57 protein-coding genes (1 of these 57 running past the window's edge) are annotated in these 57,671 nt (G+C 32.3%); 49 read left to right on the forward strand and 8 right to left on the reverse strand.

The features are described 5' to 3' along the window. From EZM65_RS14360 to EZM65_RS14420, 14 genes are all read left to right on the forward strand, one after another. Positions 1-430 (forward strand): DUF2345 domain-containing protein (locus tag EZM65_RS14360; RefSeq protein WP_136669250.1); only part of this gene is annotated, 430 nt, incomplete at its 5' end. 1 nt (position 431) lies between these two features. Then, positions 432-605, forward strand: a complete 174-nt coding sequence (locus tag EZM65_RS15555; protein WP_169051717.1) for a hypothetical protein — start codon at positions 432-434, stop codon at positions 603-605. Then, positions 589-915: a hypothetical protein gene (locus EZM65_RS14365; RefSeq protein ID WP_136669251.1), complete on the forward strand. Its 327-nt coding sequence runs from the start codon at positions 589-591 to the stop codon at positions 913-915. Before EZM65_RS15555 ends, EZM65_RS14365 begins: the two co-directional genes overlap by 17 nt. A gap of 144 nt (positions 916-1,059) precedes the next feature. Further along, complete coding sequence (locus EZM65_RS14370; RefSeq protein WP_248574882.1) at positions 1,060-2,031, forward strand: DUF2931 family protein; 972 nt, start codon at positions 1,060-1,062, stop codon at positions 2,029-2,031. Position 2,032: 1 nt separating this feature from the next. Continuing rightward, the gene (locus EZM65_RS14375) at positions 2,033-3,424 is read left to right on the forward strand and encodes a DUF2235 domain-containing protein (protein WP_136669253.1); all 1,392 of its coding nucleotides are present in this window, start codon (positions 2,033-2,035) and stop codon (positions 3,422-3,424) included. A gap of 8 nt (positions 3,425-3,432) precedes the next feature. Then, a complete protein-coding gene (locus EZM65_RS14380) occupies positions 3,433-4,590 on the forward strand; it encodes a LysM peptidoglycan-binding domain-containing protein (RefSeq protein WP_136669254.1) in 1,158 nt (385 codons plus the stop codon). A gap of 11 nt (positions 4,591-4,601) precedes the next feature. Next, on the forward strand, positions 4,602-5,093 hold the full coding sequence (locus EZM65_RS14385; RefSeq protein WP_136669255.1) for a DUF4280 domain-containing protein: 492 nt from the start codon (positions 4,602-4,604) through the stop codon (positions 5,091-5,093). A gap of 11 nt (positions 5,094-5,104) precedes the next feature. Beyond that, a complete protein-coding gene (locus EZM65_RS14390; RefSeq protein ID WP_136669256.1) occupies positions 5,105-7,969 on the forward strand; it encodes an OmpA family protein in 2,865 nt (954 codons plus the stop codon). Between the two features lie 15 nt (positions 7,970-7,984). After that, positions 7,985-8,623 carry a hypothetical protein gene (locus EZM65_RS14395; RefSeq protein ID WP_136669257.1) on the forward strand — a complete coding sequence of 213 codons (639 nt, stop codon included), beginning with the start codon at positions 7,985-7,987 and terminating at the stop codon, positions 8,621-8,623. Positions 8,624-8,630: 7 nt separating this feature from the next. After that, positions 8,631-9,404: a hypothetical protein gene (locus EZM65_RS14400; RefSeq protein WP_136669258.1), complete on the forward strand. Its 774-nt coding sequence runs from the start codon at positions 8,631-8,633 to the stop codon at positions 9,402-9,404. A gap of 186 nt (positions 9,405-9,590) precedes the next feature. Next, entirely contained in the window at positions 9,591-10,529 is a 939-nt protein-coding gene (locus EZM65_RS14405; protein ID WP_136669259.1) for a hypothetical protein, read from the forward strand. A 12-nt stretch (positions 10,530-10,541) separates the two neighbouring features. After that, complete coding sequence (locus EZM65_RS14410) at positions 10,542-11,699, forward strand: hypothetical protein (protein ID WP_136669260.1); 1,158 nt, start codon at positions 10,542-10,544, stop codon at positions 11,697-11,699. Between the two features lie 10 nt (positions 11,700-11,709). Beyond that, a complete protein-coding gene (locus EZM65_RS14415; protein WP_136669261.1) occupies positions 11,710-12,270 on the forward strand; it encodes a LemA family protein in 561 nt (186 codons plus the stop codon). After that, positions 12,254-12,610, forward strand: a complete 357-nt coding sequence (locus EZM65_RS14420; RefSeq protein WP_136669262.1) for a hypothetical protein — start codon at positions 12,254-12,256, stop codon at positions 12,608-12,610. Before EZM65_RS14415 ends, EZM65_RS14420 begins: the two co-directional genes overlap by 17 nt. Before the next feature lie 303 nt (positions 12,611-12,913). Here the strand turns inward: EZM65_RS14420 and EZM65_RS14425 are convergent, their stop codons facing one another. The 6 genes from EZM65_RS14425 to EZM65_RS14450 are packed head-to-tail and all read right to left on the reverse strand — an operon-like array spanning position 12,914 to position 17,272. Then, positions 12,914-13,321: a hypothetical protein gene (locus tag EZM65_RS14425; protein ID WP_136669263.1), complete on the reverse strand. Its 408-nt coding sequence runs from the start codon at positions 13,319-13,321 to the stop codon at positions 12,914-12,916. Then, on the reverse strand, positions 13,318-14,310 hold the full coding sequence (locus EZM65_RS14430) for a hypothetical protein (protein WP_136669264.1): 993 nt from the start codon (positions 14,308-14,310) through the stop codon (positions 13,318-13,320). The genes EZM65_RS14425 and EZM65_RS14430 overlap by 4 nt, the downstream gene beginning before the upstream one ends. 21 nt (positions 14,311-14,331) lie before the next feature. Then, positions 14,332-14,757 (reverse strand): hypothetical protein, encoded by a 426-nt coding sequence (locus EZM65_RS14435; protein ID WP_136669265.1) that lies wholly within the window; start codon positions 14,755-14,757, stop codon positions 14,332-14,334. A gap of 51 nt (positions 14,758-14,808) precedes the next feature. Next, a complete protein-coding gene (locus EZM65_RS14440; RefSeq protein ID WP_136669266.1) occupies positions 14,809-15,369 on the reverse strand; it encodes a hypothetical protein in 561 nt (186 codons plus the stop codon). A gap of 9 nt (positions 15,370-15,378) precedes the next feature. Beyond that, entirely contained in the window at positions 15,379-16,422 is a 1,044-nt protein-coding gene (locus EZM65_RS14445) for a hypothetical protein (protein ID WP_136669267.1), read from the reverse strand. 19 nt (positions 16,423-16,441) lie between these two features. Further along, positions 16,442-17,272 carry a hypothetical protein gene (locus EZM65_RS14450; protein ID WP_136669268.1) on the reverse strand — a complete coding sequence of 277 codons (831 nt, stop codon included), beginning with the start codon at positions 17,270-17,272 and terminating at the stop codon, positions 16,442-16,444. Between the two features lie 286 nt (positions 17,273-17,558). Between EZM65_RS14450 and EZM65_RS14455 the strand changes: the two genes are divergently transcribed. Further along, positions 17,559-18,887, forward strand: a complete 1,329-nt coding sequence (locus EZM65_RS14455; RefSeq protein ID WP_136669269.1) for an alkaline phosphatase — start codon at positions 17,559-17,561, stop codon at positions 18,885-18,887. A 67-nt stretch (positions 18,888-18,954) separates the two neighbouring features. On the opposite strand, the gene EZM65_RS14460 is transcribed toward EZM65_RS14455, so the two are convergent. Next, positions 18,955-19,689 carry a tyrosine-protein phosphatase gene (locus EZM65_RS14460; RefSeq protein ID WP_136669270.1) on the reverse strand — a complete coding sequence of 245 codons (735 nt, stop codon included), beginning with the start codon at positions 19,687-19,689 and terminating at the stop codon, positions 18,955-18,957. A 290-nt stretch (positions 19,690-19,979) separates the two neighbouring features. Here EZM65_RS14460 and EZM65_RS14465 point away from each other — a divergent pair, with 290 nt between their 5' ends. The 34 genes from EZM65_RS14465 to EZM65_RS14630 all read left to right on the forward strand — a co-directional run bounded on the left by EZM65_RS14465 (position 19,980) and on the right by EZM65_RS14630 (position 56,599). Continuing rightward, a complete protein-coding gene (locus EZM65_RS14465) occupies positions 19,980-20,837 on the forward strand; it encodes an ABC transporter permease (protein WP_136669271.1) in 858 nt (285 codons plus the stop codon). Between the two features lie 83 nt (positions 20,838-20,920). Then, on the forward strand, positions 20,921-21,271 hold the full coding sequence (locus tag EZM65_RS14470; RefSeq protein ID WP_136669335.1) for a four helix bundle protein: 351 nt from the start codon (positions 20,921-20,923) through the stop codon (positions 21,269-21,271). 111 nt (positions 21,272-21,382) lie between these two features. Continuing rightward, complete coding sequence (locus EZM65_RS14475) at positions 21,383-22,648, forward strand: polysaccharide ABC transporter ATP-binding protein (RefSeq protein ID WP_136669272.1); 1,266 nt, start codon at positions 21,383-21,385, stop codon at positions 22,646-22,648. After that, positions 22,645-23,721 (forward strand): DegT/DnrJ/EryC1/StrS aminotransferase family protein, encoded by a 1,077-nt coding sequence (locus tag EZM65_RS14480; protein ID WP_136669336.1) that lies wholly within the window; start codon positions 22,645-22,647, stop codon positions 23,719-23,721. The genes EZM65_RS14475 and EZM65_RS14480 overlap by 4 nt, the downstream gene beginning before the upstream one ends. Then, positions 23,715-24,362, forward strand: coding sequence for an acetyltransferase (locus EZM65_RS14485; RefSeq protein ID WP_136669273.1), 648 nt, complete (start codon positions 23,715-23,717; stop codon positions 24,360-24,362). Before EZM65_RS14480 ends, EZM65_RS14485 begins: the two co-directional genes overlap by 7 nt. A gap of 10 nt (positions 24,363-24,372) precedes the next feature. Continuing rightward, positions 24,373-25,566: a TDP-N-acetylfucosamine:lipid II N-acetylfucosaminyltransferase gene (locus EZM65_RS14490; RefSeq protein ID WP_136669274.1), complete on the forward strand. Its 1,194-nt coding sequence runs from the start codon at positions 24,373-24,375 to the stop codon at positions 25,564-25,566. Positions 25,567-25,720: 154 nt separating this feature from the next. Beyond that, on the forward strand, positions 25,721-26,758 hold the full coding sequence (locus EZM65_RS14495) for a glycosyltransferase family A protein (RefSeq protein ID WP_136669275.1): 1,038 nt from the start codon (positions 25,721-25,723) through the stop codon (positions 26,756-26,758). Positions 26,759-26,814: 56 nt separating this feature from the next. Then, positions 26,815-27,840: a glycosyltransferase gene (locus EZM65_RS14500; protein ID WP_136669276.1), complete on the forward strand. Its 1,026-nt coding sequence runs from the start codon at positions 26,815-26,817 to the stop codon at positions 27,838-27,840. Then, positions 27,837-28,775 (forward strand): glycosyltransferase, encoded by a 939-nt coding sequence (locus tag EZM65_RS14505; protein ID WP_136669277.1) that lies wholly within the window; start codon positions 27,837-27,839, stop codon positions 28,773-28,775. The genes EZM65_RS14500 and EZM65_RS14505 overlap by 4 nt, the downstream gene beginning before the upstream one ends. Then, positions 28,762-29,772: a glycosyltransferase gene (locus EZM65_RS14510; protein WP_136669278.1), complete on the forward strand. Its 1,011-nt coding sequence runs from the start codon at positions 28,762-28,764 to the stop codon at positions 29,770-29,772. Before EZM65_RS14505 ends, EZM65_RS14510 begins: the two co-directional genes overlap by 14 nt. A 26-nt stretch (positions 29,773-29,798) precedes the next feature. After that, positions 29,799-30,692 carry a glycosyltransferase gene (locus EZM65_RS14515; RefSeq protein WP_248574883.1) on the forward strand — a complete coding sequence of 298 codons (894 nt, stop codon included), beginning with the start codon at positions 29,799-29,801 and terminating at the stop codon, positions 30,690-30,692. A gap of 7 nt (positions 30,693-30,699) precedes the next feature. After that, on the forward strand, positions 30,700-31,818 hold the full coding sequence (wecB, locus tag EZM65_RS14520; protein ID WP_136669280.1) for a non-hydrolyzing UDP-N-acetylglucosamine 2-epimerase: 1,119 nt from the start codon (positions 30,700-30,702) through the stop codon (positions 31,816-31,818). A 1-nt stretch (position 31,819) separates the two neighbouring features. Next, positions 31,820-33,073, forward strand: a complete 1,254-nt coding sequence (locus EZM65_RS14525) for a glycosyltransferase family 4 protein (protein WP_136669281.1) — start codon at positions 31,820-31,822, stop codon at positions 33,071-33,073. Further along, positions 33,070-34,062: a glycosyltransferase family 2 protein gene (locus tag EZM65_RS14530; RefSeq protein WP_136669282.1), complete on the forward strand. Its 993-nt coding sequence runs from the start codon at positions 33,070-33,072 to the stop codon at positions 34,060-34,062. The genes EZM65_RS14525 and EZM65_RS14530 overlap by 4 nt, the downstream gene beginning before the upstream one ends. Positions 34,063-34,079: 17 nt before the next feature. Beyond that, positions 34,080-35,015 (forward strand): glycosyltransferase family 2 protein, encoded by a 936-nt coding sequence (locus tag EZM65_RS14535; RefSeq protein ID WP_169051718.1) that lies wholly within the window; start codon positions 34,080-34,082, stop codon positions 35,013-35,015. Next, on the forward strand, positions 34,990-35,640 hold the full coding sequence (locus EZM65_RS14540; RefSeq protein WP_169051719.1) for a bifunctional 2-polyprenyl-6-hydroxyphenol methylase/3-demethylubiquinol 3-O-methyltransferase UbiG: 651 nt from the start codon (positions 34,990-34,992) through the stop codon (positions 35,638-35,640). The genes EZM65_RS14535 and EZM65_RS14540 overlap by 26 nt, the downstream gene beginning before the upstream one ends. Continuing rightward, on the forward strand, positions 35,637-36,656 hold the full coding sequence (locus EZM65_RS14545; protein WP_136669285.1) for an N-acetylneuraminate synthase family protein: 1,020 nt from the start codon (positions 35,637-35,639) through the stop codon (positions 36,654-36,656). The genes EZM65_RS14540 and EZM65_RS14545 overlap by 4 nt, the downstream gene beginning before the upstream one ends. Beyond that, positions 36,649-37,812, forward strand: coding sequence for a UDP-N-acetylglucosamine 2-epimerase (gene neuC / locus EZM65_RS14550; RefSeq protein ID WP_136669286.1), 1,164 nt, complete (start codon positions 36,649-36,651; stop codon positions 37,810-37,812). Before EZM65_RS14545 ends, neuC begins: the two co-directional genes overlap by 8 nt. Next, entirely contained in the window at positions 37,812-38,513 is a 702-nt protein-coding gene (locus EZM65_RS14555) for a cytidylyltransferase domain-containing protein (protein WP_136669287.1), read from the forward strand. Before neuC ends, EZM65_RS14555 begins: the two co-directional genes overlap by 1 nt. Beyond that, the gene (gene asnB, locus EZM65_RS14560; protein ID WP_136669288.1) at positions 38,513-40,228 is read left to right on the forward strand and encodes an asparagine synthase (glutamine-hydrolyzing); all 1,716 of its coding nucleotides are present in this window, start codon (positions 38,513-38,515) and stop codon (positions 40,226-40,228) included. The genes EZM65_RS14555 and asnB overlap by 1 nt, the downstream gene beginning before the upstream one ends. A gap of 2 nt (positions 40,229-40,230) precedes the next feature. Further along, positions 40,231-41,622 (forward strand): hypothetical protein, encoded by a 1,392-nt coding sequence (locus EZM65_RS14565; RefSeq protein WP_136669289.1) that lies wholly within the window; start codon positions 40,231-40,233, stop codon positions 41,620-41,622. A 53-nt stretch (positions 41,623-41,675) separates the two neighbouring features. Next, positions 41,676-42,608, forward strand: a complete 933-nt coding sequence (locus EZM65_RS14570; RefSeq protein WP_136669290.1) for a glycosyltransferase family 2 protein — start codon at positions 41,676-41,678, stop codon at positions 42,606-42,608. Between the two features lie 116 nt (positions 42,609-42,724). Next, positions 42,725-43,843, forward strand: coding sequence for a dTDP-4-amino-4,6-dideoxygalactose transaminase (rffA, locus tag EZM65_RS14575; protein ID WP_136669291.1), 1,119 nt, complete (start codon positions 42,725-42,727; stop codon positions 43,841-43,843). Next, a complete protein-coding gene (locus EZM65_RS14580; RefSeq protein ID WP_169051720.1) occupies positions 43,836-45,116 on the forward strand; it encodes a glycosyltransferase family 39 protein in 1,281 nt (426 codons plus the stop codon). Before rffA ends, EZM65_RS14580 begins: the two co-directional genes overlap by 8 nt. A 3-nt stretch (positions 45,117-45,119) precedes the next feature. After that, positions 45,120-46,175, forward strand: coding sequence for a glycosyltransferase family 4 protein (locus EZM65_RS14585; protein ID WP_136669293.1), 1,056 nt, complete (start codon positions 45,120-45,122; stop codon positions 46,173-46,175). Continuing rightward, a complete protein-coding gene (locus EZM65_RS14590) occupies positions 46,172-47,323 on the forward strand; it encodes a glycosyltransferase family 4 protein (RefSeq protein WP_136669294.1) in 1,152 nt (383 codons plus the stop codon). Before EZM65_RS14585 ends, EZM65_RS14590 begins: the two co-directional genes overlap by 4 nt. Before the next feature lie 101 nt (positions 47,324-47,424). Beyond that, complete coding sequence (locus tag EZM65_RS14595) at positions 47,425-48,951, forward strand: glycosyltransferase family 2 protein (protein WP_136669295.1); 1,527 nt, start codon at positions 47,425-47,427, stop codon at positions 48,949-48,951. 4 nt (positions 48,952-48,955) lie between these two features. Continuing rightward, on the forward strand, positions 48,956-49,948 hold the full coding sequence (locus EZM65_RS14600; RefSeq protein WP_136669296.1) for a glycosyltransferase family 2 protein: 993 nt from the start codon (positions 48,956-48,958) through the stop codon (positions 49,946-49,948). A gap of 1 nt (position 49,949) precedes the next feature. Beyond that, positions 49,950-50,504, forward strand: a complete 555-nt coding sequence (locus tag EZM65_RS14605; protein WP_136669297.1) for a serine O-acetyltransferase — start codon at positions 49,950-49,952, stop codon at positions 50,502-50,504. Beyond that, complete coding sequence (locus EZM65_RS14610) at positions 50,504-51,622, forward strand: glycosyltransferase (protein WP_136669298.1); 1,119 nt, start codon at positions 50,504-50,506, stop codon at positions 51,620-51,622. The genes EZM65_RS14605 and EZM65_RS14610 overlap by 1 nt, the downstream gene beginning before the upstream one ends. A 5-nt stretch (positions 51,623-51,627) precedes the next feature. Beyond that, on the forward strand, positions 51,628-52,710 hold the full coding sequence (locus tag EZM65_RS14615) for a glycosyltransferase (RefSeq protein WP_136669299.1): 1,083 nt from the start codon (positions 51,628-51,630) through the stop codon (positions 52,708-52,710). After that, the gene (locus EZM65_RS14620; protein ID WP_136669300.1) at positions 52,691-54,055 is read left to right on the forward strand and encodes an O-antigen ligase; all 1,365 of its coding nucleotides are present in this window, start codon (positions 52,691-52,693) and stop codon (positions 54,053-54,055) included. Before EZM65_RS14615 ends, EZM65_RS14620 begins: the two co-directional genes overlap by 20 nt. After that, entirely contained in the window at positions 54,012-55,034 is a 1,023-nt protein-coding gene (locus EZM65_RS14625) for a glycosyltransferase family 4 protein (RefSeq protein WP_371683018.1), read from the forward strand. The genes EZM65_RS14620 and EZM65_RS14625 overlap by 44 nt, the downstream gene beginning before the upstream one ends. Before the next feature lie 170 nt (positions 55,035-55,204). Further along, positions 55,205-56,599, forward strand: a complete 1,395-nt coding sequence (locus EZM65_RS14630) for an exopolysaccharide biosynthesis polyprenyl glycosylphosphotransferase (RefSeq protein ID WP_136669302.1) — start codon at positions 55,205-55,207, stop codon at positions 56,597-56,599. Between the two features lie 78 nt (positions 56,600-56,677). On the opposite strand, the gene EZM65_RS14635 is transcribed toward EZM65_RS14630, so the two are convergent. Beyond that, positions 56,678-57,671: the 3' portion of a DUF4105 domain-containing protein gene (locus tag EZM65_RS14635; RefSeq protein WP_136669303.1), read on the reverse strand. Its footprint extends 131 nt past the window's final position; 994 of the gene's 1,125 nt are visible here — the last part of the coding sequence; the start codon falls outside the window, past its right edge; its stop codon occupies positions 56,678-56,680.

Here is a 57,671-nt window from a genome sequence, read left to right on the forward strand (position 1 = left end):
CAAGATGATCTTCAATGATGCCCGGGGAAGTATCTTCATAGAAGACCCAAGTGGCAATACATGGTTGATGGACGGACAGGGAAATATCAGTGTGAATGCACCTAAAAATTTTACACTGACTGCAGGAGATGATGTTGTTATAAATGCCGGAAAAAACATTTCGGTAAGTGCCGGTGAAAATATTTCGAATTCGGCTAATGAAAATATTACATCGGTTGCGGGTACTGATATTGTTCAGACAGCAACAGGTGATATTAAAGAAACTTCAGATAACAGAACAGAGTTAATCGAAAATAATTTCAAAAGACAAGCAACTGTTTCTGATGAAATTGCAGGTGAAGTTTCTATCTTCAGTGAGAAGGAAAACATGACCATGCAAAGTGGAAAAACGGTTGAATTTAATAGTGCCGAAAAATCCAAAATGTTCTAACATGGCAATACTGAAACAAAGTAAAAATATGATTGTAAACGTTAAAAATGATTACAATCTGCAAGTTGGAAAAAAGCTGGAAAAAATAGCATCCAAGCTTAATGTTGAAGCAATGAAAGGCAATTTGGTCTTGGCATCAAATAAAAAAATTGTTTCTGATGGGAATAAAAGCTGATAATTCAAAAAAGTATTTGATTATTAAGCTATTTTTTCTGATAGTACCATTTATTGCCGCAGGATTATATTTTTGGATTCCCAGTGGCAGCTCTTCAGGTATTGGAGGCGGTTACTACGATTTGAGTCTGTTGTATTATTTCTTTTTGATTATTCCCTATATCATTTTATACGGGATTATGATTGGAATAAATTCAGCTTTTTTGAAGTATAAAAAAGGAATAATTAGTAATGAGAATAAGTACATTTTAATCATTGGTTTCATTTTATTGGTTGTCCATATTTTATACTTTTTTATCGTGTTTAAATAATCTGTTAAAATGGAAAAGGTATAAAATAGATGATTATCAGGTGTTGTTAGTTTAAAAGGAGACATTATGACAAAATTAAAGATTGTATTATCCTATTTCCAGTTTTTTATAATGGGTTTAACATTATTAAGTTGTAAACAAAATATGGAAGAAAAAAAATATGAATGGTTAGGAACTGTATCAGCTCCTGAAGAATATCCCGCAGAGGTTTATGAAGGAGCAATAATTGCTAACGATTTTCAATATACTTTTAGTACTATTTGGGGAACACAAAATACCGGTTGGGGAAATACCGGAGGTACCATGAGTGTTTCAACAGAAACAATGGAAATCCCCCATGCATTAGAGTTTACATGGTATTCTATAATGGAACGCAAATTTTACACAGGAAAATGGAAACTTGATAAAGAAAAAATTTCAGAGTATTTTGAAAAAGGATACCTGGACCAAAATAGCAATAAAAAGGAAACGTATAATACTTTTATTGTAGGATTGGCTCCCAAAGGTAGAGTCGTTTTGTGGATATCCGGTGCTGGAAATCAAAAAGAAGTTGGTTCTTTTCAGGCTCATGATACAATAATCACAAAAAATACAGCTTACGAGGATGCAAAGTATATTTTTAATACAGACATGAAAGAATTTGTATTGAATGATACAATGATTATAAAGCCTGAAATTAAAAAAAAGATATTAGCTGGTGAGCCTCCCATGAATATATATGATATCTATAGGGAGAAGTATAATTGGAAGCCGGTAGTTATAACTCCGGAAGGAGGTAAGTGGGAAGATTTTGGGTTTAATTGTTACAACGGAGAACAGGAAAACCTATTTGGGGAAACATTAAAATCTAATGATTATAAAGAGAGGGCTATACCTGAATTTTGTGGGTTTTATTGGTTTGATAAAGCTGGAAATGAGTATGGAGCCTGGCTTGACCCGTTTGATGAAAAGGAAATTTTATCAGCTTTTAATAAGCTGGGTAAAAAGGGAAAAATAGATCTTGTGATCCAAACATACGATAACAATTCCAAGCTGAATGTTTTTCTTCAAAACGCTAATGAAAAGTTAGAAATCAAAAACGTGCATATACGATTGTCAGATAAAATTGAGAAATAATATGGCTAATATTCAATTCAATCCATACAGTCCTAAAGAGGAACAAAAAAAAGAAGAACTTATAGATATTACATTAGGTGTATTCTTTGACGGAACATTGAACAATAAGAACAATACCGATGAAAGAAAGAAAAATTCGGCTGTTTTTCAAAATGAAGGCAAAGATAAAGACGAAGACACCAGTTATTATAATGATTGGAGTAATGTAGCAAGGCTTTGGGATAATTATGATAAAGCCAAAAGTATATACATTGAAGGTATTGGAACCGAAGATAATAAATCAGATACAACACAAGGCTATGCATTTGGTACCGGGACAACAGGAGTAAGAGGTAAAGTAAGAAAAGGATGTGAAAAAGTAGTAACAGCTGCTAAAGAAGTCGCAAAAAATAAGAAGTCAAAAACGATTAATACTCTTACTTTAGATGTTTTCGGATTTAGTCGTGGTGCTGCCGCAGCTAGAAATTTTGTTTACGAAATAAATAAAGCAAAATACAAACCTACTCCGGTTAATCATTCAAAAAATGATTTTGCTGAACCGGTTTGGGTTGATAGTGATGGATATTCTACAACTTTGCAGGAACTGCCTAAAAGAGGTCATTTAGGATTGAAACTAAAAGAAGCCGGTATAGAAGTTACTAATGTTGTTGTAAGATTTTTAGGGATATTTGATACTGTTTCTTCTTATGGAGGCAGTTTTAAAAATGATATTGAAGATCTAAGTTTAGATTCAATTCAAAGAGCAAAATCGATTATTCATTTTATTGCAGAAGATGAACATAGGGAAAATTTTGCATTGACTAATGTGAATACAGGTATAGAAAAAAAATTCCCTGGTGTCCATTCAGATATTGGAGGCGGATATGAGAGTGGAATTGAAACCATAGAAGAATTAGAGACTGACTGGACTAATAGAAACGATTTAGAACCTTTCCGTAAACAACTTATAGATCAAGGCTGGTACAAGGAAGATCAGTTGAAATATACAGGTGGAAATTTCTATTTTGCTTTAGAAGGAAAAAGAGATCTGAAAAAAACATACAGTTATGTTCCTCTGCATTTTATGGCCAAATACGGAGTTCTTAAAGAATTACCAATTAATACCAATAAGATTGAGAATATGAAATATTCGATTTCAAATGACCCTTTATTGGTGAGAGTGAAAAATAGATTAGAGCCTTATGTAATGGGGGACGGTGCTTATTATAGTTTTAAATGGTTTAAAGATATTCATAAGAAATATGAAAGCAATAAATCCTCACCAAATTATCAAAAAGAGCTGAATGAGCAGCAAGATTTAAGAGCGTTGAGAAACGGATATCTTCATTGGTCAGCTAAGAGAGAAGGAATAGGAATGGATCCAACATCAGATAGAAAAAGAGTTGTTTATTAATCTTTCACATGAATCTTCAATCCAAAAAATATAAAATCCAAAAAGGCGACACCCTAAAAAGTGTTGCTGTAAAATTCAATATAAATGAATATGATCTAAAATCATTTCATAACACCTATTGTAATATTGAAGATTTAATCGGAATAGATTTTCCAAAACATTTGACAGAATTGATTGTCCCTTCTTCAGAATTGATAAAAGAAGAAGATCAACTGAATTCACCTAAACCGGTAAGGTTAGGTGTTAAAGAAAAACTGGATTTTTTTCCTGCATCAGTTAATAAAAATTACGGAGTACTTATTGTTCTGGAAAATGGCAATGATTCACAGACAATTAAATACGAAATCAATCTTCGGTATATCCGTCATGAGGAAAAGAATAAAATTTTTGAATTGAACCGAATCTCAAAAGTTTTTATAAATGATGAAGAGGCCGATTCAATAGCTGATGTATTGGCAGTGAAAGTGGCTCAGGTACTTTATCCGCTTCAAATTTTGATTGATGAATACGGAAGTTTTTCAGGAATTGCCAATTATGAACAAATCAGTGAAAGATGGGGAAATGTCAAGGAAAAAATATACGATGAATACGAAGGGGAATGGGTGGAAAAATATATAGAACTCAATGAAGAGGTTTTGAATGAAAAAGAATCAATAGAATTTTCATTGTTAGGCGATTATTTTATAAGAACATACTTTAACAGAATCTACTGTGAATATCCTGAAAACAAATCAAAAACCAGTGATATTCAGTTTCCGGTCTTGAACGATGTCAGCGATATAAATTATACAGTAAAAACTGAAATTGAAGAGTTTTATGATGAATCAAATTTTATAGTACTGAATCAAAACGGAGTAATAAACGACGAACGCTCTAAAGAAGACTTGGAATCAAAGTTTGATTTTCCCTTTTACGCTAATCCGGATTCAACTTATGTACTGGCTGAAGGAACTTACAGAGGAAAATATTTCCTGAATCCTAATGATCGTTCCATAGAAGCTGCTTATGCAGAAGCTTCGGTTGAGCTTGAAATTGCGGAACGTGTCAAAATTTCAATCGCAAACCTCAATCCGAAATATAATTTGAATATTCAAGAAACCGATTCTAAAATATTCATAGGAGAAAAGAAAGAATTGCAAAAACAAAATCATTTTTTAATTGATTAAAAGGCCTGCTCATGAGTGAAAAACATTTAGTGGTACAAGATGCTTTATGCAAATGCCAGTTTGGAAGTGCTCCGGATAAGTTAAAAGTACTTTCACATAAAAAAGAATATGCTAACGACAAGGATGCCAGCAAAAAATTAATTGCTACCACGAAAGAAATCGGAGCTGCTACTTTTGAGAAAAATACCTTTGGGAACTGTCCTAAAATGGGAAATCCGCCACCGCCCTGCAAGCCTAATGTGACTGAATGGAAAGGTTTTTATAAAGATGTTGTCATGAGCAATGGCGGAAATCCGCTGTTGGAAGACAGTAAAGCCGTTTGTGCTGTAGCCGGTTCCCCCTGCATAGAAATTATCAAACACGGTCAAATGGCCTCTGCGGGTGCGCAAAATTTTAAAAATGCAAATCCAGCGGTGCAAAAACAGTTGAATCCTATGGTAAGTAATTCAAAAATGACAGAAAGAAAACCCAATCATCAAGGGAGTGAAGATACTTCTAAATAAAAGCTGTGATTATGTCAAAAGGAGTAAAAAAAATAAAATGGAATAGTTCTGAACCAGGAGGTGCGGGTGCTTATTCTAAGCTATCGATGCCAAACAAGCTTTTAACAATTGAGCCTGATAAATTTGCTTGGTTTTCAGTTAATGAATGGTATCCAGAAACGACAAAAGCGGAAAAAGAAAAGAATCTTACTTGGATTAGACAAGATCGTCAGGAAAAGACCATTTTGAACCAAATGACTATTCCCTCTAATAAACTGTATGGTTTTAGAGTAGAAAAAAAGCTTTGTGGTCCTTTTACTTATTATATAGAGGCAAGTTTGTCAGGTAAAAGAGATTTAAAAAATGAAACCGGGTTGTATGTACGTGGCTATTGTACACCTAAGATTGTAAATAGTAAATGGTGTACAAGTAATGACGGAAAAGATGAAAGAAGCCGATTGTTTAGTTATGGTGAAAAATTATATCTAGGAGTTAATACAGAAGGATTAAATGGTAATATACTAACAGTTGAAATATTTAGATTAATTGAAGGAAGTCGGTTAACTGGAAGAAAGGAAGACAAGCATATTAGAACAATTGCTAATGTATTGGTAATTGATGGTGAAATTAATCTTGAAATTAATAACACTTCTTTATGGAAAGCAGATATTGCTGATATTCAGGAGACTGAAAAATTTTATATCAAAATTAAAGATGCTTTTGGTAACTATATAAAAGATGATAAAAACGATATCATTCATGGACGTTTTTTAAGAATAAAAAATCAAAGTGTGCCTCAGGTTCCTAAAAAGCCAACAAACAATACACCAGTTAAAGTAGGAGAAAATCCGGCAAATAAAAAAAGGGATGAACTTTGTAAATTTTCAGCGATTAGCATAACTGAAACGCAAAAGAAGGATGGTAAAACAGAAAGCACTAAAGTAGAAGTCTTTAAAGAAGGTCAGGCTTTAAAAGGTAATAAATCTCCGCAAGAATTAGTAACAAGAACAATTTTCTTTGATTTTGATCAGCATGTATTAACTTCTAAAAGTGTTGAGGCATTAGATAATGTGTTGAATTTTTTATTGTCTAATCCTTATTCTATTATAACTATTGATGGTTATGCCTGTATTATAGGTAAATCACAGTATAATAAAGACCTTTCATTAAAAAGGAGTGAAGCCGTTAAAAATCATCTTATCAATGGTGGCCTTGATTCAAAACGTATACGATGCAATGGTCGAGGTGAAATTCAGTTGAGTGATGGTAAAAAAATTGGTCATGAGACAGATGAGAGAGGAAAAGGAGATAATATTGCTCATAAAGATGAAAAAAATTACGTCGAAGCTAGACGCGTAGATATCTCGTTTGTTTTCACAGGGCATGATGCGCAAACAATTGTTTATGAGGTTGTAGCTCCAAGTTCTGATAAGAAACTAGCATTTGAAGCAATAGAATATGAAACAAAGGCGTGTATTTCTCAAAAAAAACATACAAAACAAATAAAAGTATTATCTGCAGAGTATAAAGAAAAAGAAGGGAAAAAGAGTTCTTCAGGTAAAATTGATATACCTGTTCATTCATCATTAGCTTGGGGAAATATAGCCCCAGCACAATATATTTGGCCAAAATACAATTTACTTAATTGGACAGCAGGTAAGAGTTTAGATGCTGGTCTATTGTATAATGTTTATATAAACTCATGTAGATATTTTTCTAATGAAAAAAATGCTACCGTTTTAATTAAAGCGTATCCAGACATTAAATGGGACTTGAAATTCTTTTTGAATCTTACAAATGATTTGAGCGTAAAATGGCAAAATCAGCCTTCAAATAAAATAAAAGAATTACAACAAAAAGCAGGTAAAATAGGAGCAGAAAGAAGATGGAAACAAAAAGAAGCTTCTTTTGGATTTAGTCTTAAAGGTGACTGGGATATGAATGATTCTGGTCAGTATAATAGGAGCAAGGAATTTAAAGCCGAATATGAGACAAAGTTTAAAAAGATGTATGATCTTTTTTCTTCTTTAGGAGCTATGTCTGATGGAATTACTAATAAAACAAAAGGTCAAATTAGAAATATAGGTTTCAAAGGAATGCCTATGACATTTGCAGTTAAACCTCCTAATTTAAACCTTAATGGTGTATGGTCTTTAGAAAGAGCTAAAATTAAGGACTCTTCAATTGAAAAAGTAGGAACCAAAGTAGATATTTCTTTTAATGCTGATCCATTAATAGGCCTTGAAATAACCATAGATTTGCTTTGTACAGCTGTTGGATTAGTTGCAGGAGCAGTTAGCGGAGGAACAGCAGCACCTGGTGCTGTTAGACTTTATGGACTGATTAAAGGCAAAATGAATGATGGTGTTGGAGTAGGTGATGATGATTTTGGTGCTAAAGTTTCTTCAGATGTCTATATCGATTTAATAATTTCTAGTGTTATAAAAACTGCTTTAGGTTTTTCATTTAATACAGAGAGCGATTCAACGGATTCACAAGCTAAACTAGAATCAAAATGTACTTTAAAAGTAGAACTGAAAGCTGGGGTTTGGATAAAAGGCGAAGCAAATCTTATTGTTGTGAAAGCTGAAGCTTATTTTGAAATGAGTGGTAAAGGCTCTGCTTCAATCACTTTTGGACATGGAGTAAAATATGATTCAAAAGGTTTAATGTATAGACCTGAATTAGGTTTTGATGGTTTAAATGCCGAATATGTTATAAAAGGTAAAGTAGGACTATCTTCAAAGAAGAAAGTACTTGGAGCCAAGACTGAATCTAGTGATGAAGGAATAATAAAACAAGGTACTTTTAATGAAATTGTGCCTAAATTTGATGTAGTTAAAAGTCTTGAAGAATTATTTGGCATTAGCGCCGATATTCCTATAATAAAAAGTTAATAATTTCATATGATCATGAAGACAAATTGGATTTTTTTTTTAATTATTATGCTATTTTCTAATTCCTGTACTACACAAGAGAAAGATTTAAATAATTTGAGTTATGCTGAAAATTATAAAGATCTTTTTAAAGACAAAAAAATAATGACGGAGCAATATGACATTGCTGCTAAATTGCCTTTAGCTTATACATATGAAACAAAAGGTTTCAAATTTGGAACTGTAAATATTCCTGAAAACGCTGAAGATCAAATTGCAATGAATTCAGTGGGAACGTTTCTTAATAATGTAAAAGAACGAAAAATTGTTGGTGTAAAAATTTCAATTGAAGGTAAAGAAAATTGCAAAAAAGCCCTAGATTATTTACAAAGTCAATATGGAAATCCCAAAGTTTTGAAGCAATTGCCAAATAAAAACAAAGAAGGATGGCTTGTGGGTAATTCAGCATATTCCTGGGACTTAAAATCAGTCAACAGAAGTATAATAGTTTCTCAAACGTTTGATTTAAATTTTGTTGAATCTAATAAAGGGAAAAAGTATAGTCAAAATGAAAGTATCATCATTTTTGTGATTGATAACAACATTAAATCTGATGCACAAGGTTATACTGAACTAACAACGAAAGAGCTATTAATAAAAACATTTTCTTCATAAAGTTTAAATGACACAACAGCCTTATTATATGATCGATTTTAGTGCTTCAGCATGTATGTTTGAAATACTAATTAATGACTATCCGGTAATTTCAATGAATGTGGAAGGGCAAGTTTCTACAAATTTGCCTATTAATTATGCTATTCTGGAGAGTGGAGAACAAACAATTTCACATAAAATTCTTCCTTTATTAGGAGAAACTTCAATACACGAAAAAGCCGAACTAAAATACGATATAAAGTTATTTGATGTTTCTAATGATTTTGTTTTTAAAGAACAATTTGCTGAATATAAATCGGAACCAGTAGAGGATAAAAAGTTGCCAGTAATAGCGTCTGGCAAAAAATTCAATGCTAAAGTGCCATACAAATTGGAAGCTTGGCAAAATGGAACAGTTATTAAAAATGACGATAATCATAAAGAAAAACTGCATTTGGCATATACTGAAATCATTAATCTAATTAACAAAGGGGATTACACTGGTTTTCAAAAAAAGATAACAGCTAGAGAGTATAATATGACGTCCTCTATGTATTTAAGCAAATCAGAATCAGATTCAAGAATTGAAGAACTAATTGAAGATTTTAAAAACGGATTTAAAACACTTCCTGTCGATAAAAAATCAATATTTCATATTTATGGTTTTGGAAAAGTAGCAATGCTTAAAAAGTTAAATGGGGAATCAGGATTAACATTGGTTAATGAAAAAACTAAGGAAGAACTAATGCTAGATATTTCGTTTTATTTGCCTCAAGGGAGTGATAAGTTTGAAGTAATTTAAATAAAGAATTAGTTGAGATTAAAATATAAATGAACGAATTTCTAAACTCGATCTTAAACCAAGATATTGACACTCTATTAATTATTTTCCTAATGTTTTTTAGCTTAGGAATTGCCATTTTTCATACAGTCATTGTTTCAGGATTGTTTGAAATTAAAATTAAAGGTTGGTTTTTAAAATTTAATTATGAAAAAAGGAATTGTTTTATTTTCCGTGTTTTTACTTTCCTGTACTAATCTGGATGTTAAAAATGATTTGCAAAAACTAAAGTTAAATGGTAATGTTAAAACATTGTTAGTTAATTGCTACACTATAACATTTGAAGATGGCAAAATAATTAAAGAAAAAAATAATATAGATGATTCAGATAATCCTGATGCTGACAATAAATGCACTTTCAATGAATCAGGCTTCATTTTGTCAAAATCAACTCCATACAAAGACATAGATTATAGTTATGATAAGAATGATAAATTAGTTAAAATAATAACTGAAGGGGATACGGTTAACTATAAGTATAATTCAAATGGGTATGTCACTACAGAAAGAAAACATGATTTGTATGAAAAATATTTTTTGACAAAGGTTAAGTATTATGACTTAAAAGCCAATCTTGTAAAAGAAATTCATTTTAACGAATCAGATAAAAACAATCTGATTATGGATAGTAAATATGAATATGATGAGTTTAATAATGTAATTAAAATTGATGATAGAAAAATCTATAAAAATCAATATGATGACAAAGGAAATCTTACAGCTAAAAACCTTTATTATAGAAATGAAAACAATATTTTGGAAAAGGATTTAATTGAGACCTATCATTTTAAATATGACAACAATAGTAATTTAACAGACGTTAGTAATTTTGATGATAGTAATTATAAGATTCATAATAAAGAAAATATTAGGATTACTTATAGATATGACGAAAACTCAAATGTAATTGAAACAAAAAAAAATACATTTTATTTTTTAATCAATGAGAACAGAAAGGATATATATGAAGATTCAAAGTATACTTTTGAGTATGAATATGATTCACACCAAAATTGGATTGTAAAAAAAATATATTTAAATGACATATTAATTAATTCCATTGAAAGAAAGATAACTTACTATTAATTTAAATTTTCCATGAACCAATTTCTAAACTCAATCTTAAACCAAGATATTGAAACTCCGTTAATTATTTTTCTGATGCTTTTTAGTTTGGGAATAGCCATTTTTCATACGGTAATTTTTTCAGGATTGTTTGAAATTAAAATTAAAGGTTGGTTTTTTTTCGTTTTTAATCCGTCAGTTATAGGGATAACTGCACTTCTTTACAGAAATGCGGTTTTTTTAGTTTTTATAACAATGTTTCTTTCTGTTTTTGCTTTAGGTATTATAGGCATGATATACGGAATGATTAAAGACAGTTTTAAGGAAGCGGAAAAGAACGAAAGATTTTACAGGCAATATAACATCAAACCAGAAACCACTTCAAATAAAATACTCAAATACTTAGGATCTGCACTGCTGATTCTGTTATTTGTATTTAGCGGGTTTTATTTTTTTTTCATCATTTTAGGCTTCATAATTCTTCAACGTTTTCTGCCAAGCAACAGGAACAGGTTCCTTAAGCTGCAATCTGTACTGCCAACCTCAAAAATCCATACCGTTGCCATGGGACTTGCAGAGGTAAGAGGAAACATCAAATATAAAGAAGCACCATTGCTGGCACCAATCAGAGACAGGGAATGTATTGGTTTTACTTACAAAATAGAAAAAATTTCAAGAGACAAAGACGGTAAAGAAAGTTTTCAAACGATTTTTAATGAAACCAAAATCAACCGTTTTTATATTGAAGATGAAACCGGAAAAATAGAAGTCAATCCGGAACAGCTGGAATTTATAAAAACTACAACAGATGATGAATATTCTTCGGGAGGGAAACGTTTTTCACAATATCTGATTGAGCCTGACGACAAAATGCTTTTGGTGGGTAAAGTGGCTTTGGAGAATAATACGCCGGTTTTTGAATACGAAAGCATAAAGAAAGTTTTTGCCATAATGCCGGTCGCCGCTGTAGAAAAACATAACGAAAACAAGCCTCTTGTAGATTCGCTTTTTAGACATACCGCTGTTTTTGTTTTTATGATTGCACTCGTCTTAATAACACCGGTTAAAATAAAAAATAATACAATTTATATAGGAAAACCTGAATTCAAGAATCCGCTTCAAAGTGTTGATAGTTTTGATGATTTTATGAATTTTATGTATCCTGATAAACATAAAGAACCAACTGATTAAATAAAAAAATATGTCTACAATTATTTCTTATGCCATTATTGCAGTACTGGCCATCGTTATTGTCTCGGCTATCGTATCAATCTATAACAGGCTGGTGATGCTCAAATTCAATGTCGATAAGGCTTTTGCCAATATTGATGTTATTTTAAAACAGCGTGCCGATGAAATTCCGAATCTGATAAAAGTAGTTAAGGAATCAATGAGTTATGAACAAACGCTTTTGGAAAAATTAACAAAGCTTCGTACTGATTTTTTAAATGCAGCTAATGCCGATGCGAAAATCAACCTGACTAATGAAATAACTAATGTTTTTAAAAACGTATTTGCAGTCTCTGAAAACTACCCCGACTTAAAAGTGAACAGCAGTTTCTTATCATTACAGTCAAGAGTTTCACAAATTGAAGATGCTATTTCGGATAGAAGAGAATTTTTTAACGAAAGTATCAATATGTACAACATCGGGATCAATGAATTTCCGAATGTTATACTGGCTAAAATATTTCTATACAGAGAGAAACCGCTTTTACTTATAACCGAAGAAGAGAAAAAATACGATGGAATTCAGTTCTAGTTATATAAGTGTTTTGGAGAGGCTGGCTTCAGACAGGGAACAGCTGATTCTTATTTTTACATTTGGTGCCATGGGAGTAGCCTTTGTAATGTTTATCCTTATGGCTTTATTGAAAAGAATGGGTTTTCATCAATTTATTGTCAATGCCGTTTTAATTTTAAGCATAGCGCTCTTAATTAGTATATTAGTTGGGCTTGTATCTCAATTGCTTTTAATGATGAGTGGTGTCTCCGGGATAAAAATGATACTTATCTGGGTAATTATGTTTATTGTCATCATATTATATCTGACGTATAATTTCTCGGGGATAAATAAGAAAATTAATAAGAATATGAAATAATTTCCTAGAAAAAAGATAAGGAAGTAAATAGTCAGATAAGCTATTTTTTATCCGGGATGTGTGAATATTATGATGTTTTTGGTAAAAATGACACCGATGCTTTTTACGATTATTTTGAAACAGACATAGCAAGGAAAATAAGGCTTTTTAAAAAATATAAAGTGCTTTCTTCCAAACAACTTATTAGTTACGAAAAAATACTTAAAAAATATCTTTCACAAAATAATACCAGTAAAATAGATAAGGTAAAAGACTATGTGAAAAGTAAATTGTAAAAGTAAATTGTAAAAGTACTGTATAGCTTTACTTTGTTATTGTTTTACAGTTTATTTTTTCAGTCATTTTATACTTCGAAGCGGAAATCGTACTATAATATATTTTAGAAACCTCACATTCACAATCGCCTTTTTTTAGATTCAGGCTGACAATACGTGGTCCAAGCGGATCATAATTGCCACGTCCCCAATCAGTGACTTCAAAACCTTTCGCTTTCAGTTTCTCAGCAAGGAGCAGTTTCTCTTCGTTATCAGAAGCTATTTCGGTTACAGGCAGATTATAAAGTGATTGGAATTCTATTTCTTTTCCTTCTGAGGAAGCTATTATCATATCCAATAACTTGTCTTCAAAATCTTTATCGTTACTTTTTTTAACTGTACATGATGCAACAAACGCAACAATCAGAATTAAAAAGAATTTTATTCTATTTTTCATTTTCTATTTGTTTTTTGGTTTAAATATAAAATCACTGCAGCATAAAATAGTAACAATAAAGGAAAGGTAAATATTATTAAAAGTGATGATCTGTTTCTCATTCCGCTTTGACCTGAATAATATCCGATTAAATGGAAAGAATTATAATAAATTATAAAAAACAATATCGGAATCAATAAAATCATGCTGAAAAAAATAAAGGAATACCAAAATGTCTGTTTGATTTTTTTTACCCGCATTAATTTTAAATGGAAATAAAAAGCAAGAATTAAAAATAAAAAGGCAATTCCACTTGGGGATAAAAAAAATAAAAATTCAGAGAGAATACCATATTTTTTAGAAATCACTAATTGTATCGTGTCAATACTTAAGTTGGTTATTTTCCACTCGGCAATTCCGTTGGAAATTTTTGGTAAACCAATATTTGAATTTATAAAACGAAATTCATTTTTTAGAGGTATCTGTAAAGTAATTGGTCCAAATGAACGCCAGAATTTTGAAGGATATAAAGAATATTGCAATTCATATTCTCTTTTAAATTCTTTGTTGGAATACCCAAGGGAGGCATCATAAAAAACTTCAATTATGTTTATTCCTTTTTTTAGTTTTGCTATAAAATAAATGAGGTGCTCTTTGTCAATATTTAGAACTTCATTTTTTATATACCTTATTTGTGAATCGTTGTATGGCAAAATTTTTACCGGCTCATGATTTACAGAAACCGATTTGTTTTCACTTAAGCCGATGCCGATGAATAGTAAAGGAGTGGTTTGATTAACGCCGGACTCGATAATGTATTTTATTTTGAAAGTAGGATAAATTTCTTTGTCAAATTCCCCATAATGTAACGTAACAAAAATATTTTCCTTTATCACATCACAATTTTTTGTTCCGTACAATACCGAATGTGAAGAACTTTCAATCCATGGATTAGCCATGTTCGCATAAGTCATGATTGGGAAAAGAATACAGTACAGAATTAATTTCATATGCTTTTTTAAATATAAAATTTATAAGTTATGTGACTTGGCATATATAAAACGATACAGGATACAGTATAATAGTCCTAAACTTATACCTGGAAACATTGTTAATCCTAACCCTATCTGCCAGACATTGGTAAATGTACTCCATGCTGCCACTCTGTCGACAAAAATATCGGTGTTTATTAGCAACCACCAGAGAAACAGTATCCAAAAACTAACGGCAATACGAATACCGTTTCTTGGTTGCACCCAAATAAAAAATAAATACACAAGGGATAAGGTTATACTTGGAAAGAATGAAAACATGACCAGATCTGAAAATAAGTCACAATCCAGACATGATGATGACATTGCGGTTCTGTAGTCCCACATGGCCCAATGCCCCTGAAGTATTGTAAATAAATATGTCAGGATAATTGGAAATATAAAATAAAGGGTTTTTTTAAGCATCTTTTTATAATAAAATTAAAATATAGAAGGAGCCTTCAGCCACAAATTCTCTCATTTCCGTTTTTTAAAGCTCTGCTTCACAGAAATGCTGTCGACATGTATTTGCAAAAAAATCAAGCTGTCATTCTCGTCATTGTAACTAATGTCCTCTATTTCCCATAAATCATAACCGGTACTGTCATTAATCCGTATGCCGTCTCTTTCACTGTAAATTTCTTTTTCCTGTAATCCATGTCTCTCGTCAATTTCCAGTAAAAGGGTACTCATTACGCCATAGCTGGTAATTTGGACACGGTACTTGTCGTTGATTTTTTTGTTAAATCTCAAGCCGCTTCCGGTTGTAGAAAGAATAATGGCCAAAAAGGGAATAGCCATTGGGAGTATGCTTAAAACAATCCCTAAAAACAAAATGCCTGCGTATATTTTTGTTGCAAAATATTTCCAGAAAGTACTACAGAAAATAGCCGTTCCAATAATCCAAATCCAAAACAGGACACGTTCAGACCAGTAACCTGCAATTGTTGTTTTTGACTTGATAAACAAAAAGAAAATAAGAAACAGCAAAAAAGATATAATCAGATACGATAAAAAAATTATCCGGTTTTTGTTCATTGCAGTTGTTTAATTTTTAAAAATAATATCAGTCAGATTAATAACAGATTTTGCATTGTCATCGGCTGATGCTTCACTAAACTCAACTTCAATGGTATGTTCAGATAAAAAGCTGATTTTTTTGTTGCATCCGGTTATGCAGCTTTCGATGTAAATGGGAAAATAGAGTTTCTTGGTTTTATCATACCCTAACAGATTGCCTCTGAAGTAGGAAACAATTTTATAGGTGTCATTTTCAATAATTTCTTCATAATCACCTGTGAATTTAAAAATGTCTTCTTTGTAGTAAGTGCTATAAATTTCTTCCGGTAAAGGGCTGTAGCCATTGGCCAAATTGTTGTCGGCATTATTTATCTTTTCCCAATATTTAGAGTAGTTTTTATAGTTTTTGGGGTTTTTCTCTTCTTCTGTCGGGTGGTAAATCCATTTATGTTTCGAGGCTTTTTTATAAAGTTCTTTTTTAATGGCAGGATTTGAATTCAGTGATTTTGATTCTGAAAATTCACCGTCAATACATTCTTCGCACCGTATGCTGGAAGTGCCATTGTATGGTAGTTCGGTTAAACGTAAATCATTAGTGTTTAAAGCAAGAAAATGTATTGATTTTTCTATTACGGCCTGCCCTTGAAAAGACTCGGAAAATGTGAATAAAAAATAATTATCCTGACGAATTTTCTTTTCTTCAAAGCTTTCAGGGTCTACATCAATGTAGACATATTCACCATATTGTAATGTGTCCTGCTTAATCAGTTTAAAATTATTATTTTCCTTTTTGTATTTCGAAGCCAAAATAAAACTCTTCTCTCCGGAAAGGAGATACTTATTATGCTCGCTGGCCTCAAAAGCCGAAATCCTTACAAAATCTGAGCTGTCTTTGCTGACAAGTATATACAGATTAGTTTGTTTGTCTGAACTGGTGAATTCTTTAAAAGCATTCAATATTGATGCCTTTTCATTTGTTTTGTTTTTTGTGATGAACTTTGTTTTCTCTTTTCCGCAGGAAAAGAGTATTAAAAGTGACAAGAGTATAATTGATAAATGAGATAATTTCATATAAAGTTCCAGTTGTTTGTTATTTGCATAAGGATAGATAATCCTTGATGAGGTTTTTGTTGAAAATAATGGGAATCAAGCTGTCATTGGCAGTATCATAGCGGTATAATTTTCTCTTTGTGGTGTCAAATACATAATGTTCAAGTGTAGGCATTCGGTCCGGATAGGTTTCATGAAGACTTAATTCGAAGTTTTTAGAATATCCCAATGCTTTATCTCTTTCAGGATTAGGACTTCCATTCACCGTTATGCCATGCGACGTGCCTCCGTTTTTAACCACTGTTTCATAAAGCCCTTTGGTAGTTTTAATGTATTCAGGGGAAGTTCGCAGAATTTCAAGAACAACGTCCAGACAGGAAGTGAACTTTTTTGATTTCCTGTCAATGGCTTTTGTGATAACTCTGTCGGTTGAATTATCACTTTCTGAGGTAATCTTCCACAGTGAGCCAATTTGGTCAAAACAGAGATACGCTTCTACAATCGCAGATTTGTTATTGAATACGGACAGTTTTTGGAATATACTTTTATACTTCTTATCTGACAGCTTAATTGTTTTTATTGGACCAATTATTTTTTGGCTAAAGTCACTGTGCTTTTTAAAAAAATCTTTTTTACTCAAAATGATTTTCTCTTTAGTAAGCGGTACCCCATAATGAGTTACCTGGCTGGCGTACAAATTGGTCAGCAATTCTGTGTTTTGTTTTGAAATGCAGTCATTCCATTGCAAAGTAAGATTCTTTATAATGTTGACTTCATCAGATGTATTTTTTAAATTTTCATTTGAAAAATTGGTTAAAGAAATAAAACATAAAAAAAGGAATAAATAGGAGAAAGCGATATTTTTATTCATTTGTTTTTTTGTTGATTTTATCTAAAAATGAAAACAGCTTATAGATTATTTCATAATTGCTCAAGAGAGAACTGTCATTGAGAAAGTAATAATGGAAATATTTTCTTTACGACTTTTTCATTATAGTTATAATACGAATGTAAGTATTTATTTACATTCGGTAAGGTTCTTGGAAAAAATAAAACAGAAGCAATTGTTATTTGTGCAATAATCTGAAAAATCTAACAATCTATTAATCTTTAAAAAAACTATTATGCGTTACTTTGCTGTATAAATAATTTTATTGATGAAAAAGATAATTATAATTTTTTGTTTGAGTTTTGTACTAAACACAGTCGCTCAAAATTCTTTACTGCAGTCGGGACCTATGGTGGGTTACTGTGAAATGACCGAAGCTAAAATTTGGGTGCAGACTACAACAGCGGCCAATGTGAAAATCATGTATTCACCTGCTGACAATGTGAAAGAAATTCAGTATTCAAATGAAGTGTTGACCAATAAGGATTCCGGATATACCGCACATTTGGTTTTAGATGGGTTGTCACCGGGTAAAAAGTACAATTACGTTGTTTATATCAACAATAAAAAAGTCAATTTACCTTACGAAACCACATTCTCTTCTAAAAAACTTTGGCAATGGAGAGAAAACGCTCCTGATTTTACAGTGGCATTAGGCAGTTGTACTTATGTTAACCAGCCTGAAGTGGACAGGCCAGGAAAGCCTTATGGCAGCGAATACGAAATCTTTACAAGCATTGCCGGTAAAAATCCGGATATAATGCTGTGGGGAGGAGATAATATTTATCTGAGAGAAGCGGATTGGGATAGTAAAACGGGAGTATACCACAGATATACACATACAAGAAGTATAAAAGAAATACAGCCTTTATTAGCTAGAGCTCAAAATTTTGCTATTTGGGACGATCATGATTTTGGACCAAATGATGCTGATAGAAGTTATTATTTCAAAAATGTTACTCAAAAAGCATTCAAGGATTTTTGGGCTAATAAATCATACGGATTGGATGCGGCACAATCGCAAGGTACGTTTTCAACTTTTAATTGGGGTGATGCCCAATTTTTCTTATTGGATGATCGTTTTTTTAAATCTCCTAATGACAGAGTTACCGGACAAAGGACATTATTAGGAAAAGAACAATTGGAATGGCTGATAGATGCTCTGTCAGCTTCTAAAGCTTCTTTTAAAATAATTGTAATTGGAGGACAGGTGCTTAATTCTGCTGCCAAGTATGAAAACTATGAAACCTATCCTGAGGAGAAGGAATATTTGTTAAGTGAAATTGAGAAAAACAAAGTCAGAGGTGTTTTGTTCATAAGCGGAGACCGTCATTTCTCGGAATTATCCATGCTGCCAAGACCGTCCTCTTATTCGTTATATGACTGGACAGTTTCACCGCTAACTTCCGGAGCATCAAATTCAGCAGAAAAAGAAGAAAATAAATACCGTGTTGCGGGCAGTTTATTTATGCAGCATAATTTTGGTACTATTTCCTTTTCAGGAGATAAAGATAACAGACAATTAAAATTATCCCTGTTTGATAAGGATGGTAAGGAGTTATGGAATAAAGTAATTACAAAGAAAGAATTGCAATAATGCAAAGCTGAAGAATAGATGTCGCTGAAAAGGCGAAATAGAAAACGGGGCTTCATAACCCCGTTTTCTATTTAAAAAAAGAATTGTTTTTTATAAGTGCTTCAAGTCCTTTATTATCTTTTATCAGCACTTTGCTTTCAAAGGCCTTAATGTGTCTGCTGTGATGAACATCAGACCCTACAAAATCATAAAGACCGGATTCGAGTAATCTTTTTGCAGTATCTGTTACTTCATTGCCATAATAACCAACAGTGGAAAGTAAATTAAGTTGCAGGTAACAACCGGCATTTTTAAGTTTTTTGTATTCATCAAAGTTTTTGTGGTAAAATAAATAACGTTCCGGATGGGCTAAAACAGGTTTGTACCCGGCAACCTGTAAATCAAAAAGTAAATCATACAGATGAATAGGAGCATTCAGATAGGACATTTCCACTAAAACCAGATTGTCTTTTAGAGTGAGAATTTCTCCTTTTTTAAAGAGTGATGCAAAATGATCGTCCAGTAAATATTCTGACGCGGCTTTTAAATCAACAGTTGTATTTTGAGAAGACAATGTTTCCAAAGTATCATTTTCTTTTTTTAAAATTGCTTCTTTGGTATTGTCCCAAAAACCACTAAAAGTATGAGGTGTGGTAATGAATTTTTCAAAACCAAAATTTTTTAAACTATTGGTTAAAAAAATAGTGTCTTCAATGGTTTTGGCACCATCATCGATTCCGGGTAATAAATGGGAATGTATGTCAATGAAACCTTCCGGGATAAGGTCTTTAAGTATTGTTTTGTTTTTTTTGAAGAAAATCACGATTTGAGGTTTTTTTGTGAGTCACAAATTTAAGAAATAAGCACATATTAATTCCAAAATATGATTACCGAATACTAAATCTGGTTTTTTAGAGTTTTTTAATGATTAAATTCCGGCGTCAGTTGTAGGTTTGTTGCCTGATAGTTGAATCATTTTTGTAATAGTAAATTGTAAGCTAAATTCTCACGCAGTATTTTTTAGCATTTAGCATCGTTAATTTATATCCCCAAATTTGGTTAGTTTTCTAAAAAGTTTAATTTTGGTCTCTTCTAAAAATAAGTTCGAATTGTATGGAAAATAAATCGGTTGCTGATGAGGGATGGGATCATGTCATAGAGTCTAAATCGTCTTTGTTTGATTTACGATTAAAAGAAGTCTGGCATTACAGGGACTTGTTGGTACTGTTTGTACGCCGCGATTTTGTAACGGTTTATAAGCAAACCATCCTTGGGCCATTATGGTTTTTTATCCAACCGATACTAACTACGGTTACATTTACGATAATCTTTGGCAATGTAGCTCAATTATCTACAGACGGAGCACCTAAATTAGCTTTTTACATGGCCGGGATTACCTTGTGGAACTACTTTTCTAGCTGTTTAACTTCCGTAGCCGGTGTGTTTAATGCCAATGCAGGGATTTTCGGTAAAGTCTATTTCCCCAGATTAATCATGCCTTTAACGATAGTGATTTCCAATCTGATGAAATTTGGAGTCCAATTTTTAATGTTCATTATTTTTGTTTTTTATTTTTACTTTAATGGACAAATTCAACCTAATAGCTGGGTGTTACTAACACCTCTTGTTATTTTATTGATGGCTGTAATCTCAATGGGAATCGGACTTATTTTATCTTCGATGATGACCAAGTACAAAGATCTGAGCCAGTTGATTAGCTTTGGTGTTCAACTGGCTATGTATGGCACGCCGGTAATATATCCAAGTTCATCAGTACCGGAGAAATTTAAAATGATATTACAGCTTAACCCTTTAAACGGTTTGTTTGATTATATGCGTTATGCTTATTTGGGAGTGGGTAGTTTTAATTTGAATTCTTTAATTTATCCTTCTGCATTTGCTATTTGTGTATTAGCTATTGGTGTCGTGATATTTAATAAGGTTCAGAAATCTTTTATGGATACTGTGTAATCGTGAAACGATTTTTTATGAAACGTGAAACGAAATTAGAAACCCGAGTAATCGAAACCGAAATAAAAGATATTAAAAGTAGTATGGAGCATAAAAATCTGGATGTATGGAAAAAAAGCATGGATTTAGTGGAATCAATTTATAAATTGACACAAACTTTTCCTGAATCAGAGAAATTTGGATTAGTTAGTCAAATGCGTAGATCAGCTGTTTCTATACCATCCAATATTGCTGAGGGTTCTGCCAGAAAAGGAGATAAAGAACTGATTCAGTTTTTGTACATTGCGCTAGGATCGATTGCAGAATTAGAAACACAGTATATGATTGCATTACGGTTAAATTTTGTAGAACATGATATGGGTATAGAGGAGTTAATGCTTAATGTTAAGAAGATGCTGTTGGGATTCAAGAATTATTTGGGAAGTAAGGCGTGAATTGATTTTCCGAGAATCGAAATTTCGAAATTCGTTTCAGGAAACCTGAATAATCGAAATCCGAGTAATCTTTTCACGATTCCCGAAACCTCGTTTCACTAAAACATAAAAATGAGCAAAATAGTAATAAAAGCCGAAAATATTTCCAAACAATACCGCCTTGGATTAGTGGGTACCGGAACCGTACGTGATGATATAAAACGCTGGTGGTATAATATACGTGGTAAAGAAGACCCATTTTTAAAAATTGGTGAGTCAAATGACCGCTCGGTAAAAGGAGAAAGTGATTATGTATGGTCGCTTAGAGATATTAATTTTGAAATCAACCAAGGAGATTCGGTAGGAATTATTGGACGTAACGGAGCAGGTAAATCGACGTTGTTAAAAATTTTAAGTCAGGTTACACAGCCTACTACAGGTAAAATTTATACCAAAGGACGTATTGCATCGTTATTGGAAGTAGGGACAGGTTTTCATCCGGAAATGACCGGCCGTGAAAATATTTATCTCAATGGTGCCATTTTAGGGATGCGTAAGCATGAAATTACCCGAAAACTAGACGAGATTATTGCTTTTTCCGGTGTGGAACGTTATATAGATACTCCAGTGAAAAGATATTCTTCGGGTATGTATGTTCGTTTGGCGTTTGCGGTTGCCGCACATTTAGAATCTGAAATTTTAATAGTTGATGAGGTTCTGGCTGTAGGTGATGCTGAGTTTCAAAAGAAATGTTTAGGCAAGATGAACGATGTGAGTAAGGGAGAGGGAAGGACAGTATTGTTTGTGAGTCATAATATGGCAGCGGTGAAGAGTTTGTGTAATAAGGGGATTGTTTTAGATAAAGGGAATATAAAATTAATCGGAAATGCTGAAAATGCAGTAAGCCAGTATTTGGGTGGAGATGGAGTTTCTTCAAATAAGAGAATTTTTGACTCAGTATATAGCAATTCAATATTCAAGTTAAATGAAATAAATCTGTGTTCTTTGGATAAATCAGATAATAATGCTTTAAATGAAAATTTACCAATCGTTTTAACGACTGAAATAAAATTTTTAGTTCCTGACGCGCATCGTTATCATATTACTTATCATTTGTATAATGAAATGGGTGAACCTCTGTTTTCTTTTTATCATACTGAAATTGACGGGAAATTGAAGCAAGGATCTAATACAGTAAAATGCATTTTTCCGGCTAATTTTTTTCAATCCGGTAACTTTTATTTGAGTCTTTTTATAGTTGAGGATAAAAAGAAATCAATTTTTTCAGAAAAAGATGTTTTGGCCTTTACCGTTACTGATGGAGGAAGAGAATTGGGCGTTTATATGGGGAGAGAACCAGGTTATGTAAAACCTAAATTTAAATGGGAATTAGAATGATCAACGTAACCAAAACTTTTTTCCCGCCTATTGAAGAATATCATGAACAATTGCAACGCATTTGGTACAACGAGTGGTTAACCAATCGCGGGGAATTGGTGTTGGAATTGGAGGGAAAGTTAAAAGACTATTTGGAAGTTAATCATATTTTGGTTACTAATAATGGAACTGTGCCTATTCAGATTGCTTTGAAACTGCTTGGGAATGGTGGAGAGATTATTACAACGCCTTTTAGTTATGTGGCTACATCTGCCGCTATTGTATGGGAAAACTGCACCCCTGTTTTTGTAGATATCCATCCCGAATATTTAACGATTGATGAAACCAAAATTGAAGCGGCTATAACTGATAAAACGACTTGTATTTTAGCTACTCATGTTTTTGGTAATCCTTGTCATGTGGAAGTTATTGAAGCTATTGCACAAAAGCATAATTTGAAAGTAATTTACGATGCAGCACATGCTTTTGGTGTAGTTTATAAAACACAATCTATTTTTAATTATGGAGATGTAAGCACATGTAGTTTTCACGCAACGAAGTTATTTCATACGGGTGAAGGAGGTGCCTTGTTTGCAAAGGATAACGAATTACAGCATCAATTGTTTTACAGTCATAATTTTGGACACAACGGACCGTTGGACTTTCACGGTTTGGGAATCAACGGTAAAATATCAGAATTACAGGCTGCTATGGGATTGGCTGTTTTTCCGTACATAAGTGAAATTAGTACCCAGCGTAAAAAAGTAGTGGAATTTTATGATACCCATTTGGACTTTTCAAAGCTAAAAAAAATAAGAATCAGGGAGAATACCAATTGGAATTATAGTTATTATCCAGTTATATTTGAAACTGAAGAAATTTTGTTGAATGTCCAAAAAGCTTTGAATGAGAAACAAATTTTTCCTAGACGTTATTTTTATCCATCGTTAAATACTGTAAATTATGTTCAAAAGATAAAAATGCCGGTTTCAGAAAGTATCGCTTCCCGAATCTTGTGTTTGCCTTTGTATGTAGGATTAAAAGAAAAGGATTTAGAAAATTGTACAACAATTATAAATAAAAATTTATGTTAATAGTTGGTGCAAAGGGATTTGCTAAAGAGGTTCTGGAAATATTATTTCAATTAAATGATATTGAAGATTTAGTTTTTTATGATGATGTAAATTTTGATATTCCGGATAGTTTGTATGGTAGATTTCAAGTAATAAAAACAATAGATAAAGCCGGAGAGTATTTAAAAACTATTGATTCCCGTTTTACCATCGGGATTGGAAATCCGGTATTGCGAAAAAAAATGGCGGATAAATTTACCGCTCTTGGAGGAGTTTTTACCAATACAATTAGTCCTTTAGCAAGAATTGGACATTTTGGTAATATAATTGAAGATGGATGCAATATTATGACAGGAACAGTTATTACTAATGATGTTAAAATAGGAAAGGGAGTATTGATAAATTTAAATTGTACCATTGGTCATGATAGTATAATTGGAGATTTTACTGAAATGTCACCTGGGGTACATATTTCTGGAAATTGTATTGTAGGGTCTTATACAAATATTGGAACAAATGCTACAGTTTTGCCTAAAGTGACCATTGGCAGTAATGTAATCATAGGAGCTGGTTCTGTAGTAACCAAAGATGTTCCTGATAATTGTTTGGTTGTGGGAGTGCCGGCAGTTATAAAAAAAGAAATTCCACCTTTAGTAATTTAAATTTTTCAATTTGATTAAAAAATATATCCATATTTTTGATGATGATAAATTTATTGATCCAGCAATAAAATTGTTTGAGGAGGTAATCCCTGAACAATCTGTTTATTATATAATTCAATCTAAAAATACAGAATTTCGATATGTTAAATCATCAAATGTCGCCAAGGTTGATTTATCGATAATTAAAGAAAAAAATGAGTTATTGGATTTTATAAATTCAGACACGAATCATGTTGTTTTTATACACGCATTAAATTATGAAAAACAGCAGTTGATTTTTGGTATTTTACCTGATATAAAGAAAGTGTGGTTTATTTGGGGGTATGATTTGTATGGAAGTTGGCCGCTTTTAAAGCAAAATATTTATCTTCCGGTGACAAAATCCATATTAGAAATTAAGACAAATTTCAAGACCAGGCTAATATATAATTCTTTTTCGTTTTTCCTTTTTCATAAAAGAAAAATCATAAAAAGAATTAATAAAAAAATGTTTACTGTATTAAATAATGCATTTGATACTTCTTTTTATAAAACCGCTAAACTAGTTGATTTTATTGCGCCTGTAGTTCCTGCTGAATACAGAATTATTAAAAATATGAATCTAAAAGCAGAATATGTTCCATTTACATACGGCTGTATAGAAGATTTGTTGGGCTCTAATATTGATAAAAATGTTATGCATCAACCTAATATTTTAGTTGGAAATTCGGCTGACCCCTCTAATAATCATTTAGATATTTTTTTGAAATTATCCGATTTAGATTTAAGGGATAGAAAAATATATGTTCCACTAAGCTATAGCGGGAATGATAAATATAAAGAACAAGTTTTAAGAAAAGGATATGAATTATTTGGTGATAAATTTTGTCCATTAACTCAATTTATGCCGTTGGATGAGTATAATGAAATTTTGTTGAGTTGCGGGACTTTGGTATTTAGCCATATACGGCAGCAAGGGGTGGGGAATATTATAGTTTCAGCATATTTAGGCGCTAGAATATTTTTGAATGAAAAAAGCCCTGTTTATGAATATTATAGATCAGAAGGATTGAAAGTTTTCCCAACAAGAGAACTTTCAAAAAAATTAAACGTTTCATTGAAGGAAAAAGAATTGCAAGGGAATAGAGAAAAAATTTTCAATCTGTATAATAGAGAAGCAGCGCATGAGAAAATAAAAAAACTAATTCAAATTGTTGAAAAATAAAACGTTGTTTGATATATGCTACATTGCGTTTTTGGTTAAAACAGTAATCAATTCTTATCTTCGAAACAAGTAACAATACAATTACCGTTTTGTAGTTTAAAGAATTAAATAAATTGCATTTAGTAACCTTGTTGAAAGAACTGATTTAAAGTATATGTATAATCCACTTGTTTCCATAATAATTCCAACGTATAACAGAGCCCATTTAATAAGTGAGACTTTAAATAGTGTTTTGGTACAAACTTATACCAATTGGGAATGTGTCATTGTAGATGATGGATCTATCGATAATACGGAGTCTGTTGTGATGGATTATGTTAACAAAGATGCAAGATTTCAATTTCACAAAAGACCTGAAAATTATAAATCAGGAGGAAACGGTGCAAGGAATTATGGAGCTGAAATGACTAGTTCGAATTTTTTAATTTTTTTTGATTCTGATGATTTACTTGTTGAATCAGCCTTAGATGAGAGAATGATGTTTGTGAAAAAAAATGAATTTGATTTGTTAATTAACAATACAGCAACTTTTAAAAGAGAAATAGGAGATAGTGAACTTTTATGGAATATATTCGATACAAAAGACTCAATTACAGATTTGTTAAAAAGATTTCTGAATAATGATATGCCATGGCAAACTAATGGAGCGACATGGTCAAAAGACTTTTTTAAAAAAACAGGAGGTTGGAATGAGAAGCTGTCTGCTTGGCAAGACTGGGAAATACACATAAGAGCCTTACTTTTAAATCCTAAAATATTACATCTCAATCCGTTTCCTGACACTTATTATAGGTTAGAAAGTAATAATAGTATAAAAGATGGAATCAAAGAAGTTAAGTATTACCGCTCTGTAAGATATGCTCTTTTTAGTGTGTGTAAATCCATTAATAGGAACAAATTAATAAAAAATAAAGTAAAGAAAGAATTAAATAAATTGACAATACGTATATTAATTAAAATGCCTTTGTATAATAATTTTTATTTTTTTTTATTTAGAAACTTATGTGAAACAGGTCCGGCATTTTGCTTAAATAAATTTCAATTTCTTAAAATATGTTTTATAGAAGTTTTCGGAAAAAGTACAAAGGTAAAAATGTTTCTCATTAAAAAGATATATATAAGGCATCATGAATATATGAAAGTGCCAAGCTATTTTTTAAAATTGACAAAGCAGGATATAAAGCCTTTTTAATTTTTAGTTTTAAAATAAATAATCTCAAATTTAATATCGATAGACAAAAATAGTATATGAGTTTTAAATACAATTTTTCAATAGTTATTTGCTGTTACAATAGTGAAGAAAGAATTTCAAAAACGCTGCATCATATAGCCAGACAAAAGATAAAGGATGATATTAATTGGGAAGTAATTGTTGTTAATAATAATTCAACAGATTTAACAACTGAAAAAGCATTTAAAACTTGGGAAAAAATTAATTCTTTTATTGATTTTAAAATTATTGATGAAATAAATCCTGGTTTATCATTTGCCAGAAAAAAAGGAACTCTTGAGAGCAGAGGAGAATATATTCTGTTTTGTGATGATGATAATTGGTTAGATGAAAATTACATTCAAACTGCTTTTGAAATTACACAGAAAGATTCTAAAATTGGTATGTTAGGTGGTATAGGAACAGCTTTTACAATTGGTGATACTCCGGAATGGTTTGAAAAGGCAAAAATTGCTTATGCGGTAGGTGCACAAAATGAAACAGAAGGTGATATAACTTACAAAAAGGGATATGTTTATGGAGCTGGAGCTATTGTTAAGAAAGAATTACTTATATTGTTAGATGAAATAGGATTTGCTCATGTTTTGACAGATAGGATTGGGAAGAAAATAGTTTCAGGTGGAGATAATGAGATCGGTTATGCAATTGTTTTATTAGGCTACAAAATATATTATTCACAAAAATTAAAATTTCAACATTACATTCCTGACAATAGGCTTAATTTAAAATATTTAAAAAAGTTTAAAATTGGTCAGACATATACATACACTGCTATAAAGACTTATGAGGATTATATTTTTAAAAAGGATACGTTGTATAAGCCTCTTACTTTTAAAAATTGTGTGCTAACTAATTTAAAAGAAATTGTTTTAATTAATATACAGTATTTTAAAGGAGAAACAAGTTATTCTAATTATTATCTAAATCAGGCTAAATGGATTAGTAATATTAAATATTATTTTTTTAACAAATATCAGGATTATAATATTTATGTCAAGGTTCAAAATAATATTAAATTAATTGAAAATTATATTAAAAGTTGATAATCTCAAATAGTTTAGTTTCGGTAATAATTCCTGTATATAACAGATCTCAAATAGTTTGTGAAACTCTTAATTCCGTATTATCTCAAACATACAATAATTGGGAATGTATAATTGTTGACGATGGTTCTACAGATACTACTGTTGAAGTTATAAAAAATTTCATAATTGAAGAAAGCCGATTTCTATTAATAATTAGATCCGAAGATGAAAAAAAAGGAGCAAGTACTTGCAGAAACATTGGATTAAAGTATGCTAAAGGAACTTTCATTCAATTTTTAGATTCAGATGATGTTTTGTCACCACATAAAATATTAGAGCAATGTAAATTGTTAGATTCTCAATCTGAAATGTCATTTGCATTTTGCAAATGGGGTAGATTTACTCATTCAATCAATGATGCCGTTTTATTTGATAAGTTAGCCGTTTATAAGGATTTTAGTAATCCTGTAAAACTTTTAGATGCTTTAACTTTATCGAAAGGGTATTTACCTTTACATTCATTTTTATTTTCTAAAAGATTAATTGATCAGGCTGGCTTTTGGGATGAAAATATAGGATTAAATGATGATGGAGAGTTTTTTAGTAGAATTATTCTTAGTTTTGAAAATGCTTTTTTTGTACCTGATTGTTTTGTATTATATAGGACGCCTTTTAACGTTGAAGATAATTTAAGTTCATTTAAAAATGATAAAGATGTTTTGTCTGCGATAAAGAGTTGGGAAGTAATTTTTAAACGTTATGACAAAAAATTTAGAGGCACAGAAAAAAAATATCGAATATTTATAAAGATTGGTGTTCATCAGAATACCAAGAAAATCTCACCAGGTTTATTAATTCATCCTTTTTTTTCGGAATTAGAATTTTATTTTTTGAAGCAAAAAGTAATTAGATTTCTTCAAAAACTAATAAAAATTATATATGGAAACGGATAAATTAATTTCTATAATATTACCAGTTTATAATGGTGAAAAACATCTTGCAAAATCAATTGAAAGTTGTTTAAGTCAATCGTATAAAAATATTGAATTGATTATTGTTAATGATTGTTCGACGGATGCCACTTTAGAAATTATTACTGATTTTGCTTCAAAAGATGATAGAATTAAAATTATTAATAATGACATAAATAAAAAGCTGCCGGCATCACTTAACATAGGTCACAAGGTTGCCAATGGAGATTTATTTACATGGACAAGTCATGACAATATATATGAACCTTCAGCAATTGAAGAATTAGCAAAACCAATTCTGTTAGGTCATGCAGATGTCACTTATGCTAATTTATTTTTAATTGATAGTGAAGGGAATTTCAAAAAAGAAACTATACTCCCTGAAATTGAAAATTTGATATTTGGAAACTGTGTCGGAGCCTCTTTTTTATACAGAAAAGAAGTTTTTGAAAGAAATAATGGTTATAATGAGCATTTATTTTTAGTTGAAGATTATGATTTTTGGATTCGCGCTTTCAATCATAGTAAATTTATTCACATAAATAATTCTTTTTATAATTACCGTACTCATGAAGAAAGTTTGACATACGGAATCAATGAGAATCCGGAAAAGAATAAATTATGGAAAAATAATTTACTCAAAATGTATGAAGTCTTCTTTTCCGCATATTTGAAAGAATTTTCCAATACAGCTATTATTTTTACCCAAATGCTTACAGAATATAAATTGGACTTTGATTTGTTGATTAAAGAAAATCAGAATATTTCACTCCTGAAAAAAAAGTTAAGCAATAATAAAAATATTGAGTCTTCAAAAAATGTAGAAAGAATTTTTTTGAAAAAATATATTGAAATGATTAGTAATACTTTGGATGAGAAAAATACTATATCAAAATCTCTTTATCTTTTAAAAAATTACTATAAGGTAATGGATAAGAATGATTTCAAAACGTTAATTAAATTCATTTTCTTTAAGTAATGAATAAACCTAAAATTACAATTATCATGGCCACCTACAATAGAGCACATTTTATTGTAGAAACCTTACATTCCATTCAACAACAAACATTTGTTGATTGGGAGTGTTTGATTATTGATGATGGAGGAACTGATAATACTAGCCAGGTTATAGCTTCGATACTGGAAAAAGATAAAAGATTTCAATTCTTAAAACGACCTGAAAATTATTTAAAAGGATTACCTGGCTGCAGAAATTACGGACTTGATTTAGCACAGGGAGATTACATCATCTTTTTTGATGATGATGATATAATCCATCCTGAAAATCTAAAAGTAAATCTTGAAGTTGTACAGGGGAACAGTGTTGATTTTTGCCATTATCAAAAACAATCATTCGAGAACCGTAAACCTGAAATTCATTTGTCTGAAGCTAAAATTATTCAATCGATTTCAATCTCAGACATAGAAGATGTGATAACCCAAAAAATCGGGTTGGCATCATGTACTGTGTTCTGGCATAAAAGATGTTTTGCAGACAACCGTTTTAATGAAGAATTAATGTATGCGGAAGAATGGGAATGTTATTCCAGAATTATAAGTGATGGATTTTGTGGTTTGATTATTGACTCTTTTTTATATTTTAATAGAAAACATCCTAATTCAAATACGGGAGAGTTCTACAATAATAATCCTATTCGCAAGGCTTCAAAAAAAGATGCTGTTCTTTTAGTAATTGATAATTTAAAAGTGAAAGGACTGTTTTCGGAAAAACTCCTTAGGTATTTTGTTCAAATGGCTTTGCAGTTTAAAGAACATCTCCTTTTTAAACAGATAAAAGAAAAAGCGCGTTTATCTTTTGTTGAAAGAGTGAAATGGAATATTTTTTATAGCTTGCTGCCCATAAGACTTTTTTTATATCGTATTAAAAAGCAATTGTAAAAAAATAATGAAAGTACTGCTTTGTTTTGGAACAAGACCCGAAGCCATCAAAATGGCACCTCTTTATCATAAGTTGAAAGATACTTCTGTTGAAATCGCTGTTTGTGTAACTGCTCAACACAGGGAAATGCTGGATCAGGTTCTTGATTTTTTTGAGATAATACCTGACTATGATTTGGATTTGATGCAAAAAGGGCAAAGTTTGAATCAGTTGAGTAGCCGTATACTCTCATCAATTGAAGTGATTTTTCAAAATTTTAATCCCGGCTTGGTTTTAGTACACGGCGACACTACAACATCTTCCATGGTAGCATTAGCAGCATTTCATAATGGTATTAAGGTGGGGCATGTAGAGGCAGGATTGCGGACTTACAACAAACTTTCACCTTATCCTGAGGAAATGAACCGGCAAATTACCGGCAAAATTGCCGACTATCATTTTGCCCCCACATCTTGGGCAGAAAAAAATCTTTTACAGGAAAAAGTCACTAAAGAAAATATTGTAGTTTCAGGAAATACTGTAATAGATGCTTTACAATTGGGTGTTCATAAGTTGGAAAAAGGCTATCATTGTGATGATTTGAATTTAGTGAGGCAGCTTCTGCAACCGGATAAAAAATTGATTTTGGTTACCGGACATCGCAGGGAAAATTTTGGTGAAGGATTTGAAAATTTATGTTTGGCAATAAGAAAAATCGCCACAGCAAGACCAGATGTTCAAATTGTTTATCCTGTTCATTTAAATCCGAATGTACAAGAACCTGTACAACGTATTCTAAGTGCAATTTCTAATGTGTATTTAATTTCTCCGGTAGATTATCCTGCTTTTTTATATTTAATGCAGCACTCATATTTTATTGTAACCGATTCCGGAGGTGTTCAGGAAGAAGCTCCTTCTTTAGGAAAACCTGTTTTGGTAATGCGTGATACAACTGAACGGCCGGAAGCTTTGGAAGCTGGAACGGTACAATTGGTAGGTACTGATACCGGGACCATAGTGAATGCTTGTTTGGAATTGCTGGACAATGAAGTTTTATATAAAAAAATGAGTCAGGCGCATAATCCGTATGGAGATGGAAAAGCTTCGGAACGAATTTGTACCTTTATTACCCAATTGCCATTTTAGAATGAAGATTTTAGTTGTAGTTGACTCCATAGATGTTAATGATAGTAGTGGTTCCAAAGCTAATGTAGCTTTGATTCAAAACCTGGCTGCTTGCGGATTTGAAGTCTGCGTTTTACATTATACCCAAAAGAATATAATATTAGATGCTGTTACCTGTGTTGCGGTTCCTGAAAAAAAATGGAATTACCTTTACGTATTAAGCAGAACTGAGCGTTTATTTACCAGATTGACAAAAATAAGCTTAAATAAGTATTTAGAACAATGGTTTGGTTTTTCATTTACTTTTTTCAATGATTCCTACAGTATAGCCACTGCTGTTAAAAAACATAAAGATTTTCAGCCTGACTTGATTTTGACATTAAGTAAAGGAGCCAGTTTCCGCCCGCATCATGCTCTTTTGAAAGTGCCTGAATTTCATAATAAATGGATGGCTTATGTTCATGATCCTTATCCGTTTCATTTTTATCCAAGACCATATAATTGGATTCAGCCAGGTTATGCTCAAAAGGAGAGGTTTTTTAGAACAGTTTCCGGGAAGGCTGAATACAGTGCTTTCCCAAGTCAATTACTAAAAGAATGGATGGGGAGCTATTTTGATAATTTTTTGAAAACAGGAATTATCATCCCGCATCAAGTGGAAAAAAATACTATAAACGATATTCCGGCTCCTGATTATTTCGATAGTACAAAGTTTAACTTATTGCATGCAGGAAATTTGATGAAGCAAAGGAGCCCAATCCCATTAATAAAAGCGTATAAAAAATTTTTAGAAGCTTTTCCTGATGCTGAAAAACAATCACAGTTATTACTTTTAGGACCAGCTGATTTTTATGAAGAAGAATTGATCAATTTTCAAAAAGAAATAACTTCATTGCATGTAGAAAATAGAAATGTCCCTTTTAAAGAGGTTTTGGCTTTACAAGAAAAGGTTTCCGTTAATATTATACTGGAATCCAAATCTGAAATCAGTCCCTTTTTGCCTGGTAAATTCCCTCATTGTATAGCTGCAGATAAGCCTATTCTTCTGTTAAGCCCATATTACAGTGAAACCAGAAGATTGTTAGGGGAAAATTATTCATACTGGGCTGAAGCAGATGATGTAGTGAAAATTAAAACGAAAATTGAGAAATTATATCTTAATTGGAAAGAGAATTCCAATCAGTTTTTAAATAGAAAAGATTTAGAAAAATATTGCAGTAACGAGCATGTTAAGAAAGAATTGTTTAAATTGTTTAATAATACCCAAAATTTATGAGAGAGGGAATTAATCCGCAAAAATTAGAGAAAAAACTGGAATTGGATAAAATCCATCGAATTGTAGTTGTGGTATACATACCCGAATTGACCGGGTTTTATAAAAATTCTTTTGAGGTTTTTAAATTATGCATTGATTCGTTAATTTCCACAATCGACAAACATGCTGCTGTAACGGTTGTAAATAATGGTTCTTGTGCTGAGGTATATGCATTTTTGAATGATTATCTGCATTTAGGGAAAATCGATTCTGTAATCCACCATAGAACCAATATAGGAAAAATTGATGCCCAGATAGGGGCAGCAAGGGGCGTAAGGGAAAAACTGATAACATTGACAGATTCGGATATACTTTTTAAGGCAGGATGGCAGATGAATGTTGAAAAAGTTTTTCATTCTTTTAACGGAGTGGGCTCTGTGTCTCCAATTCCTGTGAAAGATGGCCTTTTTTATGGAACAACATCAGTCTTAAAAGCAGTTCTGTTGCGAAAAGTCCGATTTAAAAGAGAATCAATTCCTGGAAATTTCGATGATTACAATAAATATTTGAACAGTATTAATTGGGATTTGGAAACTGATAAAGATAAAAAATGGACAATTATATATTCAGGAAATACAAAAGCAGTTATAGGGAGCGGTCATCAGGTGTTAACAGTTGACAGGGATATTCTCTTTAAAACTGTTCCCACAAAGCCTTCATTGACTCTGGTTGGAGGGGATTCAGAATTCAGTTATGTCGACGCTCCTATCGATAAGGCAGGAAAGATGAGGTTGTCAACTTATAATAATTATGCTTTTCATATGGGGAATAATTTAGAACCATGGATGATTGATGTTCAAAAAGATAATGAAAAAAGCAGGGTTGAAGATTCAAATTTGGATATGAGAAATACTGTATCAGTGGATTTGCTGAATACGAGGTTTAAAGATAAATTCTTTGGATTGAAAAAAAGAATCGTAAAAAAAATATTTGCTCTTTTTTATAATTAAAAAGAAGAACTTTTGTTATGACAAATTTGAAACACAAATTCTCTATACAGATAACTACAAAAAACAGAATTCAGGATTTGTTGTTTACACTTTCCCAAATACAAGAAATTACTGAGCGAAAAGATGTTGAGTGTGTAATCTATGACGACGGATCTGTTGACGGGACTTTTGATATAATAAAGAAAAAATTTCCGTTGATTAAACTTTTTAGGAATGATAAAAGTAAGGGGCTTATTTTCTGTAGAAACAGGATGTTGAATACAAGTGAGTCTGATTATGTCATTTCGCTGGATGATGATGCTCATTTTTTGTCAGAGAATGTTTTGGAAAACATTGAAAATTATTTTAATGAAAATTCTGCCTGTGGTGTTATAGCTACCCGGATTTTTTGGGGAATAAGCCCGCCAATTTCTACTTTCTCAGATGAAAAACCATTAAGAGTAAGAGGATTTGTTGGGTGTGGCCATGTATGGAATATGAAAGCATGGGCTTCAGTTCCTGATTATCCTGACTGGTTTGTGTTTTATGGCGAAGAAGAGTTCGCAGGTTATCAGTTGTTCAAGAAGAAATGGGAGATTCATTATGTGCCAAAAATATTGATTCATCACAGAGTAGATGTCAAGGGAAGAAAGAAGAATGATGATTATTCTATACGGTTACGACGTTCGCTACGTTCAGGTTGGTATTTGTATTTTCTTTTTATTCCGGTAAAAATGATTCCGGCAAAAATGATGTATTCACTTTGGATTCAGATTAATAAAAAAGTATTTAGGGGAGATTTGAGGGCTTTAAAAGCAATAGTTTTGGCAATTATAGATTTATTTGTGAATTTGTTTCGTTTGTTCAAAAATAGAGAAGGCTTTACGGTTGATGAGTATAAAGTTTTTTGTAATTTGCCCCAAACTAAGATTTATTGGACTCCAAAAAATGAAACAAGTAATTCCACAATATAAAACAAGAGGCGATTTTGCTCATGAGATGATTGATAAATATTTTAAATCATCACCAAATAAGACGGTTAGCGATATTGGAGCCGGATTTGGTTTTATGGGTGAAAAAATTAAAAACTCCGGTGGTGATTGGCAGCCTTTTGATTATGTTCGGAAAATTGAGGAATCAATTATATGGGATTTGAATTGTTCTGAACCTGAAAATGTTAAAAAAGCCGGTATGGTTATTTTTCTTGAAGTACTGGAACATTTGGCCAACCCGCTATTGGCAATACAAAATATTTCTGACCATATAGAAAAAGGAGGCTTTTTGGTGTTAACCACCCCAAATCCACAATCCAGTAAAAACAGAATTAATTTGATGGTAAAAGGTACTTTGTACGCTTTTCAGGAAAAACACTTGCAGGAACATCATGTTTTTACACCTTGGGAACATATAGTTAAAATGTTTTTGGAACAAACTGGTTTCGAAATATTGGAGTATGCCATTGTAGATACCGCATACCAGGGAGAGAAGCCTAAAACTGTCAAGGCATATCTGAAAAAAGTTATCGAAAGATCGATTGAAAAATATAATCCTAAATCGGTTGGGATGAGTTATGGAATTGTAGCAAAAAAATCGAAATGAGCGTAAAGAATGAAGTTTATCTCATCGCCGAAATAGGTCAGGCTCATGAAGGCAGTCTGGGAATACTGCATTCTTATATTGATGCCGTAGCATCAACAGGTGTACAGGCAATAAAATTTCAGATGCATATTGCAGAAGCAGAAAGTAGTTTGTATGAGCCATTTCGTGTGAAATTCTCCTTGGAAGACCAAACCCGATACGATTATTGGCAGAGAATGGGCTTTACCTTGGAACAGTGGAAAGAAATTAAAAAACATTGTGATGAAGTTGGCCTGGATTTTATTTGTTCACCATTTAGTAATCAGGCAGTAGATTGGCTGGAAGAGATTGGAGTTAAATATTATAAAGTCGGCTCCGGTGAAGTGAACAACCTGTTGTTGCTTGAAAAAATTACAGGAACCAAAAAGCCGGTTATTATTTCTTCGGGTATGAGTTCTTATGAAGAATTGGATTGTACCGTTGCTTTTTTAAAAGAAAGAAATGTGGCTTTTTCAATTTTGCAATGCACAACTTCTTATCCTACACAACCCGAACAATTTGGTTTTAATGTAATCCGTGAATTGAAAGAAAAGTATGGTGTTCCAGTAGGTTTTTCTGATCATTCCGCAAAAGTGTCCACGAATATTGCTGCTGTGGCACTGGGCGCAGAAATACTGGAGTTTCATGTGGTTTTCGATAGGAGAATGTTTGGCCCGGATACAAAATCCTCATTATTAATCGATGAGGTTTCACAATTGGTGGAGGACGTTAATGCTGTTTACAAAGCTATTCAGCACCCGATTGATAAAAGTAATAACAAACAATTCTCTGAATTGAAATCTATTTTTGAAAAATCATTAGCCATAAACAAAGATTTGCCGAAAGGGCATTGTTTGACTTTTGAAGATTTAGAGGCAAAGAAACCTAAAGGACACGGAATAGAAGCATTAAAGTTTCAAGACGTTATTGGAATGAAGTTAAAGCATGATATGAAACAATGGAATTTCATTAATGAAAATGATTTAATAAATGATTAGTAAAAGAAAAATAGCTGTTGTTATTACCGCCCGTCCATCCTACAGCAGAGTAAAAACTGTTTTGGAGGCCATACAAAACCATTCGGAATTAGAACTTCAGCTGGTGGTTGCCGCTTCAGCACTTTTAGACCGATATGGTTCAGCAGTGAATTATATTGAGAAAGATGGCTTTACCATTGCTGCTCGGGTTTTTAATGTTCTGGAAGGAGAAAATCTTACAGCTGCAGCAAAAACAACAGGCATCGGTATTTTGGAATTATCTACTGTTTTTGATAATTTAAAACCGGATGTTGTGGTAACTGTAGCTGATCGTTTTGAAACCATGGCTACAGCCATCGCGGCTTCCTATATGAATATTCCACTGGCACACATACAAGGAGGAGAAGTTACCGGAAACATAGATGAAAAGGTAAGGCATTCAATCACCAAATTAGCTGATTATCATTTTGTAGCTTCTGAAAGTGCAAAAGAACGCGTATTGAAATTGGGAGAAAACCCGGATTTCGTTTTCAATACAGGATGTCCTTCAATAGATTTGGCTAAACAGGTAAAAGAAAACAGTGCTGTTTTACCTTTTGATCCTTACGAAAAGTATGGAGGTGTTGGTGCAAAACCGGATTTATCAAAAGGTTATTTAGTAGTCATGCAGCATCCGGTTACAAATGAATACCAGGATTCCAGAAAACATATTGAAGCAACGCTTCAGGCTGTTTATAAATTAAATAGACCTACACTGTGGTTTTGGCCCAATGTAGATGCCGGTGCAGACGGTACTTCAACAGGTATCAGGGCTTTTAGGGAGACCCATCTTTTACCGAATGTCCATTTCTTTAAAAATATGGAAGGCAAAGATTTTCTGCATTTGCTCAATCACACAGACTGCCTGATTGGAAATTCCAGTGTAGGGATTCGGGAATGTGCTTATCTGGGTGTTCCGGTTGTTAATATCGGATCCCGTCAGAACAGAAGGGATCGCGGAGTTAATGTAATAGATGTGGACTATGATGAAGCCAATATTAAAAAAGCTATAGAAGAGCGGATTTTAAATAAAAATAAAATTGCTTCCAATGTATACGGAGGCGGGAATGCGGGTGAACAGATTGCCGATTTGTTAGAAAAATTGCCAATCCAATTTCATAAAACAATCATGTATTAATGAAAATTTTAGGTATTATTCCAGCACGTGGCGGTTCAAAAGGTGTGCCAGGCAAAAATATTAAAATGCTTGGGGATAAGCCTTTATTAGCCTATAGTGGTGAAGCTGCTTCACAAGCAGCGTTTTTAACAAAAACAATTCTTTCTTCTGATAATGGGGCTATTCAGGCTGTTGCAATAGAATACGGGCTTGAGGTTCCCTTTACAAGACCTGAAACTTTAGCGACTGATACAGCTTCAAGCATTGATGTGGTGAAGCACGCAGTTGAATATTTGGAAAGACAAGGTGAATATTTTGATGCGGTTTGCTTACTGCAGCCCACTTCCCCTTTTCGGGAACAAGGATTTATCGATAAAGCCATTCAAAAATTCATAGTTGATGGAACTGATGCTTTAGTAAGTGTACTTCCTGTACCGCATGAGTACAATCCACATTGGGTTTTCGAAGTGGATAATAAAGGATTACTGCGGATAGCTACCGGAGAAAAGGAAATTATTAAAAGAAGACAGGAACTGCCTCAGGCTTATTTTAGAGACGGCTCACTATATATAACAAAAGTTTCGGTTATTAAACAGGGAAGTTTTTATGGAGAAAAATTAAGTTATATAGAAAGCAATCCTGATTTTTATGTAAATATTGATACATTCCAAGACTGGATTAAAGCCGAAGAGAATTTAAAATTGATTAAAGATAGATTGTAATGTGCGGGATTGCAGGAATAGTTTCTTCTTCACTTTCATTGCTTGAAAGAGAAAACCTATTGCATAGGATGCTTGATGCACAGGAACACCGCGGTCCTGATGCCAAACAGGAATGGCATGATCAATGCTGTAGTTTAGGGCATAACCGATTAAGTATTATTGATCTCTCGACAGCAGCCAATCAGCCCATGCAAAGCAGTTGTGGAAGGTACAGGATAGTTTTTAACGGGGAGATTTATAATTATATTGAAATACGGAATGAACTTCAGCCGTATTTCAATTTTCATACCCAATCAGATACTGAGGTTTTGTTGAATGGGTATATTCATTGGGGGAAAGATTTCCTGCACCGTCTTAACGGAATGTTTTCCATAGCAATATGGGATACAAAAGACAGGAAAATGTTCATAGCAAGAGACCGGTTTGGAGTGAAACCATTCTATTATTGCACCGATGCTGCACGTTTCGTTTTTGCAAGTGAGATAAAAACCATTTGGGGAGCGGGAATCCCTAAAATACCGAACAATAAAATCTGGGCAAATTATTTAAGTTTTGGTACTTACGGACTGCCTCATGAAACGTTTTGGACTGGGATTCATCAGTTGCCTGCCGGGCATTATGCTGAAATCAAAAGTAATTCTTTAAATGCAGTACAGCCTGAACTTTGGTATGATTTTGTTTCAAGAGTTAATGGAATTGAGCCTTTGACAATTAGTCAGTTGCAAAAACAATATACTGATTTACTCAATGATTCCATTCAACTTCGATTTAGAGCTGATGTACCTCTTGGTATGAATGTGAGCGGTGGTTTGGATTCTTCAACATTAATAGCCCTGATTCATAAAAATTTACCTTTCAGTAAAAAAATGGAAGCTTTTACATTTTATTGTAATGATGTGAATTATGATGAATTGCCGTGGGTAGAAGCCTTACTTAAAGATAAGCCCTATTCCTTAAATAAAGTCCTTTTGCAAGCTGAAAACATCCCGCAATTAATAACTGAAATTGCCGAAAATCAGGATGAGCCTTTTGGAGGTTTTCCAACATTGGCTTACAGTTTATTGTTTCAGGAAGCTGGGAAAAAAGGAATTAAAGTACTGTTGGATGGTCAGGGGATGGATGAGGCCTGGGCAGGCTACGATTATTATCATAACGAGACAGGAGGTGTTATTCAAGGAGTGACCTCAAGTCCGGTAAGACCGGAAGTGTTATTGCCTGAGTTTACTCAATTTGCTGATAAAGAAAACTATGTTCAGCCGTTTGCTTCTAAAATGCAGAATATGCAGTATAGAGATATCTTTTATACCAAAATACCCAGAGCTTTACGATTTAACGATCGAATCAGTATGATGCACGGAACAGAGTTACGGGAACCTTTTTTAGATTACCGCTTAATGGAAATGGCATTTGCTCAAAGTGATGATGTGAAATTTAAAGGAGGCAATACAAAATGGATGTTACGTCAAATCAGTCAGAAATTAATTTCGGATAAAGTCGCTTTGGCACCAAAAAGACCTTTGCAAACGCCACAACGTGAGTGGATTGCCGGTGAATTGAATGCATATGTCTCTGAAAATATCGGGAAGTTCTCACAGTTCGATTTTGTCAATAAAATCAAAGTGGAAAAGATTTGGCAGGAATATATTAAGGGAAATCAGGATAATAGTTTTTATATTTGGCAATGGATTAATACAGTTGTCTTATTAGAAAATTAATAATGAAAAAAATTGGTGTAGTAATTACTGATGGAGTAGGGTTTCGCAATTTTGTATTAAGTGATTTTTTAATAAAATCTCAAGAGCAATTTGAAGAAGTTATCGTATTTTCTTGTTTGCCCGAATCAGTCTATCAAAACTTAAATTTTAAAGTTAAAATAGTTGAATTAGAAGTTTTTGAAGAATCTTTTTATACATGGTTTTTTAGAAAGGCAAAAGAACTTGCGCATTTGCAAAAACACAAAAAAGACAATTTTGGGATTACCGACAATCTAAATGCAAATTATTCAAAGGCAAAAACTCCCAGAGGATGGACTACTAGATTTTTGTTCCCAATAACCAGTATCTGTAATTCTGAAAATTGGATTTTACGATGGGAAAAATGGCAGCAACTAACCTTTGCCAAAAAAAACATCACAAAAAAATATAGAAAAATTCTAAAAGATTTTGGTCCGGATGTACTCTTTTTTACACATCAACGTCCGCCATTTATAGCACCTTTAATTCACGCCGCTCAAAAACAAAAGATAAAAACAGCCAGTTTTATTTTTAGTTGGGATAATCTGGCATCTAAAGGAAGAATGGCTGGAAGTTTCGATCATTATTTAGTATGGAGTGAGCTAATGAAAAAAGAATTGCTTCATTTTTATACTTCAATAAAGGAAAACCAAGTGGGTGTTGTTGGAACACCACAGTTTGAACCTTATATTTTAAATCGATATGGTTTAGATAAGCTGACTTTTTGTAGTAAATTCAATTTAGATTTAAATAAAAAAACAATTTTATTCAGTTGTGGAGATGTTTCCACAAGCCCTAATGATACAAGATATATAGAGGCTATTGCAGAAATTATTGCTGACGGGAAATTAGATGAAGAAGTGAATTTTTTAGTAAGAACTTCACCTGCCGAGACACCTGAACGGTTTAATGAATTAGCCGTTAAGTATCCATGGATTAGCTGGAATTACCCTAAATGGACTCAAGCCCGATCTAATCATCAGGAAAATTGGTCACAACGTATTCCAACAGTTGAAGATGTCTCCGATTTAAAATCGGTTTTACAGTATTGTGATCTATGTGTAAATATGCTTTCGACTATGAGTCTGGATGCTATGTTGTTTGATAAGCCGGTGATTAATACCGTTTTCGGAAATGGCATTAACGGATTGGTTAATGACCAGAGGTTTTTAAATTATGCACACATAAAAAAAGTGCTTGATAGTGGAGCAGTTACCATTGCTGAAAACGAGGAAGAATTAATTTCGGCAATCAATCAATGTTTGTTCACGCCAGATTATAAATTAAATGAGCAAAAAGGACTATTGGAGTTGCAAATTGGCAAACCATTAGAACAAACCAGTAAAAGAATTGCTCAAGCATTGAGGAATTGCTGACAGGTTAATTGGTTTGAAATGCTTTTGAACTTTCCCTTAGTTAAATTATAAATATGAAAGAAGAATTTAGTCCTGAAATTTCATTTGTAAGCCCTGTTTACAAAGCAGAAAGAATACTTGATAAATTAGTTTCGGAAATTCAGAAGGTGATGGACGAAATCAATCAACCCTATGAAGTTATTTTAGTTGATGATAGAAGTCCTGATGGAAGCTGGCAGGTTATGAGAAAAATTTCAAGCAAATTTCCCGAGGTGAAAAGCATCAGATTGAGCAGAAATTTTGGACAGCATCCGGCAATTATGGCTGGATTGTCTATGGCAAAAGGGGAGTGGGTTGTTGTAATGGATTGTGATTTACAAGACCAGCCAAAAGAGGTATTGAAATTATACAATAAAGCCAAGGAAGGGTTTGATATAGTTTTCGCGAAACGAAAACACAGAAAAGATGGGTTTTTAAAAAAAATGTCATCTGCCATTTTTTCTAAAGTGTATAGCTTTTTTACTGATACAAAGTATGACAATGAAATTGCTAATTTTGGGATTTACAATAAAAAAACAATAAAGTCAATCCTTGAAATTACTGATGCAATAAAATTTTTTCCTCTTTTCGTTAAACTTGTAGGATTTAATTTTACTTCAGTTGTGGTGGAACACGCTGAAAGAGAAGAAGGCGAATCTAGTTATAGTTTTTCAAAATTAATTAGTCTGGCATTTAATACTATTATTTCATTCTCAAATAAACCGTTGAAGCTCTTCGTGAAGTTTGGAATTACTATGTCAATGATTTCATTTCTTTTTGGAATTTATAACATATATCTCGCAATGACAAATCAAATTGAAGTTTTAGGTTATAGTTCTATCATTGTTTCTGTTTGGTTTTTATCTGGAATAATTATTACAACTATTGGTGTAACAGGTATTTATATCGGTAAAATATTCGATCAGACTAAAAATAGACCCACCTTTATAATTGATGAAATAGTATGATAAAAAAGCTTGATTGGGATTCGGATGCAGAGATCCAATATAGGCGCTTGCTATATATATGAGAAACTCGGGTACAAGGTTTTAGAAGAAAAGTACATTAAACATTATTGGAGAATATGATTCCATTCAACAAGCCTTATTTAACAGGTAAGGAAACACAATATATCGAAGAAGCTGTAAAGTCTGGGAAAATTTCAGGCAATGGAATTTTTACACAAAAGTGTCAAACATTCTTCGAAAATAAATACAGTTTTAAAAAAGTATTGTTAACAACTTCTTGTACAGATGCTCTTGAAATGTGTGCGATTTTAGCAGATATTAAATCTGGAGATGAGGTAATAATTCCAAGTTATACTTTTGTTTCCACCGCATTAGCTTTTGTGAGACAAGGAGCCAAAGTAATATTTGCTGATTCTTGCAAGAATACTCCTAATATTGATGTTAAAAAAATTGAATCACTTATCACTGATAAAACAAGAGCAATTGTACCGGTTCATTATGCAGGTATGGCCTGCGAAATGGATGAGATAATGGAAATTGCTAATCGATACAATCTAATTGTAATTGAAGATGCTGCACAAGCTATTGATGCTTATTATAAAGGAAAACCTTTAGGTTCTATAGGGCATTTAGCTGCTTTTTCATTCCATGAAACTAAAAATATAATAGCTGGCGAAGGAGGTATGATAGTGGTTAATGATGAACGTTTTATACATCGTACCGAAATAATCTGGGAAAAAGGGACAAATAGAGCAGAGTTTTTCAGAGGCGAAGTAAATAAATATGGATGGGTGGACACAGGCTCGTCTTTTTTGCCTTCAGAAGTGATTGCTGCTTTTTTATGGGCACAGATTGAAAATATAGATAAAATTCAACAAAGGAGACTGCAGATATGGAAGTTTTACGAGACTGAATTGAAAGATTGGGCTGATTTAAATGATATAGAATTAATCAAAGAAATAGAAGGAGCTTCAAATAATGCACATATGTTTTATTTAGTTTGTAAATCTATTGGACAAAGAACACAGCTGATAAATCATCTTAAAGAAAATAATATTCATGCCGTTTTTCATTATATAAGTTTGCATTCAAGTCCGTTTTATATTGAAAAGCATGATGGAAGAATGTTGGTAAATAGTGATAAGTTTACGGATAGATTACTTCGTTTACCTATGTTTTATGAACTGGAAGAAAAAACTGTTGTTCAAATTATTAAGGAATTTAGAAATGTTTAAAATTAGAAAAATAAGATTGCCGTTTTTGCTTTTAATGTTTGGGTTGTTTACAATTTGTAACTTGATTTATTTAGTTCAAAGTATTAGATTACAGTTGTTAAATAAAGAATGTAATGGAGATGAATATTATTACGAGAATTTATACAGATTAGATCAGATAAGTTTGGAAAAGATTACTTCAATACCATCTCAGATCTATGTGTTTATTTCTTCAATATTTAATTTTTTTATTAATGACAGCATTTTATCCACAAGAATAGTTTCTGTTGTTAGCGCAGTTTTATTTTTATTTTTCGTCTATAATTTCTTTTTCAAAAGGTTATTAATAGATTCAGTAGAAAAAAGTATTCTTTTTATTTTTTTTGGGTCAATTATATTCATAACAAGAAATTGTTTTATAGGAACTTCTGATTTTATGTCAATATGTCTTTTGTTCATTACTTTATGGCAACTAATAGAGTTTTTTGAAAATGAAAAAGCATTTAACTCCAAAAAGATGCTTTTGATAGGAGCGATATTAGGAATTTCAATTACAGTTAGACCAACCGTATTGTTGGTTTATCTGGTTTTTTCAATATCACTTTTGTTTTTTAAAAAATATAGATTGGTTATAACTTACAAATTAAAAGAGTTGTTTCTCATAGCTTTCAGTTCACTTTTTTTAATAATATTAATTAATTTATACCCCGTTATTCATGAACACAAAATTGTTTTAGATGTGAAAGAAATACCTAAAGAAACAGGTGTGAATTGGTTACAGAGAAATTATTTGATGGCAAAATTTTGGGATAATGGAAGTTTAGATAAAGGAAATTGGCTGTCTACTCAAGATGTTATTGATTATAAAATGAAAAATCCAAATGCTTTTATACCAAAGGATAATTTTGAAATTCTAATGCAGGAGCCGGGTTTGTATGCACGGCAAATGACTAGAATGTTTGTAAAGGCAAATTATACATATTTCCGCTTTATGTATCTTTTTTTTCCAATTTTATGGCTTATTTTTTTCCCAGTATTTAAAAAAAATAATTTGTCAAAAGAAACAGATAAATATAAGTTAATAATTTTAACATTGTTTTTGAGTACTTTATTTTTTTCTTTTATGGCTATAAAAATGTTTGAACCTAGATGGGTAGTTGCCATACTTTTAGTGTATGCTTTATTTTCCATAGAGTATTTGATAAAATTTAAACAAGAAAAAAGGTATTTAGTGTATTCTATATCTTCTGTTTTAGGTATTATTATGTTTTTAAATACTTTTTTAGGAAATTAGTTAATGAAAAAAATAGCCATAGTTTGCCAATATGAATTGTTGCCCACCCGTATAGGGGGTATGGATTATTTTTTCTGGGCATTTCAAAAGGAATGTAACCGTTTAGGAATTGTGATTGATTGGTACTTTCCTAATCAGGCTAATTTTGGTGAATATGCTGGTTTCAATATAATTGCAGGTAAAAATCCAGAGTTAAAAATTATTGAGAATTGTAAAAAGAATGAGTATGAGATCATCATGACTCATTTTGTTGAATTGTGTACTTCTTTTTTCAAAGAATTAAAGAAATGTTCAAATGCTCAGATTATTGCTGTAGATCATAACCCCAGACCGTTAAATGGATATCCTTTTAAAAAGAAAATGATAAAAAAAATAAAAGGTATTTTATATAGTAAATATATTGATCTTTTTATAGGTGTTTCTGAATATACTAAAAAGGAGATTCTCAATGACTTTGGGAAGCACATACTTAATAAGACTAAAGTTATTTACAATGGTGTTGTTACAACTGATATAACAAAAAGGGAATTCAGGAATTATACCAATCCTTCTTTTTTAGTGGTGTCACATCTCAGAGAATCGAAAGGAATTCAAGATTTAATAAAAGCCGTTACTGCCTTGTCAGTTGAAACTAAAAAAGATTTGAAAATAGATGTTTATGGTGATGGCCCCTATAAAGATTACTTGTTGGATTTGTGCGGTAAACTAAATGTAAAGGATAATTTTAATTTTAAAGGAAGTTCTGGTGATATAAAAAGAGTTTTGGCTGATTATGATTATTTGTTGCACCCAACACATATGGAATGCTTTAGTCTGACCATTTTGGAAAGTTTAACTGCAAATGTTCCGGTAATTACCACTCCAGTAGGTGGAAACGAAGAAGTAATTTCAAATACCGGGAATGGCTTAATATTTCCTGTGCAGAATAGTCAGGTATTAAGTGAAATTATTGAAAAACTTTATAAAGGTCAAATCCAAATAAAAGAAGATACCAGAGAGCTGATTGAAAAACAATTTTCAATCGAAAAAATGGTTCAAAACTATATTGATTTATTATGAAAATTGGATTTTTAACGCCGGAATATCCATCGGTCAAATTTGGGGCATCAGGAGGGATAGGTACCAGTATATACGGATTATGTCAGGGATTATTGATTACAGGTCATACACCTGTCGTAATTATTTACGGACAGCCTGAAGATAAAGTGTTTCAAGATCAGGGAATTACTTTTTATTGTGTTAAAAATGTAAAGTTTAAAGGTCTGTCATGGTGGTTCTCACGAAAAAAAATAGAAAAACTAATCAATCGGTTATATGACGAAAATATAATTGATTTAATTGAAGCTCCGGATTGGACAGGAATTACTTCTTTTATCCAGCCTAAAAAATGTCCGATTTTAATCCGTTTAAATGGTAGTGATACCTATTTCTGTCATTTAGATAAAAGACCAGTTAAGTTTTGGAATAAATTTCATGAAAAAAGGGCCTTAAAAATGGCTGATAAACATGCTTCGGTAAGTAAATTTACTGCAGACCTGACAAATGAGCTTTTTCGTTTAAATATTGATTTTGAAATTGTTCCAAACGGTGTAAATGTGAAAGATTTCAGTAATCCGGATAAGAGTTTGAAAAAAGCTTTATCGATTCTTTATTTTGGTACTCTGATCCGAAAAAAAGGATTGTTGGAATTACCTTTGATTTTTAATGAAGTTATAAAAGAATTACCAGAGGCAAAATTGATTTTAGTTGGAAGAGATTCGCCTGATATCAGTACTAAAAATACTTCAACATGGAAAATGATGGAAGGTTTGTTTTCTAAAGAAGCAAAAGAAAAAGTTGAATATGCTGGAGGTGTATCTTATGACAAAGTAAAGCAATATATAGATGAAGCTTCCGTTTGTGTTTTTCCGTCTTTTGCTGAAGCACTGCCAGTTTCATGGTTGGAAGCAATGACTATGAAAAAAGCGATTGTAGCCTCAAATATAGGCTGGGCAAAAGAAATGATTGAAGATGAAAAAGAAGGTTTCTTGGTAAATCCCAAAGAACATAATTTATATGCACAAAAAATTCTAAAATTATTTCTGGATGAAGAGTTGAATGCTTCTTTTGGTGAAAAAGCTTTAGAAAAAGTAAAATCAACTTTTGACAGTACAAGAGTCATTGAGAAAAATTTGTCGATTTATAAGAGTATTATCAGGAAAAATTGAGAGGGATTTAATTTAAAATTAGACAATTTTTTATTTTGTCCAAGTTGTTTACAAAACTATAATGGTTATTACCGTTGTATAGCCTCAAATAATTTACATTTATGAAAACATATACCACATCTAAAGGTGAGATACTATATTATTTCGGAGAACCTGATGTTACTGTTCTTGAAGATTTAACGAATGGTGTTGGGGATTTATGGCACAGTGGTTTAGAAATGGGTTATGCCGGTTTATTCCCTGAGTTAATTTACCAAACAGCAACTTTTTGGTGGTATTTGAATGATTTTTTTAATAATAAAAAAACAATCAGTTGGAGAGTGCCTTCAAATGCATTTGTTATTAAAAAGTCTTTATGGGATTTGTTGGGAGGTTTTGATTCTGATTATCAAACGAATACAATGAAAGGGGTCGATTTGGGTTACAGAGCTTTGAGAGAGTCTCATGCTGTGCCATTGTACATAAAAGGTCTTTTTAAAGAAGAGAATTCTTTAGTAGAAAAGATTAGTAATCTTGATAGGTATTTGTTTTTTAAAAAGCATTTTAAAAAAGAGCATAGTTTATACATGCTTTTCTGTAAAGGTTTTTGGAAATTCAGCGAATGGGATGCCTATAGAAAAGCTGGTAAGTATAATCGTATAACAACAAATACGTTTGGTGTTAGAGCATTGAATCCATTAGAAGGAAGACCAACTGTAAGTTATATTATTCCAACAATGTTACGACAGGATTTTACCTGTCAATTATTAAATACATTGGCGAAACAAACATATCCGCCATCACAGGTGGTAATTGTTGATGCAACTCCTGAGGATAAAAGAACTGAAAATGTTTATAATCAGGAAAAATATCCTTTTGAATTAGTGGTGGAATGGCAACAAACCAAGGGAAGTTGCAGAGCCCGGAATGAGGCAATTCAATTGTGTAACGGAGACTATTTTGTTTTTGGAGATGATGATATTTTGATTCCTCAGGATTTTATCGAAAATCATATCCGTTTTTTACAGACTTACAAAGTGGAAGCTTGCAATGGTTTGGATATTAGAGCCGATCATCCGCAACAGACATTAAAGGATTTAGAAAGTAAATTGAAAATCCTAGGGAAAGATAGATGGAAAGCCGGTGCAACAGCTAGTTTTAGTAATGCAAACTCTTGTGTGAAAAAAGAATGGGTGGAAAAACTGATAGGGAACGATATTAATTTTGACGGAGGATATGGTGAAGATTCAGATTTTGGTTTTAGATTGATAAAAGAAGGGGCTATAGTAATGCATAATCCCTTTGCTGTTAATCTACACCTAAAACCTGCAACCGGAGGATATCGTTGGTGGGGGGCACAGGCAAAAATAACGGGAAAAAAAAGAAAGAAACAGCCTTGGGAATTGGATGTCCCGGTTGGGTGGATAAGACCGGTTCCCAGTCCAACGGTTTTATATGGTATTTACAAGCATTTTCCTTTAAATCAGGTCATGGAATACCGTAATAAATATTTCTTTTTATACCTTTTCAAAGGAAGTAAGTTGGGTTTTATTACCAGATTAATGAAATTACCGCATCGATTATGGCAATTCAAAAAAGCACAATTTTATGTTGAAAAATTAATAAATCTAGGGCCTAGATATAATTAACAATATGAGAATTTCATTAATAATATGTACATATCAAAGACCGGATTCTTTGTTTCAGTTACTGCAGTCGATAGTTCTTCAATCAGTTTATCCGGATGAGATTTTAATCGTAGACGGTTCTGTAGATGATAAGACTTCGGTGATGATTTCTGAAAAACATTGGGATAATTTACAGTATCATAAAGTTCCTGTTGAGCACAGAGGATTGACAAAACAAAGAAATTATGGAATTGAAAGAGTTTCTTCACAAACAGATGTAGTTTGTTTTTTGGATGATGATACCATTTTATCAAAAAATTACTTTGAAGAAATTATAAAGACATATGATCAATTCCCCAATGCTCTGGGTGTAGGTGGATATATAACAAATGAAGTGAATTGGGAATTTAAAGGAACAGATTTTGTGCCCGCTGTTAATCAATTCAAATTTGAAGGCTGGGTAAGAAAAGATGGGTCTAGGTTTGTTTTTAGAAAAAAACTTGGATTGGATGCTGATAAGCAACCTGGCTATCTGCCTGAATTTTCTCACGGTCGCAGTATTAGTTTTTTACCTCCTTCAGGAAAAATTTATCAAGTTGAACAGTTAATGGGAGGTGTGTCTTCGTTTAGGAAAGAAGTGTTTGAAAAATTAAAGTTTTCGACTTATTTCGAAGGATATGGATTGTATGAAGATGCCGATTTTACCTTGAGACTTTCAAAGCATGGTGATTTATATGTTAATACAGCAGCTCAATTAGAACACCATCATCATCCTTCAGGAAGGCCCAATCAGTATCATTATGGTAAAATGGTGGTTTGTAATGGTTGGTATGTATGGAGAGTAAAGTATTCTTGTCCTTCATTAAAAGCAAAATTAAAATGGCATGCTATTACTATTTTATTGACTTTAATCAGAGCTACTAATGTTGTAACAGGTAAACAAAAAAAAGCTGCTTTTACTGAAACTTTAGGAAGAATTGTGGGGTGGTTTAGTATATTTGTAAAAAAGCCTCAATAGGATGTCACTTCTGAAAATAATAGAATCGGATTTTAGAAAATATAAAAAATACGGAGGTAATTTTTTTGCGATAGTATTTTTTACACAGGGTTTTTGGGCTGTTTTTCAATTTAGAATTGCTAGTGGTGTTTATAAAAATGTCAAAGTCCCTATACTTCGTCAGATATTACTTTTCTTTTGTCTATTATGGCAAAAACTTGTAGAAATTACTACCGGTATTTCAATACCGGCTTCCTCTAAAATTGGCGATTCTTTTTATATTGGACATTTTGGAGGTATAATTTTAAATTCAAAAACAATTATTGGAAATAATTGTAATATCTCTCAGGGAGTCACTATAGGAGTTTCAGGACAAGGGGAAAACAGAGGAGTTCCTATTATTAAAGATAATGTATATATAGGAGCCAACTCAGTTGTAGCAGGCAATATTGTCGTTGGGAATAATGCTTTGATAGGTGCATGTTCATTGATAAACAATGATGTTGAGGATAATAGTGTTATGGTTGGGGTGCCGGCAGTTAAAATTTCCGAAAAAGGTTCTAAAGGATATATCTAATGAAGTTCTTGATTGTTACTAATGCACCAATTATTCAAAAGCACAATGAAAATTTTGCCTATAGTCCTTATGTAAATGAAATGATAATATGGGCAAAACACATTGAAAAGATTGCTTTCTGTTGTCCTCGATGGAAAAATGAAAAGGGATTACTAATATCGAAAATTCCTTTTCAAGTAAATAATTTTTTCTGGCTTTCTGATTTTGATATTAAATCTTTTAAATCCATTATAAAGGCTATTGTTGGTATTCCAGTAAATTTCTTAATTATTTTTAGAGCAATGTTGTGGGCAGATCATATTCATCTTAGGTGTCCTGGGAATATTGGTCTTCTAGCTTGTTTTGTGCAAATTCTTTTTCCTTTTAAGAAAAAAACAGCCAAATATGCCGGTAATTGGGATCCAAAAGCAAAACAGCCGTGGACGTATCGTCTTCAAAAGTGGATTTTATCTAATACATTTTTAACAAGAAATATGCAGGTGCTTGTATATGGAGAATGGCCATGCCAAACAAAAAACATTAAACCTTTTTTTACAGCAAGTTATAGTATAAAAGATTTGAAGGAAACTGTTCAAGAAAGAAAGTTAGATAGTAAAATCAATTTTTTATTTGTTGGTACTTTATCCCCCGGGAAAAGACCCATTTATGCAATAAAATTGATTCAAAAACTTAAAAATGAAGGTTTTGATATTCATTTGAGTGTTTTAGGAGACGGAAAGGAAAAAGGCAAAATTGTACGTTATATCGAAGAAAATAATTTGAAGGAATCAATCACATTGCATGGAAATAAGACTTCTGAAGAAGTGAAAATCTGGTATTTGAAAAGTGATTTTCTTATTTTGCCTTCTAAAAGTGAAGGTTGGCCAAAAGTAGTAGCTGAGGCCATGTTTTGGGGTTGTGTGCCGTTGGCAACATCTATTTCCTGTGTTCCATATATGTTGGATTATGGTAAAAGAGGAGGTTTGCTAAGATTAGAACTGGATAATGATGTCAAAATGATTCTTGAACTAATGAAAAATCATGAAAAATATGACGAAATGAGCAAAAATGCTCTGGGATGGTCCAGGAAGTATACCACTGAATATTTTGAAAGTGAAATTGTTAATTTGGTACGGTAGATAAAATGAGAATTGTACAGTTGATAGATAGCTTAGAAGCGGGTGGTGCTGAACGTATGGCTGTGAATTATGCTAATACACTGCTGTCTTATACCAAATTTTCCGGTTTAGTAGTGACTAGAAAGGAAGGTTTGCTGAAGGATAAGGTAAAATCTGATGTAGGTTATTTGTTTTTAAATCGAAAAAAAACATTGGATTTTAAAGCAATACTCTCATTAAGAAATTTTTTGATTGCTAACAAAGTTACACATATACAGGCGCATAGTTCTTCTTTTTTTATGGCTGTTATTGCTAAAATATTCATTCCTGATTTAAAGATTATTTGGCATGATCATTATGGTAAGGCAGAACAGTTAAATGATAGAAGTTACTTTTTATTAAAACTGTTTTCTTTGTTTTTTTACCGAATAATTTCAGTAAATCAGATATTGAAGAATTGGGCTGAACAAAAACTTTGGTGTTCTAAAGTGACGTATCTGCCAAATTTTGTAATGTTCGAAAAGGAAATTGAGGATCCATTCGAATTGAAAGGTGTTGAAGGGAAAAGAATTATCTGTTTGGCTAATCTCCGGCCTCAAAAAAATCATGATATGTTAATTGATATAGCCTATGAAATAGCACAAGAATTTCCTGAGTGGTCATTTCATTTCGTGGGACAGGATAATAATGATGATTGTTCTCAAAAGATAAGGGATAAGATAAGAGAATTTGAATTAGAAGACAATGTCTTTATTTATGGTAGTGTTTCTTCGGTTCAAACCGTAGTAGAGCAATGTCAGATTGGAGTTTTGTCTTCCGTTTCGGAAGGACTTCCATTAACACTTTTAGAGTATGGAAAAGCGTCGTTGCCTGTTGTGGTTACAGCAGTAGGAGAAATACCTTCAATTATAAACGAGAATAATGGATTTTGTGTTTCGAGTGGTGATAAATATGCTTTTTCTCAAGGTCTGAAACAATTGATAAATGACGAAATTCTCAGAAGAAAATTAGGAGAGCATTTAAAAAATAAAGTAGAAACAGAATTTGGAGTGAAAAATATAATGGCCAATTTTATTAGTTTTGTAAATCATGGAAGAACAAGCATATAAAGGCTATTTAAAATATTACTTTTTCCACTTTATCATAGGAGTTATAATTTTTGTCATGCCTTTTTTGTCAAAAATATATAGTCCATTGATTTTTTTGTTTGGGATTTACGCAATCCATAAAAAGCAAAATAAAAATCACGAAGCTTTACTGATATCTGCCTATGTTGTGGGGGCTGAGGTATTGTTAAGAATGACCGGAGGAATGTATTTTAATGAGTATGGAAAGTATTCAATAATTATATTCATGTTATTAGGAATGTATTATAAAGGTATTTCGAAAAGCGCATTCTGGTACCTTATTTTTATCGGATTGTTAATTCCTTCTATCATCAACGCTCCTTCAGTGCTTAATTATCGTACAGATGTCAGGAAAGCTATTGCATTTAACATCTCAGGACCTGTATGTCTGGCAATTTCAGCTTTGTACTGCTATAAATCAAAAATAACTTTTGATGGAATGAAAAGGGTAATTCTTTATATAGGATATCCATTGTTGGCCATTTTGACATATGTAGTTTTATACAATCCAAGTATTAAGGAAGTAGTAACGAGTACCCAATCTAATTTTGAAACTTCCGGGGGGTTTGGTCCTAATCAAATGTCTACTGTTTTAGGGTTAGGGATGTTTGTCTTTTTTGTTCAATTTTTATTGAACTCAAAAAATAAGTTAGAACTTCTGATAAACGGAGGTATAATGATAATTTTTGCTTACCGGTGTCTGGTTACTTTTTCAAGAGGCGGAATGTTATGTGCATTAGTAATGATTGGTATATTGGTCTTTATTACTTTTTTTAAAACTAATAGAGGAGGCAAATTAAAAATTGGAATTATTGGAATATTAGTTTTTTTTGCCGGAACTTTAATCTGGGGATATAGTTTAATACAAACGAACGGTTTAATTGAAAAACGCTATGCTAATCAGGATGCAAGAGGAAGAGTCAAAGAATCTCAATTGAGCGGGAGAGAAGAAATCGCTAAGACTGAATTGAAGATGTTTCTGGATAATCCAATTTTTGGAGTTGGAGTTGGTAAGAATAAAGAATACAGAGAAGAAGTTACGGGAATTGTTGCTGCATCACATAATGAAATTACACGTATGCTGGCAGAACACGGAATGTTAGGAGTAATGGGGTTGGCTATTCTTTTTTTTATACCGGTTTTTAATTTATTAGGCAATAAACAACACATTTTTTTACTGTCTTTTTTTGTTTTTTGGCTTTTAACTATTAACCATGCCGCAATGCGTATTGCTGCCCCGGCTTTTATTTATGCACTTAGTCTTTTAAAAGTTAATTTTGATATTGGGAAAGAAGATACTTTACATAGGGAATCAACTATCGGGTAAAGGACGTAATGTGTCAACGATTGATACATTGGGTTCGCAATTAAGAGAGGAAGGCTTTCGAATGGTCACTGCATCCTCAAAACAGAATATGATGTGGAGAATGCTGGATATGTTGTATGCGGTAGTACAATATAGAAAAGAAGCTTCTTTTGTTTTAATTGACACCTATAGTACATCGGCATTTTGGTATGCTTTTTTTACAAGCCAGCTATGCAGGTTGTTTGGCTTAAAATATATTCCTATTCTGCATGGGGGTAATTTACCTTATAGAGTTAAAAATAATCCCTGGTTATCCCGATTGATCTTTAAAAACGCGTATCGCAGCGTAGCACCTTCAAATTATTTGAAATATGAATTTGAAAGCGCAGGATATAATAATATAGTACATATTCCAAATACAATTGAACTTCAAAATTACCTTTATAAAGAACGAAAAGATATACAGCCCAAATTATTGTGGGTCCGTGCATTTGCAGGTATTTACAATCCCAAAATGGCAATTGATGTTCTCAATAAGCTGAGAAAAAATTATCCTGAGGCTGAATTATGTATGGTGGGGCCTGATAAAGACGGTTCGCTTGAAAAAACAAAAAATTATGCGCAATCGCTTGATTTGAAGGTTACTTTCACAGGAGGTTTAAGTAAACAGGAATGGATTTTACTGTCCCAAAAATATGATGTCTTTATTAATACAACACATTTTGACAATACACCCGTAAGTGTTATTGAAGCAATGGCTCTGGGACTGCCTGTAGTCAGTACAAATGTAGGTGGCATTCCTTTTCTGCTCGATGTGGGAAATGATTCGTTTTTGGTTAATGATAATGATTTAGAAATGATGGTTGTTAAAATTGAATTTTTAATGAAAAACCCTGACGAAGTTTCGCGCTTGACCGGAAATGCATTACAAAAAGCCAAGCATTTTGATTGGCACCATGTAAAAAAGGATTGGCTTGCTTTATTAAACGAATCAAAATAATATTAAGGGATTTTTTGAAATTTTGTAAATTACTGTTTTTTAGTTAGTTATGGAGATAAAAAAACCATGGTTAACTTATAATCTGATTAATGACAAGTCACGTAAACGAAAACAAAAAAAACTTCGTTATTCTTAAAAAAAAGTTAATTTGCGTTAGTAGTTTTTAATGTATGACCAAAAGTAAAAAAATCCATTTCGAAATTTCTGAACGTAAGATATTATTGCGGATTTTTGACATACTTTTAGTTTTGCTGTTATTGTATTTTGTAGGGGTTTATACCGATTTTAATTATTTTAAAATTTCAGCCGAAAACTTCTATTGGACAATTGTATTGTCATTGTACCTGCTTTTTTTTGGAACAGTTTTCGAAATGTACCACTTGCCCACGGCAAGTAATCAGTATGCAATTATAAAGAGTATTGTGTTGACCAGTTCGGTAACGGTTCTAACGTATCTGCTGACTCCTTTTTATACGCCGTCACTTCCTGAAAACAGACTGCAGATTATTTTGTTTTATCTCACTATTGGGTTTGCACTCTTGGGTTGGCGTTTATTGTATGTTAAGTTTCTGGCATCAACAAGATTTACAAAAAGAGCTGTAATTGTTTGTGCTGACAGTGAGTTGGTTGAGCTTGTAAACGGATTGCAGAGAAATGACCCTCATTATCATATAACAGGTTTTTTAAATCTTAAACCAAGTCAAAATAGATTTCAGAAAATTGCTAAAATCGATTCGGTTACGATTGAGGATTTGGTATCTTATATAGAAGAAAATCATATATCCGAAATTGTTATTGCATCACAAAATACCGAAGGAATAACAGTGGAATTGTACAATAAGCTTTTGTATTTGTTGGAACAGGGCTTTTTGATCAGAGAATATACCCAGGTTTATGAAAGCATAACCAGACGTATCCCTGTGCAATTTGTAGCAAGGGATTTTTACCGTTATTTCCCTTTTTCACGAAGTAACCAAAATCAATTGTATTTAATGTCTGTTCGTTTAGGGGAGATCATAGTTTCCCTTGTTGGTTTGTTGTGTGGGTTACTGATTCTTCCTTTAGTGTTGGTTGGAAACTTGATGGCTAATAGAGGACCCTTGTTTTATATGCAGGAACGTGTAGGTAAAAACGGTGAAATTTTTAAAATAGTAAAACTCCGTTCTATGGTTATCAACGCCGAAAGCAACGGGGCAGTTTTTGCAAAAGCAAATGATGTCAGGATAACTGGTTTCGGAAAGTTTTTAAGAAAAACAAGATTAGATGAAGTGCCTCAGTTTATAAATGTATTGAAAGGCGATATGGCAATAATTGGTCCCCGACCGGAACGCCCTGTTTTTGTGAAGGAAATTGCTAAAATGATGCCTTTTTACGAAACCCGTCATATTATTAAACCTGGATTGACTGGTTGGGCACAAGTAAATTATTCATATGGTGAGACTTTGCAGGATAGCCTGATAAAACTGCAATACGATTTATATTACATCAAACACAGAAGCGTATTCTTGGATGTAAGTATTGTTGTGAAAACAATCAGTACTGTACTTTTTTACAGAGGACAGTAATGTAATTGTTCATTGTTCAAAGCAAAATTTTCAATATATCGATATATAAAATCATGCATTGAAGGTCTTTGAGGATTTTTAAAGATTATGTGGTTGTATTTTTTTCTGAAGAAACTTTCTAAGTAAAATAATTCCGGTTGCTATCAGAATCGGACTTACAATAGCAAGATGAATCTTGGTAAACATATATAAAGCATATACTGCCAGGAATAATAAGCATACCAGACTCCATTTTTTTAGTGAAGCAGTGTTATTCTTTATGCTGTGATAAACAAAAACCAAATACAATGGATTAAACAATAAAATGTTGTAATTCCAAAGTACTTCACGATGCTCTGAATATAAACTGACAGTAAAAAGAAACAGTCCGGTTAACGAAAGTACCGATAAATAAATGTTGGTCAGCCATTTTTTATTCAATACGATAATAAGAAGCAACAAAATACTCAATGGAAATACACTGTTCAAAAAAGAAAAACTTTTTTCAGGCCTTTGAGCTGTAAATAATGCTTCCGGATTTCCGGCTAATGGCTTTCCATTGTGTTTGCATGTTTCTAAAACTTTCATCAAGTCCAGTGGTAAGAACAATGCCTTTGCCTGTTTGTCAGGTCTGTGGCCAAAAATAATATTAATGCCAAAGTTCAGATAAAACAGGTTTTTTTGGTAGCCGTATAAAACCTCACGATAGCTCTCGTTTTTATGAAGTGTATTTTGGATAGGTTTGTCCTTCAATACTTCATTGACAATATCAATTACTTTTGTGGTACAATTCCTGTCTATAAATTTATAAGTGTAGAATTTTTCTTCACTAAAAACAGAATGATTTAATTTCTCAAACAGCTGTTGTTTTTCTGTTTGTGTTAAATGCAGCTTTTGTTCGTAAATAGATCTGTTTTCATCCTGATAACTGTATTCAAACTGACTGTAAGGATAAACAGCGGCATAATATTGCAAATCGCCTTTGGTGAATTTTAATAAAAAATTAGGTGTGGTAAAATCAAACATTCCATAATTGTAAACCACATCAAATCCTGATATTGAGTCTTTCACCCGCAAAGCTGTGTGTCCGTAA

This window comes from Flavobacterium sp. H122 (assembly GCF_004959765.1).
In the GTDB taxonomy this organism is placed as follows: Bacteria; Bacteroidota; Bacteroidia; order Flavobacteriales; family Flavobacteriaceae; genus Flavobacterium.

Bases quoted from the DNA above. Each gene is read 5' to 3' on its own strand.
- EZM65_RS14510 (WP_136669278.1), top strand. From the start codon at position 28,762: ATGGAAACGGATAAATTAATTTCTATAATATTACCAGTTTATAATGGT.
- EZM65_RS14470 (WP_136669335.1), top strand. From the start codon at position 20,921: ATGGAGCATAAAAATCTGGATGTATGGAAAAAAAGCATGGATTTAGTG.
- EZM65_RS14545 (WP_136669285.1), top strand. From the start codon at position 35,637: ATGAGCGTAAAGAATGAAGTTTATCTCATCGCCGAAATAGGTCAGGCT.
- EZM65_RS14465 (WP_136669271.1), top strand. From the start codon at position 19,980: ATGGAAAATAAATCGGTTGCTGATGAGGGATGGGATCATGTCATAGAG.
- EZM65_RS14530 (WP_136669282.1), top strand. From the start codon at position 33,070: ATGAGAGAGGGAATTAATCCGCAAAAATTAGAGAAAAAACTGGAATTG.
- EZM65_RS14555 (WP_136669287.1), top strand. From the start codon at position 37,812: ATGAAAATTTTAGGTATTATTCCAGCACGTGGCGGTTCAAAAGGTGTG.
- EZM65_RS14475 (WP_136669272.1), top strand. From the start codon at position 21,383: ATGAGCAAAATAGTAATAAAAGCCGAAAATATTTCCAAACAATACCGC.
- EZM65_RS14405 (WP_136669259.1), top strand. From the start codon at position 9,591: ATGAAAAAAGGAATTGTTTTATTTTCCGTGTTTTTACTTTCCTGTACT.
- EZM65_RS14600 (WP_136669296.1), top strand. From the start codon at position 48,956: ATGAGAATTTCATTAATAATATGTACATATCAAAGACCGGATTCTTTG.
- EZM65_RS14370 (WP_248574882.1), top strand. From the start codon at position 1,060: ATGGAAGAAAAAAAATATGAATGGTTAGGAACTGTATCAGCTCCTGAA.
- EZM65_RS14605 (WP_136669297.1), top strand. From the start codon at position 49,950: ATGTCACTTCTGAAAATAATAGAATCGGATTTTAGAAAATATAAAAAA.
- EZM65_RS14590 (WP_136669294.1), top strand. From the start codon at position 46,172: ATGAAAATTGGATTTTTAACGCCGGAATATCCATCGGTCAAATTTGGG.
- EZM65_RS14375 (WP_136669253.1), top strand. From the start codon at position 2,033: ATGGCTAATATTCAATTCAATCCATACAGTCCTAAAGAGGAACAAAAA.
- EZM65_RS14615 (WP_136669299.1), top strand. From the start codon at position 51,628: ATGAGAATTGTACAGTTGATAGATAGCTTAGAAGCGGGTGGTGCTGAA.
- EZM65_RS14430 (WP_136669264.1), bottom strand. From the start codon at position 14,310: ATGAAATTAATTCTGTACTGTATTCTTTTCCCAATCATGACTTATGCG.
- wecB (WP_136669280.1), top strand. From the start codon at position 30,700: ATGAAAGTACTGCTTTGTTTTGGAACAAGACCCGAAGCCATCAAAATG.
- EZM65_RS14515 (WP_248574883.1), top strand. From the start codon at position 29,799: ATGGCCACCTACAATAGAGCACATTTTATTGTAGAAACCTTACATTCC.
- EZM65_RS14435 (WP_136669265.1), bottom strand. From the start codon at position 14,757: ATGCTTAAAAAAACCCTTTATTTTATATTTCCAATTATCCTGACATAT.
- EZM65_RS14390 (WP_136669256.1), top strand. From the start codon at position 5,105: ATGTCAAAAGGAGTAAAAAAAATAAAATGGAATAGTTCTGAACCAGGA.
- EZM65_RS14400 (WP_136669258.1), top strand. From the start codon at position 8,631: ATGACACAACAGCCTTATTATATGATCGATTTTAGTGCTTCAGCATGT.
- EZM65_RS14415 (WP_136669261.1), top strand. From the start codon at position 11,710: ATGTCTACAATTATTTCTTATGCCATTATTGCAGTACTGGCCATCGTT.
- EZM65_RS14440 (WP_136669266.1), bottom strand. From the start codon at position 15,369: ATGAACAAAAACCGGATAATTTTTTTATCGTATCTGATTATATCTTTT.
- EZM65_RS14425 (WP_136669263.1), bottom strand. From the start codon at position 13,321: ATGAAAAATAGAATAAAATTCTTTTTAATTCTGATTGTTGCGTTTGTT.
- EZM65_RS14485 (WP_136669273.1), top strand. From the start codon at position 23,715: ATGTTAATAGTTGGTGCAAAGGGATTTGCTAAAGAGGTTCTGGAAATA.
- EZM65_RS14585 (WP_136669293.1), top strand. From the start codon at position 45,120: ATGAAAAAAATAGCCATAGTTTGCCAATATGAATTGTTGCCCACCCGT.
- EZM65_RS14565 (WP_136669289.1), top strand. From the start codon at position 40,231: ATGAAAAAAATTGGTGTAGTAATTACTGATGGAGTAGGGTTTCGCAAT.
- EZM65_RS14385 (WP_136669255.1), top strand. From the start codon at position 4,602: ATGAGTGAAAAACATTTAGTGGTACAAGATGCTTTATGCAAATGCCAG.
- EZM65_RS14570 (WP_136669290.1), top strand. From the start codon at position 41,676: ATGAAAGAAGAATTTAGTCCTGAAATTTCATTTGTAAGCCCTGTTTAC.
- EZM65_RS14535 (WP_169051718.1), top strand. From the start codon at position 34,080: ATGACAAATTTGAAACACAAATTCTCTATACAGATAACTACAAAAAAC.
- EZM65_RS14410 (WP_136669260.1), top strand. From the start codon at position 10,542: ATGAACCAATTTCTAAACTCAATCTTAAACCAAGATATTGAAACTCCG.
- EZM65_RS14630 (WP_136669302.1), top strand. From the start codon at position 55,205: ATGACCAAAAGTAAAAAAATCCATTTCGAAATTTCTGAACGTAAGATA.
- EZM65_RS14365 (WP_136669251.1), top strand. From the start codon at position 589: ATGGGAATAAAAGCTGATAATTCAAAAAAGTATTTGATTATTAAGCTA.
- EZM65_RS14380 (WP_136669254.1), top strand. From the start codon at position 3,433: ATGAATCTTCAATCCAAAAAATATAAAATCCAAAAAGGCGACACCCTA.
- EZM65_RS14450 (WP_136669268.1), bottom strand. From the start codon at position 17,272: ATGAATAAAAATATCGCTTTCTCCTATTTATTCCTTTTTTTATGTTTT.
- EZM65_RS14620 (WP_136669300.1), top strand. From the start codon at position 52,691: ATGGAAGAACAAGCATATAAAGGCTATTTAAAATATTACTTTTTCCAC.
- EZM65_RS14580 (WP_169051720.1), top strand. From the start codon at position 43,836: ATGTTTAAAATTAGAAAAATAAGATTGCCGTTTTTGCTTTTAATGTTT.
- EZM65_RS14595 (WP_136669295.1), top strand. From the start codon at position 47,425: ATGAAAACATATACCACATCTAAAGGTGAGATACTATATTATTTCGGA.
- neuC (WP_136669286.1), top strand. From the start codon at position 36,649: ATGATTAGTAAAAGAAAAATAGCTGTTGTTATTACCGCCCGTCCATCC.
- rffA (WP_136669291.1), top strand. From the start codon at position 42,725: ATGATTCCATTCAACAAGCCTTATTTAACAGGTAAGGAAACACAATAT.
- EZM65_RS14445 (WP_136669267.1), bottom strand. From the start codon at position 16,422: ATGAAATTATCTCATTTATCAATTATACTCTTGTCACTTTTAATACTC.
- asnB (WP_136669288.1), top strand. From the start codon at position 38,513: ATGTGCGGGATTGCAGGAATAGTTTCTTCTTCACTTTCATTGCTTGAA.
- EZM65_RS14495 (WP_136669275.1), top strand. From the start codon at position 25,721: ATGTATAATCCACTTGTTTCCATAATAATTCCAACGTATAACAGAGCC.
- EZM65_RS14420 (WP_136669262.1), top strand. From the start codon at position 12,254: ATGGAATTCAGTTCTAGTTATATAAGTGTTTTGGAGAGGCTGGCTTCA.
- EZM65_RS14610 (WP_136669298.1), top strand. From the start codon at position 50,504: ATGAAGTTCTTGATTGTTACTAATGCACCAATTATTCAAAAGCACAAT.
- EZM65_RS14540 (WP_169051719.1), top strand. From the start codon at position 34,990: ATGAAACAAGTAATTCCACAATATAAAACAAGAGGCGATTTTGCTCAT.
- EZM65_RS15555 (WP_169051717.1), top strand. From the start codon at position 432: ATGGCAATACTGAAACAAAGTAAAAATATGATTGTAAACGTTAAAAAT.
- EZM65_RS14480 (WP_136669336.1), top strand. From the start codon at position 22,645: ATGATCAACGTAACCAAAACTTTTTTCCCGCCTATTGAAGAATATCAT.
- EZM65_RS14525 (WP_136669281.1), top strand. From the start codon at position 31,820: ATGAAGATTTTAGTTGTAGTTGACTCCATAGATGTTAATGATAGTAGT.
- EZM65_RS14455 (WP_136669269.1), top strand. From the start codon at position 17,559: ATGAAAAAGATAATTATAATTTTTTGTTTGAGTTTTGTACTAAACACA.
- EZM65_RS14395 (WP_136669257.1), top strand. From the start codon at position 7,985: ATGAAGACAAATTGGATTTTTTTTTTAATTATTATGCTATTTTCTAAT.
- EZM65_RS14500 (WP_136669276.1), top strand. From the start codon at position 26,815: ATGAGTTTTAAATACAATTTTTCAATAGTTATTTGCTGTTACAATAGT.